Here is a 57671-nt window from a genome sequence, read left to right as displayed (position 1 = left end):
TTACCCACAGCCAGCCTTACCGCCCTTAAATCCACATCATCCACTTCAACCGCAGCCGATAGCCAGGTTAAAAATGCTTTTCTAGCCGTATCTTCCGGGCAGCTTGTATCACACACGGTGCAATGTTTTACAAGTAAGGCCGCTTTTTGCTGCGCTTCAATATCAGGCTTAATGGCGGGAAGGTAACAGGCCAGAGATTCTCTGGCTTTTGACCGAAACTCACTCACCTGATCCAGATTAAATCGACCCGGTGCGGGGTTAAGCGTACTGCCTCTGTCCCAACTCAAACACTGATACAATGCGGTTAATTCTTTTGGCAGCCATTTTTCCGGGACAGGCGCTAATACCGTGGGTTTAAAACCAGCACTGCGAAATTGACGCCCGAGCTTTATCCACTGTTGTAATACCGTTTGAGAACGGTGGTATAACCCCATATCGCTGATAATCAGAATGGGCGCGCCGGGTTCAGGTAAACGCCAGGGTTTGGATATTCTGCTATCGCGCTTTAACGGCGAGCTGGTTTGCTTAACGGATATTTCAACCACTGATCCGCCGGGATAATCCTGAACATACTGTCGTTTAAGCCGTTGCTTTCCCCACTGCTTTTCCATTTTCTCTAACAGTGAGTGAATATCGTGTCTTAAAGGTGATAATTCATCTGGAATATGCACCAGCACGAACAGCGCTGAAGCCAGATGAGGCTTTGTTTTGACCGGGATTTTATCCGGCCATATACCTTTAGAAACCTGACGAACCAGTTTATTGGTATCCGTTTTCTGGTTGTTAATCTGAGTGCTGAGCGCCGCTTGTAATACCGGCCCAAGTCGAGACCAAGGGATTAATGCTTGTTTTTCGGGCCGTTCCTCGTCGGCATAAACCTGATCCTCATTCGATAAGGGATCGCTGCTCAGCAACGCCTTTAAGTCATCAGGAATCTCTTCGCCTTCAAGCGGTGGCGGTGCTTTAGTGGTTTGATCGACTAATGCCCAAAAATATTCTGGTGGCCTATTGGTTGCGTCCGTCTTTTCAGGCTGAGCTGAATCCTCTTTTTTTGATTTATCAGACAGCTGATCAAGGTCTAAAGTGATTGCAGGCTTGGTAAGAGCCAGTTTATCTTCAGGCTCTGGCAGTTTCTCAAACCACACCGAGGTAGCCAGATGCTCTTTTTTTAACCCAGCTTTTTGAAATCGAAGCAAGTCTGCCCGGCTATGATCGGTCATGGTGGGCATCCTGCTCACTGGATAAAGGTAGGTCTGGGTGCTTTCTCAGAGCAAAGTCTTTAATTTCATTCAGCATCTCGACCTGTTCGGATTTATCGAATTGCCGTAACACTCGCAGAATATCCAGATACTCCGCCTGACCTGGTGGTTTATAACCATAGCTGTCTGCCAGTTCACGGTCTTTAATCAATTGATCCGCTGCCAGTGCCATCGCATCTTGTTCAATATCATCCTTGAAATGCGCTTTGCCACGCTCAATTAACAAGGCTTTAAGCTCAGTGTTTTCTGTTGGCAGGTTCATGTTGAGTACTAAGCAGCGACGCAAGAAAGCAGGTGGTAATTGACGCTCTTCATTGGTGGTAATAATCACCAGAGGCTTAAGGGTTTGCTCTGCACCACCCACGGATTCATCAATCCACGGCACTTCAAAGCGCTTGCAGTCCAATGTTTCTAACAGGCTGTTTGGTAAATCAGAATCGGCTTTATCAATCTCATCAATTAGTAACACAATGCCTTTTGGATCTGGGATTAAGGATTCTAAATCCTGATCTGTCATTCTGGACAGATTCTTCTTGCCATGAATAGACTCTGGCACATACTGCCGATGCTCTGAATCTCGGCAATGGCGTAAAGCACTTTGCCAATCATACGACCACCAGAGCACGCCAGGGCTTAAAAACTTATTCGGGGACAGTTCTGCTTTTAAGGTCTCTGCCCGCCCCTCTGCATCAACACTACCATGCATAGCACTCATCAGCTGAGCATGCCCCAGACGATTCACGGTATCAAAGTGATACCAAAGATCCTGAATTTCAGTATGAGCAGTGATAACTGTCGATAGAAGCTGCCAGTTCATGGCTTCAGCCACCGCATGGGCTAACTGGCTTTTACCCGTTCCCGGATCACCACGCACCAGTAAAGGCCGACCGGCATGATAAGCCGCAGTCAGTGCATAAATACTGGCTTTATCAAATAGGTAAATCTGTTCAGAATCCGGGTTATATTTCTGCACCGATACGGATGAGCCTTCTGTTTTGGCTACAGTCAATAAATCAAACTTAGTGTTATCCGTTTGTGTTGGCATCTGTCTTCAACTCCTTTTGATATTTCAGGAAATTAAATCGGTTATAAATGCTTTCAATCTCAACCCAAATATTAATATCATCGGTTAAGAAAATTGATGCTCCCTGATCAGACCTGAAACCAACGGCCATTAAAGCAGGTAGTTTTTTAGATAAGTTATCACACAGCTCTTTTATACGATCACTATCACTAATATCTTCTGCGATAAAGAAGCAACGAGGTGCCGTTTTATGGCCTCGATACAGATCAATCTTTGCATTGAGCTGTCTGATCTCTACTGAACTAAGCTTTTGATCTCGTGTTTTCCGGCTCCGGCTATTTTCTGGGTCTTCGTGATCCAGTACCGCATTCCAGATATCAATCAGTGCAAAATCGGCATTACTTTTCTTACTCCACTTTTTACGCGATGCATCCTGTATTCTGGCCTGCCCATGAAATACTATTGACTCTTCAGCACAAGGACGAAATTCAGGAATTATTTGCTCAGAGCTATCTATACGGCGTAACAATAGCTCTGCACCAAGAGGGGTTGAGATACCCTGAACGATAAAATAATTATCCGAGTTACCGGTTTTTTGTATGAAGTTTTCGTCAAGAAAAACACTCTCATCTAACTCACGTAACGCCAGCAACCCCATAATCTGGCTGATAGCCTGAGTTAATCTTGCACGTTGATCTCGTAGTAATTGATCACCAAGGGCAGAAAGCTGTTTATCTGTACTAAATAAAGATTCGCAAGTTTTATAAATGGCATCCTGCATTACATCATGAAAGCCTTTTTCCAGTAGCTTCGATGCCACTATGCTTGTCAGTTCATCTACATCAACATTCTCTGTGTCTAATGCTAACTGCATTGCTAGTGTCTTTGGCAGCTCTTCAACATCGGCAGATTGAATAGACTTCACCAGACTGTTAATCAACTGATTTTTGAATATATCCCCAGAACAGTATTCAATATCAGGGCGATCAGAAGGAGAAGCTGTGTCATCAGAAACAGACTTCTGTAACTGGCTACCACTCTCTGGTTCATATGGTCGATTTGATAAGTTATTTTCAAGCTTTATAGATGCATCACTTTTTAAGCAACTATCTTGCTTTAAGTGCTCACAACATTCTTTATCCAGCTCAATTGCCAAGTCAGTAAAAGCTTGTTCACTTTCAGCTTTTGTCATTGCTAACAGAGCAACATTTCCATCAGTGTGGCCTTGCATGTTTTTTAGCCAGGGTACTGTTTCCCATGCACAAGGCTTGATGACAATAGGAATAAATCGAGCTTTTTTTCTAAGCTCTGGAAGCTCCTCTTCCAGAATAAAAACAGAATTCAATGAATCGGCACTTACCAAAAAAATCGCAATATCAGCCCAGACCATTTTTTCTCTAATCTCTTGCAGCCAAAGCTCACCAGATTTTATCTGGCTATCCTCCCAAACTTCCAGCTTCTGCTGCCTAACTAATACCCCCAAATGCACTAACAAGCGTTCCTTCCAATGCTTATCATCTTCATGATGACTATAGCTAATAAACACTTTTAATGTTTCATTCATCCTAATTGTCCATATTTGTCCCTGACCTTAGTTAGCATCATACCCACGAACAAAGCGAAATTCAGCACACCCGATTACATTCAGAGCAAAACATAAGCTGTTACATATAAAGCAATCAGGTTATGTTCAGGGTTCGCTAAGAATCAGTCTGAAGCAAAGGAGTAGCAGCAATGAAATGCCCTTCATGTTTGTCAGCCGATCTGATTTCAGCAACTCGCGATCTGCCTTATCGCTATAGAAATGAAGAAACACTGATCACCAATATAACGGGTGATTTTTGCCCAATATGTGGTGAAGTGGTATTAAGTCAGGCGGAGTCGGAACGCATCAGCCATATAATGCTGAAGACCAATCAACGGATCGCTTTATCGAGCAGCGACAAATAAAGACGCCATAAAAACAAAGAAGAAAACAGCAGAATTGGAATCAACAAATACCGGTTGCGGTGAACCGGCATTTGTTTCATGATTCGCTAATCAATCACATAAGAGGAGGTTTGCTTATCGCAAGCATTTTAAATCTTTAACAGGCGCTACCCCTGAGTGCGGGAACACTACAGAGGCAGCTGGCCACAACTGATATTTTCGAAGGGTCTATCAATCATGGTTAGAAGTCATCATACGCCAGAGCTTCGCTCGGCTAAAGAAAAATTTCTCTATTTACATCAACAACTTACGACGCTAAATCGTATGATAAGTGTCGGGTCTTCTCATACCTTTAAATCAGGTTTTTCTTCTTATTTTGTGCCTCAGAATCGTCACAGGCGGAGCCTTGCTCCTTATAGCCCTGGCTATTCTGGTTTGCATTCGTCTGCGCCTTTATTCCGGTTTAAACGCATCTCTCCCCATGCCTCATTGTGGAGAAATGCTGATCGGGTCAGGCAAGGTTCAGTGCGTTATTTGCAGGCCAATACCTGCCTTAGTCGCTGACAGGTTAATGGATATTACGACACAAGGAACGAGAAGAATGGAAAACAAATCTGATACGGTTCAGTCCATCACGGTGATGAATGCATCACAGGCGAACAGTCATTTCGAGAGTTTCAGCCATCGCTGTGCTTTTTTAATGATTGCGCTGGAGAATATCGCCTTTGAGGATGATATGCCTCATAACAAACAGGCCGCCGCTGGTGCGTCTTATTTTATTGAGGATATGCTCGAAGAGATGTCCGATATTCAGACCATGCTGGATGCGATTATCAAAACGCAAAGCATAACCTCTCAGCGTTAACCTCGAATCATTAATAAAGGAGTGAGGCCATGTATTTCCTGAGCGGAGGTACATGGCGTTTGCGTCCGCTAATTTTAGTCATATTAGCCCCACCATATCTTGCTAATAACTCAGCTTTTTCACGATTATCCACCTCCAGACGCCCCGATACGCTGATAAACCCCGAGATTTCTGAATCGAATTGTTTATTCCCTGCGTACCTGTTTGATAGCAGAAAGATTTGCGCTCCGATATTCACTTAAGCATAGCCCCAGGGCTGAATCTGCCTGACAGGCAGTAAGTAAGGTTGAATTATGTCTGACGGAATAATCCAGGAAAATGCTCTGTCCGGTCACGGGTCTGATCAGGATCATGCTGTATCACTCCACCCCGCTTCTTTGATACCTGCCACCCCTTCCCAGCCAGAACCCGAGTTGGAAGCCCGCAGTATTCTGGTGATTGAGGATGATCCGGATATTTCCGGTCTGATCCGAATGCATCTGCAGGAGCAGTATCAGAGGGTTGAGATTGCCAGCGATGGTATCTCGGGTTATCAGCAGGCCACAGAGCATTCGTGGGATCTGATTCTGTTAGATCTGCGCCTGCCAGGTAAAGACGGTTTGCAGTTATGCCGACAGCTCCGGGCGGAGCAGAATTATGTGCCGGTGCTGATGCTGACCAGTAAATCCAGTGAGCTGGATCGGGTGCTGGGACTGGAGTCCGGTGCTGATGATTATGTCACCAAGCCATTCAGCGTCATTGAGCTGATGGCCCGTATCCGCGCTATTTTCCGGCGTATTGATGTCTCCCGCAAAGCCGATACGCCAGCGGATGCTGAGCATGGTCAGAATGAGATTCTTCGCTCACCGGATCATAGTATTGAGCTGGACAGTCGCCGACATAAAGTGACCAAACACGGTCAGGAGCTGGATCTGACCGCTAAAGAGTTTTCCCTGCTCAGTTATTTTCTGCATCACCCCGGCAGTGTGTTTTCCCGTTCAGATCTGTTGCGCCATGTCTGGGGTTACGGTCATGAGGGTTATGAGCATACGGTCAATTCTCATATCAACCGTCTGCGCGCCAAAATTGAAGATAATCCCACTAAGCCTCAGCTGATCACCACGGTCTGGGGTGTGGGTTATAAGCTGGTTTAAAGGCTTACCGGACGTAATGTGCTGAGCCTGATTGTTTCAACCTGATAATGGATTTTGTTATGTCCGCATCCTCTTTTCTGCCGGTAATAAACAGCCTGTACGCCAGAATCACCGTGGTCTTTTTGCTGCTGGTGATTCTGCTGGGGGGCAGTTTGCTGACCATTTCTCAGTTGATGAGCGAAAAATACAGTCAGGAAATTATGCAGCGCATGAACCAGTCTGTCGCCATGTATGTGGCGGGTTATAAGCCGTTGCTGGTAGATCGCATTGTGGATGAAAAGGTGATGGATGAGCTGACCGCCCGCGCGATGATTCTGAACCCCAGCCTGGAGTTATATCTGCTGGATCAGCAGGGGCAGATTCTCAGCCACCGTTTACCGCAAGATAGCGTTCAGCTGCAGCAGGTTGATATGAATCCGGTGCAGGATTATCTGCAGGGCAAGCGGCCTTTTCCTATTCTGGGCACCGATCCCAGACAACCCGGTGAGCCTAAAGCGATTTCGGTCTTTCCGTTAACCGATACTCTGGCCAATGGTCAGCAGCAAACCTCCGGCTATGTTTACGCCATTATCGGCGGGCAGTTGTATCAGCAGCACAGAGATGCGGTGATGGAAAGCTATGTCATTCGGGTCGGGGCGCTGACTATGCTGGGCAGTATTCTGATTGCCGCCATTGCGGGCAGTATTGTTTTTTTCCTGCTGACTCGCCGTCTGACCGGGCTGCAAACCTCGGTGCAGGCGTTTGATCTGACCAATCCAGCAGCCAGTACCGAGCTGGTTCAGGCGATGCCAGAGCAGGCGATTCGCCGCTCTAATGAGGTGGATCAGCTGCAGTATGCCTTTCATAAAATGGCCCGTCAGATCTCGGATCAGTTTGATGCTTTGCGCACACTGGATGAAAACCGTCGTGAGCTGATTGCTAATGTCTCCCATGATCTGCGCACCCCACTGGCGTCGATGCAGGGCTATATCGAAACCCTGATGCTGAAAAACGACAGCCTGGACAGTGAGCAAAGGGCCGAGCATCTGCGAGTGGCTTATAAACACAGCCAGCGGCTGGGGGATCTGATTAAAGAGCTATTTGAGCTTGCCCGGCTGGAATCCGGTGGTATCAAGCCGGAGCTGGAGCCGTTCTCGTTGCTGGAGCTGGCTTACGATTGTGTGCAGGAGTTTGGTTTACTGGCCGAACAGAAACAGATCAGTCTGCGTATTCATTGCCAGCAGGAGGATTGTTATGTGGTGGCGGATATTGCCCTGATTCACCGGGTGCTGCAGAACCTGATCGATAACGCCATACGGCACACACCAGAAGGTGGTCGGGTGGATGTGCAGGTCAGCCAGCAGGAGGGTAATACTCAGGTGACGGTGTCGGATACCGGTAAAGGCATTCAGAGCCACGATATTCCCTATATTTTTGAGCGTTTCTATCAGTCGCAGCAACAGCAACCGGCTGAGAAAATCGGCACCGGGCTGGGGCTGGCGATTGTGAAGCGCATTCTGGAGCTGCATAAAACCGGTATTCAGGTTAGCAGTGAGATTGATCAGGGTACGTCGTTTGCGTTTGTGCTGCAGGGGCATCAGGAAACAGCGGGGTAAAACGAAACGATAGGTTTGTTTTAAAACAGCGCGAATAGCTGAAAGAAGGGATATGTCTGCAAGAAGCGAAGCATCTGAAAGAGAGGGAAAGGCTCCCTCTTTTATGGCAAGGCCTTTATTACAAAGCGTGCTTTTTACCGCAAGGTGCTTCTCAGCTCCACATTCAGCAAGCCTTCAAAGGCACTCAGGGCCGCATCGGTCAGTTCGTTATCGGCGAATTGATCTGGTAGTGCGCCGCCTTCGATCCACAGGCCATCCAGTACCGCGTTGCAGGCAATACTCAGGGTGCGCAGTTCTGCTTCACTGACGTCACGCCCCGCTTCTTCAAACACATCAGCGGCCAGTCGGCTCAGATGATTACGCAACAGGTGATAGGTTTTCTGGTGGCTGGCCCGCATATCCGGGCTATGAAACACCAGCTGAAAAAAACCGGCCCACAGGGCAATACCTTGCGGATCGATAATCGGCAGGCTGACCGAGGCCTGAACAAACATGGCTAACCGGGTGCGGGCGCAATCATAGTCGCCATCAGCCGCATCCACGGCCACTTCGATCAGGTTGGTCATATGGCGTTCATGGGCTGCGATAATCAGCTCATCTTTGCTGCAAAAATAATAGCGAATCAGCCCCTGGGTCACGGCGGCTTCTTCGGCGATGGCCCGCACTGTCGCCCCTTTTACTCCGTCGGTGGCGATAACGCGCAGTGTGGCATCAATCAATTCAGATCGGCGACTGTCTGACATCTCCTGGCGAGAAAGACGACGTTTTTCCTTCATAAAAAGTAGCTTCCGGCGGTTAATCGATGATCTGAAACAGCTGTAATAATAATACCTTAGAGCCTTGCCGACCAGAAACTCCCAGCCGGAAAAGCAGATTCCATTCTGTGCTATTTATAAACGACAGTGGTCCATTTATAAACGACTGTAGCCCATGAACGGGTATTCATACATTACCGTCTGGCCTGGGTACGATTTTCCAGGTAACGGAACCCTAAAGTGATCAGTCCGGCCATGATCAGATACGCCAGTGCCAGCAACAGCAACGGCTCATAAATGATATAGGTTTCCTGGCGAATACGGGCAATCACGGCGTAGATATCAATAAAAGCGATGGTTGCTGCCAGTGGCGTCGCTTTCAGCTGCATAATCAGCTCACCATTCAGTGTTGGCAGTACGCGCTGGATCGCTCTTGGCAGCCAGATACGACGCAGAATAGTGAAAGGATGCATGCCCATCGCCTGGGCCGCTTCCAGCTCTCCGTTAGGAACGCCTTTAAAAGCACCGCGCATTACCTCACCGCCGTAACCGGCAAAACACAGGCTGAGGGATACCATCGCATAGGGCCAGGCTTCACTCAGCAGCGGCCACAGCCAGCTCTGTCGAATACCGGGAATATAAGGCAATACCGAGCCCAGTCCGTAATAGAGTAGCCATAACTGCAAAAGAATCGGTGTACCACGAATCAGTGTGCAGAAACCCCTGGCCAGCCAGGCCAGGGGGGCAGGCCCGGCCGCCTGGGCTAATCCCAGAGGAATACTGAGCAAGAATCCGATTATGGCCGTGCCGGTCAGCAAGGCCAGTGTACGCCAGAGTCCGCCGATAATGTCCTGGCTGTAACGCTCCATCCAGCTCCAGTCCATATTAATGGCCGCAGACAGACAAAGTATCAGTGCCAGCGCCATCAGCACTAAACGATGAGGGGCAAATAAACTGACTTTAGGCATGACGGGCTCCTTTGCTGGTTCGGTTTTCCAGATAACGGAACACCTGATTGGAGATCAGCGTCACCAGCAAATACAGCACACCTGCTGCCAGTAAAAACAGGAAGTAGTGTTTGGTTGACCCGGCAGCCTGGCGTGCGGCTAATGTCAGTTCGGTAAACCCGACCACCGCCAGTAAGGCGGTATCTTTTGTCGCCACCAGCCAGAGGTTTGACAGTCCGGGCAGCGCCGAGGGCAGCATCTCTGGCAGGGTGATGCGGTAGAAGATTTTAAACGGATGCATACCAAAGCTGTGTGCCACTTCAATATGGCCTGGCGGGATGGCATTAATCGCCCCGCGAATCACTTCGGTAGCATAAGCGCCCTGCACAAGAGCGATCACCATAACTCCGGCCGCAAAGCCACCGATCTCAATTTTTGTCAGCCCCAGCGCCTGCAACAGCTGATTGATCGCTTCTGGCAGCGCAAAGTACACCAGCAGTATCAGCACCAGCTCCGGGATCGCTCGAACCGTGGTGGTATAAATACTAACCAGATCCCTAGCCAGCAGGTTATCACCCCGTTTTATAGTTGCGCCAACGGTGCCGATCAGCAACCCCAACAGATAACCAGCCAGAGCCACCTGCAGCGATGTCAGCAGACCTTCCAGCAAATAGCCGCCCCAGCCTGGGGGCTCCAATGCGAGCAATTGTTGCACACTCATAGAGAGAATCCGTGGTTAAAAAGGAAGGGAGTGCCAGAGGGCACTCCTTAACACAGAGGGTTATTCGCCGTAGATATTAAACTGGAAGTAACCCGAACTTATTCTGGCGTACTCGCCACTTGCCCGGATGGAATCAATGGCGTTGTTCAGTTTCTCTTTCAGCTCAGGATTGCCTTTGCGTAAGCCAAAACCGATGCCCTGTCCCAGTACGGCATCATCCTGCGCAACCAGTCCGGCATCGTAACAGCAGACTTCACCCTCACGACTTTTCAGGAAGGCTTCCAGCACCAGAGCATCAGCCAGGGTAGCATCCAGACGCCCGGCAAACAGATCCTGATTGGCTTCATCCTGTGTCTGATATTCGCGAATTTCTGCGCCATTGAAATGCTTCAAAGCATAACTCTGGTGAATAGAGCCGGACTGAACACCGATTTTCTTGCCCTTCAGAGAAGCCGGATCAGGTTTAATATCCAGCCCCTGCCCAACGGCCAGGCTGGCACCGGTCTGGTAATAACGCTCAGAAAAATCAATCACCTTCTGACGTTCTTCAGTAATCGACAGCGAGGCGGCAATCACATCAATTTTTTCTGCCTGCAGTGATGGAATAATGCCATCCCATGCGGTGGCAACAAACTGACAGTCCAGTTTGGCTGCGGTACAGATCGCTTTGGTGATATCGATCTCCCAGCCGCTGTATTCACCACGGGCATCGGGGACCGCAAATGGCGGATAGGGTTCGGTGGCGATGCCTATGCGCACGGTTTCTGCAAGTGCCGGTAAAGCCAGACTGGCCAGAGTTGCAGCGAGAGCAACGGTTATTTTTTTTCTCATCTCGGGTCTCCAGAGTAAGTCAGTTAATCGCACGAATAAACTGTTGCAGGCGTTCGTTTTTGGGTGACTGGAAGATCTGCTGTGCAGTGCCCTGCTCTGCAATAACGCCGTTATCCAGAAAGATCACCCGGTCGGCAACGTCTGCAGCAAACTGCATCTCGTGGGTCACTATGATCATGGTGCGGCCCTCTTCAGCCAGACCTTTCATCACGCTGAGCACTTCACCCACCAGTTCCGGGTCCAGCGCCGACGTGGGTTCATCAAATAGCAGCACTTCCGGCTCTGTGGCCAGCGCCCGGGCGATAGCTCCCCGCTGTTGCTGCCCGCCAGATAACCAGTCCGGGTAAGCTTCCCGCTTATCCAGCAGGCCCACTCGCTCTAACAGTCGATGGGCAGTATCACGGGCCTCGGCACGGGGTTGCCCCAGTACCTGAACCGGCACCTCCATCACATTCTCTTCCAGCGTCATATGGGGCCAGAGGTTAAAGTTCTGAAACACCATCGCCAGCCGACTGCGTAGCCCGCGCAGATGGCGACGATCCGCCACTGACAGCTGACCATGACGGTCAGGGTTTAATGCCACCGGCTCGCCCAGCAATTCCAGCTTTGTTACCTCATGGGGCACTTCCAGCAGATTCAGGCAGCGCAGCGTGGTGGATTTGCCTGAGCCACTACCACCAATCAGAGCAATGACCTCGCCTTTATGGGCCGTCAGATCAATGCCTTTCAATACTTCTATACCGTTGAAAGATTTGCGCAGGCCCCGGACTTCAATCACTGGTGTTTGCGTTGTTGAAGCGGTGACCTCAGTTGCTGGCATAACCTTTTCCTGTTTTTATACGATTGTATAAATTTATGCACTTGTATAAACTCAAAGTCAATTGCTTTTTTAATCACACCCTGCGGTTGGGAGAAAAACAACATGATCGACTATGGTTGCCAGCTAATGGCAGAAAAAATGACGCGCGTTCTGATGCGCCGACCTGCTGATAGTCTGCGTAATGCTGACCCTCAGCAATGGCATTACAATCATCTGTTTGATGCGGAAAAAGCGATATCCCAATATGAGGGACTGGTTGGACTGATTCAGGAAACCGGCGCTGAAATCATCTGGATGGATGACAACAATGACGGTCTGTCTGATGCGATGTTCACCCGTGATGCCTCCCTGATTACCAAAGCCGGTGCAGTGCTGCTGCGTATGGGCAAAGCGCTGCGTTCTGCTGAGCCTGAGCTGCATGGCAGGACTTACGAAGTGAACGGCATTCCGGTATTAGGCGCTCTGACCGGTGATGCTCTGGTTGAAGGCGGTGACACCATCTGGCTGGATGAGAACACCCTGATTGTTGGTTTAGGTTTCCGCTCTAACCGGGAAGGTGTACGTCAGCTGAATGAGATGCTGAACCCTCATGGCATCAAGGTGCTCTCATTCGACCTGCCAGTCTGGTCTGGTGAAGAAGCCTGTCTGCACCTGATGTCGGTGATCAGTCCGCTGACAGAAACCCGTTACCTGGTGCATCCGCCGCTGATTCCGGCTCCGTTATGGACCCTGATGAAAGAACGTGGCATTGAGTTAATTCAGGCTCCGGCCGATGAGTTTGAAGCCTCTTTCGGTCTGAATCTGAATGTGCTGCCACTGTCGCCAGGCAACTGTGTGATGATCGACGGCTTTCCGAAAACCAAAGCCGTGATGGAAGAACATGGTATCAATGTCAGCGTATTTGAAGGCGATGCTCTGTGCATGGCCTGTGAAGGCGGGCCGACCTGCCTGACCAATCCGGTACTACGGGGCTGACAGAGCAACATCCTTTGTAAGCCGGGTATCTCTGCTTACAGTACCTGCCCGGACAGCCAGTCAATCAGTAAACTGGCGGTTTTATCTTCAAAGCATTGTGCTCTTTGCCTCAGGTAATAACGGGCAGGTGAAGGAACTGCTGGAAAAGGGGCCTGTAAACGGCCTTTGTCCAGCAGATCCGTTAATACCGCTTTTCTGGCCATGGCTACTCCAAGACCGGCAGCTGCGGCTTCAACGGCCATATCCACCCGGTTAAAGTAATAGTGCTGCACCTTCTCATCAATAGCCGGAATATGTACCAGCTCTGTAGATTGAGACTGCCTGATATGCTGTAACCAGTAAGCCCACTCTGCATGCCGTCCCGCATCCGGCCAGGCCTGGGTATCATGTAACAGCGCCACTTGCTGCCAGCTATCTGGCAAACTCCAGTCACGACCTGCCAGATAATCAGGAGCGATTACAGGTAAAAGATATTCCTTCATTAATAACCGGGATGACCAGCCCGGAATGTCCGCCTCCGGGCTGTAATCAATCACCAGTACAGAATCTTCACTGGCGGAATCAATCACATCGGGCACCGCTTTCACTTCCACTCTGATGCCCGGATAGCGCCGATGAAAATCCGCCAGCCGGGGAATCAGCCAATGAAATGCCAGCGAAGGAATCACTGTCAGGGTAATAATGCTATCCCCGGCATTCTGCTGTATCTCTGCCACCGCCTGAGACAAAGTTCTCAGCGACTGCCGGGTGATCTGCAGTAAATTGTCACCTTCAGGGGTCAGCTCCAGAGAACGAGCCCGACGAATAAACAGTGGCTTACCCAGCTCCTCTTCCAGTTTACGGACCTGCTGGCTGACCGCTCCGGTAGTAACACAGAGTTCACAGGCTGCGGCAGAAAAGCTCATCCGTCTGCCAACGGCTTCAAAAGTTCTCAAGGCAGTCAGAGTTCTGGCTTTTAACATCATGGTTTGTACTTCACAGTCTCTTCAGGATTCAGAATCGATTCAGGCTTTAGAAAAACTAAAGCCTGTTTTAAAAACTATCGTTTGAGATTCAGGGGTATGCCAGTCAGACTTTTACTCAGATTAGGCTTATCAGGCCAGGATTAAAACGGATAAAGGGCAAATGTTATGAAAATGTTAAATATCTCGCCATCACAGCAACAGCAGATTCGTTCTGCCAAGCCCTTACTCTGGCTAAACCCTGAATATCAGAACCCGGCCGCTGCACCGGATAAACCGGATACAGCTGAAATATATGACGCAGAAGCCCGATTGCTTCGTTTTGCTCCCTTACTGCAACAGCTATTTCCTGAACTGGAAGCCAGTGATGGCATCATCGAATCACCACTGCTTCAGGCCGATCAGCTGCATCAGGCAATTTCACCGTTTGGAGTACGGACTCTGATCAAAGCAGATCATACTTTGCCCGTCGCCGGGTCCATTAAAGCCAGAGGCGGTATTCATGAAGTGCTGTGTTTCGCCGAGCAATTAGCGCTGGAACATGACCTGATAAAAGATACAAATGATGACTATAGGAAACTTTTGTTTCCTGATGCCAAATTCTTATTCAACCAGTATGAAATTGCAGTTGGCAGTACCGGCAACCTGGGATTGAGCATCGGTATTATTGGTGCTGCATTGGGCTTTAAGGCCACAGTGCATATGTCGGTTGATGCCAAAGAGTGGAAAAAAGAACGTCTGCGCAAACGCGGGGTTCAGGTGGTTGAGCATAAAGCAGACTACGGTGCCGCGGTGGCGGCAGGCCGTGCTCAGGCGGATGCAAACCCAAAAAGCTACTTTGTGGATGATGAAAACTCCCCTCGATTGTTTATGGGTTATGCCGTGGCAGCGCTGCGTCTTAAGCGGCAATTGGAAGAGCAGAATATTCCTGTTGATGCAGATCATCCGCTGTTTGTTTACCTGCCTGCCGGTGTGGGCGGAGCGCCAGGGGGCATCACCTTTGGACTGAAAGCCCTGTTCGGCCCCCATGTGCACTGCTTTTTTGCCGAACCGGTTCAGGCTCCCTGCATGCTGCTGGGTATGGCAGGACCAGCCGGTAGTGAGCCGGTAGATGTGTATGATTTTGACCTGACCATTAATACTGAGGCTGATGGCCTGGCCGTTGGTCAGGCCTCGCAATGGGTCTGTGATGCTATCCGGGATGAGCTGTCCGGGGTATATACCTGTGAGGACGATACTCTGTATCAGCATTTACTGCGGCTGAAACAACTGGAAGGGCTGGAAACCGAACCATCTGCCACCATAGGTTGCTCAGGTCCATCTATGCTCACCAGTCACGAAGCGCAAGTCTGGCTGAACCGCCATATGTCAGAAAAGAGCCTGGCCACAAGCACCCATCTGGTCTGGACAACCGGAGGGTCTTTTGTGCCGGAAAGCGAGTATCGGACATTTTTATTGAAAGCAACTGAAAAATTCGGTTCAAAAATATCCTAATAAGGTATATTGTTTATTATAGGAAACCTGTTAACAAATAAGAAAGACAGTTTCCTGTCTCTGCAAGCCACCTCGGAGCTTGCAGTGCTTATACAAAAGCCCCTATAAAAATAAAAAGAGGTATTTTCATGGAATCTATAAGTTCCATTATCGGCACGATCAATGGTATCGTCTGGGGTGCGCCTATGCTCATCCTGATTCTGGGCGTTGGCTTCTTTATGAGCCTGGGCCTGAAATTGATGCCAATCCTTAAACTCGGAACCGGCTTCAGCCTGCTGTTTAAAGGCACTAAGGCTAAAGAAGGTGAAGAGAATGAGGGTGAAATCCCGCCTTATCAGGCCTTGATGACAGCGATGTCTGCAACCGTCGGTACCGGTAATATTGCCGGTGTGGCGACTGCGGTATTCCTGGGTGGTCCTGGTGCTCTGTTCTGGATGTGGCTGACCGCTCTGGTTGGTATGGCAACCAAATTCTCCGAAGCTGTTCTGGCTGTTAAATACCGTGAAGTAGACGAAGAAGGTAACCACGTTGGTGGTCCTATGTACTACATCAAAAACGGCTTAGGCCAGAAGTGGGCATGGCTGGGTACAGCGTTTGCTATCTTCGGTGCTGTCGCTGGTTTCGGTATTGGTAACACAGTTCAGTCTAACTCTATTGCTCAGGTGATTGAGACAAACTTCGGTATTCCGACCATTGCTACTGGTGTTATCTCTATGGTGCTGGTAGGGGCTGTACTGATCGGTGGTATTAAGCGTATTGGCTCTGTAGCCGGTGCTCTGGTACCTCTGATGGCTGTTGCTTATATCCTGGCTGGTCTGGTTGTACTGTCTATCAATGCCGATCAGATTGCTCCGGCCTTTGCTCTGATTTTTGAAAGTGCTTTCACCGGTCATGCGGCTGAAGGTGGTTTTGCAGGTGCAGCGGTATGGGCGGCGATCCGCTTTGGTGTAGCACGGGGTGTATTCTCTAACGAAGCCGGTCTGGGTTCTGCACCTATCGCTCACGCGGCGGCACAGACTAAAGATCCGGTTCGTCAGGGTCTGATAGCCATGCTGGGTACTTTCCTGGATACCATCATCGTTTGTACGATTACTGGTCTGGTCATTGTAACGTCTGGTGCGTGGACATCTGGTGAGTCCGGTGCAGCACTGACATCCGCTGCCTTTGCGGATGCTTTGCCTGGCCTGGGTAACTACCTGGTAGCGATCTCTCTGGCTATCTTTGCCTTTACCACCATCATCGGCTGGTCGTTCTACGGCGAGAAATGTGTCGAGTTCCTGTTTGGCGTAAAAGCAATCAAACCATACCGTCTGCTGTGGATTCTGGCTGTACCTGTCGGTGCAACTCTGAGTCTGGACTTTGTATGGCTTGTCGCTGATACACTGAACGCTATGATGGCACTCCCTAACCTGATTGCCATTGCTATGCTGAGTCCTGTGGTCTTCGGTCTGACTCGCGAATACTTCGCTCGTCAGAAAGCAGAAGGTCAGGCGGCCTCAGAATAGAGAGTAACACTGTTTCGTTACTCCCCTCTGCCCGAATCCCCCGCCTTGCGCGGGGGATTTCGTCTCTGCCTGTCTTAACTCCGTTATAAAAGGGCCTTCCCTTCAATTTTAAGTCGAGGGTAACTGCACCAGGGCTGTTTCCAGATCAGGCAGAAATTCAGTAAAAGGCGTGGCTGACAGCTCGGTATCTTTACCCTCATCATCCCAGCGACGCAGTAATACTGCTGCCTGATAGAAAGGCTGAGCGCGAAAATCGGTCACTTCCTGCTCAGTCATTAATCCGCCCTGATGCTTTAATGAATAAACCGAAGCCTCCGACAGCGTTTCAAAATAACCGCTTTCTACGGTACATAAATAACGCTTAGCCTGAGCATGCAAACGGATTGGCTCTGTTACCGCAGCAGGAAAATAAGGCGATAGAAAGTCAGCACCAGAGTGATCGTGTTTAAAGTTACCATGTTCCGGGCTGATCTCTTCTATCAGATGCCCGATATCATGCAACAATGCTGCTACAACCATTTCACTGCTCTCACCAGAATCTTTCGCCAATCGGGCGCACTGTACGCCATGCTCTGTTTGAGAAATGCCTTCACCGTACTGGTTATGCCCCATATCCGCGTAGATCTGCTCAATTTGCCGGATGATATCCTGCATATTTCCCCCTGAACAAAAACATTTAAATTGGTATATACCAGAAACTTTAATCACAACAGATGAATAAATCATGACATTTCCAAAAGAACCTGAGGGCTGAAGCAGTAAAACCAGACCGCCATAGTCCAGGCATTCAGGGGCGTGAAAAAGCAAAGGCCAGCCTTAATCACAATCGTACAAGACAGCAATCAGCAACAGTCACAGAATAATCTGCTTATGACACTTAACCGTCTGTATAAACGATCAGAATTATGAGTTTTAAAAGCAGATACCATGAAAAATCAGACTGCCGTATCACAACCGATAAATACGCCAATCAGTGAACAGAAAAGCACTGGGCACCAGGATAAAAAATATATAGCGATAGCGTCTCAGCCTGTGCAAAAAACTTTGTTTTGGAAAACACGGTTCTGGAAAACATCCCTTCAGGTACTGCCCACTGCAGGGGCCATTATCCCGGTCAGTCTGTTATTTGGCGTTCTGGCCAGTCAGGCTGACTGGTCTGTTACTGAAGTATTCCTGATCAGCAGCCTGGGGTTTACCGGCAGTGGACAATTCGCTCTGCTGCCTTTAACCGAATCCGGCACCGGCTTACTAACATTGTTGCTGTTGGCGGTTTCCATTAACAGCCGTTACTTAGCCATTGCACTGGTTTCAGCCTCGCGCTTACCCGGAGCACCAGTTAAAAAAGCACTGGCCGCTCATATGCTGGGAGATGAAGCATATGCGCTGGAAACAGAACAGACCTCTGCCACAACCACTCTGCTGATTCGCAGCATCCTTTTCATCTGCTGGATATTATCTGCTGTTATTGGAGTATGGCTGGCACCTTATATACCTTCTGAGTGGCTGGCAGAAGAGATTAATCCGGGTTATCCGGCCAGTGCCGTATTGTTTTTTTTATCTGTCAATCAGCTGAAAGTACGCCTTCAAAGTCAATTCAAAATGTCTGATGCCCATGATGAGCGAACACCCCGGAAGGTTAAACCTTCTGAGCAATCATCGTCATGCAACCTGATACGTTTAATCGCAGGGATACTGATATCCGGAGTCTGTATTCTGGTATTAGGGAGCGAATATTTCTGGCTACCTGCCATCGCTATCGTATCGGTATTCAGGTTAAGGAGAACAGCATGAATGACTCTGCGACACAGGCTATTATAGCGCTGTTTCTGACCAGCCTGATTGTTCGGGTATTACCGGTCTTTCTGGTTCACTTATTCAGAACACCAGCAAAACTCACCAAGCCAGATACTCCGATAACAACCGCTCAGATAGCGGCAAGGCAAAACGTCATTCAGCAGAAATTATCCGGAAGTCTGCCCCTGGCCGGTAACCGGGTCAGAAATTATCTGACGGAGATACTGCCTGTTGCTGTATTTATTAACTTTTCGGTTTATATTGCCTGGAGTGAGATCAGTAAGGCACCCTGGCCTGCCGTTATCTCTCTGACGGCTATAGGGCTAATGGCGCTATCAGAACGGCTCAGCCTGATACCCGCAACTCTGGCAGGTACAGGTATCTATTTTCTGCTCAGAAACAACCCGATGCTGACAGGTTGATCTGGTAGCTGAGACACGGTAGCGACACGAGATATTAAAGGTGGCTTATGACCAGATACGGAAGTTCAGTATGAGCGGGGTTCAGAAAGACTGGATCAGACAAAGCACATCACCCTCCGGTCTGGAGCGTATCGAAGCCTTTTTCAATGGTCAGGGCTACTCCCCCCATCGCCATGATACTTATGCCATCGGTATGACATTAGCGGGTATCCATAACTTTCATTATCGTGGGCAGATGCGTCACAGTCTGCCCGGTAGCAGCATCGTGATTTTTCCCGATGAAGAACATGATGGAGAAGCAGGAACCCCACAGGGCTTTCACTATCGCATCGCTTATATTGATCCGGCCAGAATCCGTAATATTCTGTCAGCCTGTAACAACCAGGCAGGCAACACCGACCTGCCTTTTATGCCCCACGGCATTTCAGATGATCTGGTATTACAAAGGGCCATTTCAGAGCTGCTGGGCAATGTAGAAACACCTCACGACCCACTTCAGGAAGATGATGCCTTATTTGATCTGACCCAGGCGCTGATCCGCGTCTCCGACTCACAACGTCCTGATAACACAAACAAAACCAGAGTGATAAACCTGAAGGCGGCTCGAATAGCCAGAGAATATATCCACAGCTGCGCCAGACAGATGATCACTCTGGATGAATTGGAAGCGATCTGTGATCAGGATCGCTGGAATCTGTCACGGGATTTCAGGATCTTATTCGGCACCAGCCCGTATCGTTATCAGACCATGCGACGACTGGGTAATGCCAGGTCTGAGATACAGGCCGGCGCTTCATTGAGCGACGCAGCATACGCAGCCGGTTTTACCGATCAGAGCCATATGAGCCATCATTTTAAACGGGCCTATGGTCTGACTCCGGCGCGCTGGCGCAGAATACTGGCTGCCTTTTGATTATGACGGTTGCCAGCTGATTCGGTGCTGGCAATGGCCGCAAGAACAACTGACCGTCAGGCTGCCTGCCTGACGATTCTCAGTAACCTTTAATACCGAATGGCATTGCGGGCAGGATACAGAAAGTGCTTTTCCGGATTGATATTGTTCAATGGCCGCACCGATCTGAGCTAATTGAGGATATCGGGCCAGCAAAGCCTTCGGGATCGAGTGAGTATTAATAACCACCTCTCTTTTCTATCAGCCTGATATCGTTCAGCATTTCCTGAACTTCATCTTCAGTAATTCCCCATTTATAGCGATTCTGAATCATCTGCATCCGAACCTCAATTTCAGCATGAGTCACACTTTCATTGTTAACTGCAATACCTGCTTTTTGTTGCTGAGTATGCAGTAATTCTTCACGCAAAATTCTGGGATTATTTTTATGAATAGCACGTACCATAATCAAATCATCGCCCAGGGTCGCAGCATGCATCTGATCAGGTTCAATACCTGACATCCGAGCAGCGTAGTTCAGATACTCCTCTGCCTCTTCATTACTACGGATTTCAACACCAAGGTCATCCGCTTCTTTCAGCACATCAGCCAGAGCCTGTTTTCTTGAAACCTGGATTTCAGCATGAATGTTATCTCCGTTTTTAACAGGCGTGGGTGTGACATTAGCCTGCTCAGCATAACCAAACAGGCTGAACAACGATAAGGCAAAGGTGAGAAAGACAGATGAAGCAAATTGCTTACGCATAATGTAGTTCCTTAAAGTATTAAGACGACAGATTTAATGGGCCTACTCCAGAAACCTGCCATTCCATAAGAAACGCCATTGTCAGAAATTTGGGGGGAATACGGTATTACGTAAAGTTACAAAGAGAACGGACTCAATCTAAGAAGGGCAGCCCTATATCTGGGTTATCGGTGAAAACGGTGAATACTCTCTGGACCTGCCTGTTGGTCAGTACGAAGTATATGCCACAGGCAAGGGCTACTCTGACAGTCAGAAGCAAGCACTGACTGTGAGCGCCAATGGCAGCAGCCAGGTATCGTTTAATGACCTGATGGCCCCAGGCGAAGTCAGTATTCAGGTCACCGACGCTAATAACCAGTAACCACTGGATGCCAAAATTCAGATTGAGAAAGGTAATAAACCTCTGATCGAATTCTTCGGTTCCAAAACTTTCTTCACCGAACTGGATGCCAAAGGTCAGGCTCGTTTTGCTCTGGCACCGGGTGATTATCAGTTTAAAGTCTCGGCCGGAGCCAACTTCCTGTCTGCCCCTGCGCTGGTTGATGCCAGCATCTCTCCAAATAGCACAACAGAGCTGAACAGCCCGGTCAACATCAGAACCTATCCGACAGAAAAAGGCTGGTACGCAGGTGACCTGCACCATCATGCAGATGTACTGGAAGGCTCCACACCACCGGAATACCTGGTGCGCTCGCAACTGGCAGCCGGTCTGAATGTCACCTTTGTCAGTGATCATGATTCCACCAAAAACCATAAAGCCATCAATGAGCTGTCTGAAAAACGAGGTGTGCCTTTTATTCCATCAATGGAAATTTCACCCTCCTGGGGACACTTCAATCCGTTTCCACTGAAACTGGGGGCGCAGCTGTCTGTTGATCCGGGTGTGGATGACATTCATCAGATTCTGGATGATGCCCGCCGTATGGGAGCTGTTGCAGTGGCCAGCAACCACCCCTATATTCCTTATGGCTACCTGAGCAGCCTGGAACAGAACACCGCTCCGGGTGGTTTTAATCCGGGCATTGATCTGATCGAAATTAACTCTGAAGTGGACTATAAAAAAGCGATTGAAAAAGCCCGTGAGTTCTGGAATCCTGGCCTGCCGTACTATTCGAATTGATCGCTTTTTAGCCGTTTGTCTTTTACTTACATGTTACATTCCATAACATTCGCAACCAATACCATAACATCGGCCCTGAAGACCGTTGACGACACAATCAGGACAATATACTGCAGATAAAACATAAGGAGATCGGTAATGAACATCTGGTTACCCACAGCATTATGCGTTAGCACTCTGATTCTGGCAGGGTGTAATGGCAGTAGTGATGATAATAAAACAAACACAGCACCGTCACAGTCGGAAGTAATTCACCAGCAGATTCGTGATCTGATTAACACGACAATGGCCCAGGATCAGATTCCCGGCATGTCGCTGGCTCTGGTATCGGATCAGGATGTACTCTTTGCAGAAGGCTTTGGTGTACGGGAGCAGAACCAGCCAGAAAGTATTACACCCGACACCCCCTTCTGGCTGGGATCGGTCAGTAAAGCAGTGATGGGAACGGCTATTACTCACGCAATGGAAAATCAGCTGCTGGATCTGACTACACCGATCACCAGTACATTGAACGCTGCTGGCTCTTTCACCCTGGCCACTCCGGAAGCGGATAATATGGCACTTATTCATCTGGTAACCCATATCAGCGGCATTGAAGATGATGATAACTATGACTGTGCCTATTTTTATGACAACGGCGCAGGACAAACCCGGTATCTGGCTGAAGACTTTTCTGATCTGAGCTGTAATGCCAGTGTACCGACAGATATGAGCAGCTATCTGCGAAGTTATCTGTCCGCTGATGGCGCTTATTACGATGCAGATAACTTCAATCCTCCGGGAGAAGAACATGAATACAGTAATATTGCCTCTGCGCTGGCCGGTTACACCCTGCAACTGGCAACCGGACAATCCCTGGCAGATTACGCCCAGGCGAACCTGTTCTCACCGATGGGGATGCTGAACACCAGCTGGAAGCTCAGTGATTTTGATATCAGCCGGATTGCAGTGCCCCATATCCGCAATGGCAATGGGGGCTTGATCAGCCTGCCCTTTTATAGTCTGTCCACCTGGCCTGATGGAGGCCTGCGCAGCAGTGCCAATGATCTGGCGATGTTCCTGCAGATGGTTATGAATCAGGGGAACTCAGGAGGTGTGCAGATCCTGCGACCTGACAGTGTTGAGTTGATGCAGTCGAATATCATCGGTGATGATAATGAAGCTTATGGCATCTTCTGGAATACTACGACCATGAATGGCCGGGTATTGAAGGGCCATACAGGATCGGATCCCGGAGCATTCAGTTTTATGTTGTATGACCCGGCCACACAACTGGGTGTGGTACTGATTGCTAACGGTGATGATAACTTTGCAGGAATGGATACAAAGTACTTCGGCATTATTGAGCAACTGCTACAGCAGGCTGAGAAGCTGAAATAAACATCAGAACAAGCCGGACAGAGAATGGCCTGTAGACACTCCGATTGCTCAGAACAGGGCGCATCGGTAGTTGCAGGCTATCCCAGTACAGACAAAAAGCTATCTCAGTCCAGACAAAAATGCGCAGACAGATGCTCCATTCCGTTACAGAGTCGTATCATCAAATGCCACATCTATCAGGATAATCCGAAATGAATAAGATTCAGGAAAAATATCTGCGAGTTTATCTTGAAAGCTTACCTCCTGAGCAGGCAAACAGGCCGCGAAACATGATTGCAGACTATTTTTGTGCCGATGAAGAAAATGCCAGTATTTGTGCGGATCTGATTCTGAAAGGAGAAAAAACAGCAACATGCAGTATGAAATACTGGTATGAATCAGGACTTGAACTCATGCCTGAAGTCGGGACGCTTCAGGTAGTGACAGACTGGTATGGCAACCCGACGTCCATCATTGAAACAACTGATGTTTCTGAGTGTAAGTTTTCAGAAGTCACCGCTGAATTTGCTTCAGCAGAAGGAGAAGGAGATAAATCTCTGGCCTGGTGGCGTAAAACACACTGGGACTTCTTCTCTGCGGAATGCGAAGAGCAAGGATTAGAACCTGATGACAATATGATTTTAGTACTTGAAAGATTCAGGGTCGTTTATTCTTAATAGCTACCCTGTACACTTCTCAGATAACGCTATTGATTTATCGAATTCGGGCTGTTATCGCAAAAATGCTGACAATTTATTTATTAACATGTTGATTTAAAAGTCATTTAAAAATTGCTTTGGTAAAACCAACTCTTTCAGTAGGATAACATGACAAGTGTTTGGTATTTTTCGGAGCCAGAAATGAATGATATTTGGTGGGAAAAAACTCCGGCAGAACAGAATAAAGCACTTTCAGATACAGCGAGATTGCTTTATATCAGAAAACATATCTTCAGGGCTTGTGATCGGGAGACCCAGGCCGATAATCCGGAAGAAAAGGATAAAATCCGTTTATGGATTGATGCCTGGTCCTCTCTGAGGAAATAAACACCCCGTACAAATACTGGACATCTGATAAACGGGGCATATATAAGACAGCCAAGAGAAGAAAGCTTTATTGGCTTTCTTCTCTGCTCTGTTTTATGCCAGTGCTTCAGCAATCGATTGTTTCAGAGAAATTGTCTTGCGGCCCAGCAGCTTTTCCAGTGTCAGACCGTTATCATACAACCAGCCTTTTGAGGCATGGTGTTCTGCATCAGCCAGTGCTCCGGCAAAGCCTTCCGGCAGGCCAACCTGAACCAGCAGGTCTTTAAAGGACTGTTCATCCATTGGCTGATAATTAATAGTTTTACCGCTCTGTTCTGCGATCTCAGCAGCAAACTCCGCCAGAGTGAAGGCACTGCTGCCAGCCAGCTCATACACTTTACCCGTGTGATCTTCTGCAGACGCCAGCACAATCGCTGCGGCTTCAGCATAGTCACGACGAGCAGCTGATGCGATCTGGCCTTCTCCAACGGCTCCGGCAACCACTCCCAGGCCTGTGATGTCGTTAGTCTGAGCGGTGTAGTTCTCGTTATACCAGCCATTACGCAGAATCACAGCCGGTAATCCGGATTCACGAATCATCTCTTCCGTGACCTTATGTTCTGCAGCCAGCATTAACGGGGATTTATCGGCATTCAGAATGCTGGTGTACGCCAGCAGAGAAATACCCGCCTCTTTTGCAGCATCAATCACCGCTTTATGCTGAGGTACTCGCTGGCCTACTTCGCTACCCGAGATCAGCAGTAATTTATCCACACCAGCCAGAGCGGCAGGCAGGGTATCAGGAGCATTGTAATCCGCCTGACGCACATGGATGCCCTGGGCTTTAAAGTCTGCTGCATTATCCGGGTTGCGAACCAGAGCGATAATCTGGTCAGCAGAAACTTTTTCCAGCAGAGCTGCAATAACCAGTCGACCGAGTTGTCCGTTAGCACCTGTAATTGCGATCATAATCTTGCCCTCAAATCATATTAAGTAAAGTGTCTCTGGCACTGTGTGCCTGTGATGATGGTGCCAGTATCTGTCATACTGATTGTTATCAGTAGAGGGTATTTTCAGAATGAGGAGTTCTGATTTTGAGTACAATTAGTGTATCCCAGTTAAAGCATCTGGCGATTTTTGTCATGGTGGTCGAAAGTGGCAGTTTCGCGGCGGCAGCCCGTAAACTGGGAACCAGCCGTTCCCGGATAAGTGAACAGGTAGCGGACCTGGAAAGTGTGTTAGGCGTGCGGCTGATTCAGCGTTCAACACGACAGTTATCCATTACTCCGGAGGGAAAAGAGATCTATGAACTGGCCCGAAGTCTGCCTAAAGTTTTGCAGGATATTGAGGCGATTAATCAGCCAGAAATCCCCCGTGGTCGGGTCTGTCTGACCCTGAATAATGATATTGCCCTGAAACATCTGGCTCCGGTACTGGATGAATTCTGTCGACAATATCCGATGATTCAGCTTGACCTGATGCTTGATGATGAACGACTGGATCTGATTGCAGAGCAGATTGATGTAGCGATTCGGATCGGCTTTCCCCGAGATGATGCGCTGGTCGCACGTGTGATGCATGAAGAACGTTTTACTATTTTTGCCAGTCCGCGCTATCTGGCAGAACAGGGGACTCCCTCCACTATTGAACAGCTGGAACAACACCGCTGGCTGACACTGTATCAGGCCAGTACTGACGGTATTCAGGATCTGGTATCAGAAGATAAAAGCTGTCGGATCAAACCCGTGAACTATTTTCGTTGTAACTCCCCTTTGATGGTACAGCAAATGGTGATTGACGGTCTGGGACTCGGCTGTCTGCTGCCTGTGACAGTAAAGCAGGAGATTGAAGCAGGAGATTTAATTCCTGTGATGCCAGAGCTGACCAGCGCCCCATTGATTTTTACTCTGGTGTATCCATCCAGACGCCAGGTGCCCTTACGGGTAAGGTGCCTGATTGATTATCTGCTGGAAGCCAGAATTTTCAGTTAATGCTGAAGAACGTTGCTATCTGAAATATCTATTCGGTTTGTGGTGTTTATATCACCTGATCAGAGACCTGAAGCAACAAGCGGGTAAACCACCGATACTCTGCTTCACCGGCATTCAGGCGATGACAATAAAACTGCAGCTGATAGTGCGGAACGTCAAAAGGTAAAGGTAACATCTGTAATGGCAATTGCTGGCAGATGTGTTCCGCCAGGGGACGAGGATAAGTTGCAACCAACTCAGTACTGGCAATGATATGGGGAACAACCAGCAGGTTTGGCGTCGCCATAGCCCGTTGGCGCTGTTTGCCCAGCTTCTTCAGACACAGATCCACAATACCTTCTTTCTCATTCATGGGGGCCACCAGAATGTGCTGTAGCGCCAGGTAAGTATCCAGATCCGGGGCCTGTGATAGCAGCGGATGATTTGTTGCCGCCAGCAAGCAATATTCATCGGTGACCCAGCGATATGCCAGGATATCCTGACCCGGTTCACCACTGTGAGTAAAACCCAGCAGATAATCCACTTTCTGCTGCGCCAGCTGTTCAAAGGCATCATCTCCCGGATGAATAATCTGCAGACGTATCCCCGGTGCATCTATGACCAGGCGTTTCATCAAAGCGGGCAACAAAGATATCTGGCAGTAATCTGTCGCTGCGAGAGTGAAGGTCCGACGACTTTCAGAGGGGTTGAAAGGTTCATCCGGTATCAGGCTCTGCTGTAAAACAGATAATGCCTGGCTGATATAAGGTGCCAGCCGCTCTGCTTTCCGGGTTGGACACATACGGCCATTTACCCGCACAAAGAGGTCATCATCCAGGGAGCGCCTTAAGCGATTCAGGGCATGACTGAAAGCAGACTGACTCAGGTTCAGTTCCAGGGCAGACTGTTTGACCGAGCCGGTACGATACAGGCAATCAAAAGGCAGCAGCAGGTTCAGATCAATATTTCGCAGATCAGGATGCATAATGTACATTTCAGTATGATAATAATGCACTGTCATCATATTGAAAGCTGCCATAAATTACTACGCTGAGCTTTTTAGCTTTTATTGTTTATTTGAGAACACCGCCTGGCAAAATAAAAGTATTTCAATATTCTTAGCCTATCGGCTGGAGAGTATTGCAACGTTTAACAGAGATACTCTTTTCAGGCGGCGGTTGCTCATTCTGATTCTGACCGGAGTAACTGAATGTCTGTCACTATTCGTCCTGCCACCGCTGAAGATGCTGCACTGATTCTGCAATTTATTACTGATCTGGCGATTTATGAAAAAGCAGAACATGAGGTCAAAGCCTCTGTTACTGATATTGAGCAATCCTTGTTCAGTGATACTGCTACAGCACATAGCCTGATTTGCGAGCAGGATGGTCAGGCCGTTGGCTTTGCGGTGTATTTTTATAACTACTCCACCTGGCTGGGGTGTAATGGGCTTTACCTTGAAGATCTGTACATTACCCCGGACAAACGGGGTGGGGGTGCAGGTAAAGCACTATTGAAGCATCTGGCTGCTATCGCCGTTGAACAGGGGTGTGGCCGGTTTGAATGGTGCGTACTGGACTGGAATCAGCCTGCGATTGATTTTTATAAATCCCTGGGCGCTGAGCCTCAGGAGGAGTGGATTAAATACCGGCTGGAAGGAGAAGCCCTGAAAAAACTGGCATTGCAAAACTAAGGTGAATAAGAAAAAAATACGCAGATAAAATAAGAGTATACAGAGACCGGGCAGATCAGCGCTGCCCGTTATCTCAACAACTATTTCGCTCAGGCCAGCGCAGAAGAGGGGTAGGCCATTTTCAGAATACTGATACGGGAAAAGATACGCAGACCAGAGGTATTATCATCAGCACTGACAGCTTCTGCTTCCTGAGTACCGTTTTTGTATTCCAGTACAATGCTGGCCGAATCTTCTACTTTCAGATAAGTATCAATCAGGCTGGGAGTCATATCTGCTGCCACCAGATTACCCACACAGATTGGCTCTTTACCCTGTTCTCCGGCCGCATAGCTGAGCTGGCAGTGCGCCTCACTGTTGTCTTTGACAAAGGGTGTGGCATTAACCTGCTCGAAGCAGGATGTTGCGCTGGCAGTGATATGGTAAAGGCCTTTTTTCAGGTTGATAACGCCCGTGTCCTGAGACAGTTTGATGCTGTCTCCCTGTTCATTATCAATATGATTAAAAACCCGAACATTTGCACCAGGGCTAATATTAGTCGTGTGACTGGAGTATTCGGAATAAACAGCAAATTCATTAACCATTGAGATATCCTTGTATCTTTTTTTGTGTGGGATCCATACCCATATTTCTGGCTGTATGACTAATGAATAATATTTCGGCTACTTCATTTATTGGCCTGTGTCTATTAATCATACGGCATGTATGGTTCATTTTTGCCACACTTCTGACGCCGGGTAAATGCCGTTTTGCGTCATGACTCAGGTCGATACTAATACAGAAGTATTATCCCTTTGTTACATATGGATTTTTTACTCATGAAAAATTTTGTAAAAAAACAATAAAATGACCAACCAGTCGCTGCCACCCTATGTGACAACATCAATGTCTCCTGTGGCGAATCCTCTGATAGCGAGCAGTATTTTGTTTGCTGAATCACCACTGTGAATCAGCCTGTCGAAAGCAGTTTAACAGACCGTCGGGCCCTGGCCGGGGGTTCACCATACCAGCGTTTAAATGCCCTGGTAAAATTAGCGCCATTCGAGAACCCCAGACGATACCCCACTTCACTGATACTCAGATAGTCCAGTCGTAACCAGTGCAGAGCCTGTTGCTGGCGGACTTCATCGACCACTTGTTTATAGCAGAGTTGTTTTTCCTGTAAACGCCGCTGCAGAGTACGCTGACTCAGATTCAGATGACCGGCTACATCCCGAATATTCATGTGGCCAATGGGTTCATGCTGCACCAGCAATGATTGCAGGCGAGTCACCAGATCGCTCCGGTCCAGTCGAGCGAGGTAGTCAGCAACCAGAGCATCATTCTGTGCTGCCAGCTCAGGACTGGCAGTTAACAGCGGCTGAGACATGGCACGGGTGCTGAACAGGATTCTATCCCGGCGGGCATTAAAATAGACGGGACATTTAAACAAACGCTGCCAGGGCGTCGGGTCTTCTGGCTGGGGACGGCTTAACCAGACTTCTTCCGGAGAAAAATCCGGGCTATATATGTGACGTGCGGTTAACACGCAGGTACCGATAAAAGCATCCACCTGCTCGGGGGCCAGAGTAATATCTGCCAGATCCTGACGAATGCCATGATCAATCTCGACCTCGCCTCCTCGCACTGTCAGTATCATTTCACCGTGATCAGCAAACATTCTCAGATTATCCGCCAGGCGCTGAAAGCAATCCATCAGAGTATCGCTGGCCCAGATAGCAAACCCCAGAGCATGCCAGGATGTAGGGCGCATATAACGAGCTACCGTCAGTCCTATAGCTTCATCTCCGGTCAGATTTCTGGCCAATCGCCACAAACGATCAATCCGGCTCAGCCGGTATCGGGTATCCAGCTGATTAGCAATAGCAGGATCTATATCAACCCGTGACAAAAGCTCAGGTCCGTCAATCTGATAGTAATTTAATGCCCGGCTAATAACGACGGCCCAACTGCCCATTACACAGGGTTGAAATGTCAGTGGCATCTTTTTCCTCTGAGCAGTCTGAAGCATTGCTGAAAGCTATTCATACCTGCTGTCATGATCTGTTTCTGATATATAAATAACCATTATGATCGGATAAATTTCTCGTTGCACGCCTTTCAATTGTCTTTACGTGCCATGCTCTTGCTGAATATCCTCATACAGGACAACAATCGGTGCAGTCAGATTGTCTGATGCCCTTGCCGGGGTTGTTTTTTTGCTCTGAGAGACTGTACGCCAGATGACCTTTGCGTAACAGGCGGCACACGATGCCGCTCCATCAGAGCAGTGATGCACGATTAAGATGCACCGTTACAATAACAACAATGGAGATGCACAATGCCTGTCAAATTGATGCCTGCGGCCGAGTCCGCACAATCCTACCCTCTGTTAATTAAACAAATTTTCTCTTCTGCTGGTCGTTTTGAACCGGACAATAAAATCGTCTATCGAGGCGATAAAAGCTTCAGCTATCAGGAATTTCGTGAGCGGGTTCAACAGCTGGCTAATGCACTGAAAGCGGCTGGTGTTGAAGCCGGTGATACCGTTGCTGTTATGGACTGGGACAGTCACCGTTATCTGGAGTGTTACTTTGCGGTGCCTATGCTGGGTGCGGTATTACACCATGTGAATATCCGTCTGTCGCCGGAACAGATCGTTTACACCATGAATCACGCCGAAGATAAGCTGGTGCTGGTTCATGATGACTTTGTTCCTCTGGTTGAGCAGGTTAAGGGACATCTGACCACTGTAGACGGCTATATTCGCCTGAGTGATACCGGTGCAGAGTCTACCTCAGACGTCGATTTTATCGGTGAATACGAAAAGCTGCTGGCCGTACAGGACAAAGTTTGCAATTTCCCGGATTTCGATGAGAACAGTATCGCGACCACCTTCTATACCACAGGTACAACCGGTAATCCGAAAGGGGTGTTTTTCAGCCATCGTCAGCTGACATTACATACCCTGAATATGGTTGGGCAGCTGGGCAGTTATGACGGCCTGCCATTACTGCGTTCTGATTCAGTGTATATGCCAATCACTCCGATGTTCCACGTACATGCCTGGGGTGTACCTTATGCGGCAGTAATGTTGAACTGTACTCAAATCTATCCGGGACGTTATGAGCCGGACAAACTGGTTGAGCTGATTAACGATTATCAGGTCACCATATCTCATTGTGTACCAACTATTCTGCAAATGCTGCTGGCCTGCGAATCAGGACAGAAGACTCAGTTCAACGACTGGAAAGTACTGATTGGAGGGAGTGCTCTGCCGATGGGACTGGCCCAGACAGCTACAGAGAAGGGCATTGATATCTATACGGCCTACGGCATGTCGGAAACCTGCCCTCTGCTGACTATTGCTCATCTGAATAAGGAAATTCGTTCTCTGCCGGTTGAGCAACAGCTGAAGTATCGTATTCTGACCGGTGTTCCGGCCAACCTGGTGGATCTGACCATTACTGAACCGGATGGTGCACTGGCACCTCATGATGGCAGTGCAGTGGGTGAAATTACCGTACAGGCACCGTGGCTGACTATGGGTTACGCTAAAGAGCCCGAGAAACAGGAAGAGCTGTGGGAAGGTGGTCGTCTACACACAGGTGATGTCGCCTCTGTTCATGAAAACGGTTTTGTTGAGATTAAAGACCGTATCAAAGACGTGATCAAAACCGGCGGTGAGTGGATCTCATCGATTGAACTGGAAAATCTGATCAGTCAGCATCCGGCAGTGGCTGCGGTAGCGGTTGTCGGTATACCGGACGACAAATGGGGCGAACGTCCGTTTGCGATGGTGGTACCTAAAACAGCAGAGCTGGAAGCGGCTGAGCTGCAACAACATCTGCAGCAGTATGTGGATAATGGCCATATATCCAAGTGGGCTATTCCGGAACAGATGCAGATGGTGGACGATATTCCGAAAACATCTGTTGGTAAGATCAATAAAAAAGAGATCAGAGCCGCTCTGTCAGCCTGATCTGCAGAGAGACAGGTGCTGGCCGGTCATGGCTGGTACCTGACACGTACCGGTCAATTACCAGAGACACAATAAAGCTGAATATCCACAGGCGCATATTGATTCTGTCAGCCAGTGAAAGCAGCTGGTATAGCTGAGTCAGGGTATCGGCCGTTTTATATCCGGCAACCGGTCAGGCACAGACTGGTAAGCCATTATTTCAGCGGGGACCGGGCACAGGTTCCGCTTTAAATTCTGCAGGTTCACCCCTGCTATCGTGGAGAGCAATGATGACACATGAAGTCGTTTTTCTGAGTGGAGTACGCACGGCCATCGGTGATTTTGGTGGCAGCCTGAAAGATGTTCCTGCAACGACTCTGGCGGCATCAGTAACCGCAGAAGCGGTGAAACGTGCGAACATTCAGCCTGAACAGGTAGGGCATGTCGTCTTTGGTAACGTACTGCACACTGATCGTCGGGATATGTATATCAGTCGCGTTGCGACCCTTGAAGCAGGTCTGCCGGTAGATACCCCGGCGCTGACAGTCAACCGTCTGTGCGGCAGTGGCCTGCAGGCGATTGTAACGGCTGCACAGCAGATCCAGCTGGGTGTCTGTAAGTCAGCGGTAGCTGGTGGCGCAGAATCGATGAGCCGTGCACAGTACTGGCTGCCAACGGCTCGTTTTGGTCAGCGTATGGGTGATGGCCAGATGATCGATTCCATGACAGGTGCACTGACCTGCCCGATGGAAAACTACCATATGGGTGTTACCGCTGAGAATGTGGCTCAGGAATGGGGGATCAGCCGTGAAGAGCAGGATCGTCTGGCGGCTCTGAGCCATCAGCGAGCAGAACAGGCGACCAGTGAAGGCCGTTTTGCCAGTCAGATCATGCCGGTCGAACTGAAAAGCCGTAAAGGGACAACAGAGTTCACCACAGATGAGCATGTGCGTCAGGGGTGCCAGCCAGAAGACATGGCCAGATTGCGTCCGGTATTTAAGAAAGACGGTTCAGTGACTGCCGGTAATGCATCCGGTCTGAATGATGCAGCTGCCGCGGTGACTATGATGTCTGCGGATGAAGCTCAGCGTCTGGGACTGACGCCTATGGCTAAACTGGTGGGTTATAGCTTTGCAGCTGTTGAACCTAAGTTTATGGGCATCGGTCCGGTACCGGCTATCCGTGAACTGCTGGAAACCCATCAGCTATCCGTTGCAGATATTGACGTATGGGAAGTGAATGAAGCCTTTGCAGCCCAGGCACTGGCTGTGGCTAAAGATCTGGGTTTACCGGAAGAGAAGCTGAACGTGAATGGCAGCGGTATTTCTCTGGGACACCCGGTTGGTGCAACCGGCGCGATTATCACGGTTAAAGCACTGTATGAACTGGAGCGTGTTCAGGGCCGCTATGCGGTGATCAGCCTGTGTATCGGCGGCGGTCAGGGTATCGCAATGCTGATTGAGCGTTAAGGATCACTCATTTGAATAGTGGTTCTATTGTTTAATGAAAGACAAAGGCCTGCCGGTGTGCAGGCCTTTCTTTATTCAGTGGTTGTGAAGTGCAACAACAATCATCCGTTTCAGGCGTTAACGCTCACTGAGAATCTCCTGGTAGATCTTCAGATAAGACTGAGCCATCACTTCCGGTGTGTAGTTCACCAGATGTTTATGGGCTCCGGCAACCAGTTGCTGACGCAGCTCTTCCGATTCATACAGACGTACAATACCATCGTATAAAGCCTCTGCATTTTCTGCCGGCACCAGCAGACCGGTTTTTTCATGATGAATAATATCCGGAATCCCTCCAGCTCTGGCCGCCACGATAGGCACACCGGCGTTCATAACATCGAACAGGGTTGAACCCAGACCTTCATTTCGGGATGGAAAAGCAAACAGATCCAGACCAGGAATATAATCACCAATATTACTTTTAAATCCCATCCAGCTGATATTATCCAGCTCGGCAGATTCTGCTTTTAATGCTGCTTCATCCTCACCTTTACCAAAAAACAGGATCTGAATCTGAGGATGTGACTGCTTCAGCCTTCCTGCCGCCTCGATCAGGATACGCTGGCCTTTGTGCTTGTCTACCAAAGCACCGATATGACCCAGGATAAACTTATCTGCAAATTCAGCTCTGAAAGCCTCAGTTACACTGGCATCAGCGCTCATACGAGCCATAACACTGGGCACCAGCTCCACTCTGGACCAGTTTCTCTGTTTCAGATGATCGGCAATCAGATTGGAGATAGCCACATTGCGTGCAGCAGCAGAATAGGATTTGCGGTTAAACCATTTGGTTTTAACCGGAGTATCGACCCGACGGGTCAGAATATAAGGCGTTTTATTCAGCTGATGTTCCAGCCAGGCCCAGTGGACGCCTTTGGCTTCGTGAGCATGGACGATGTCCGCCTGAGCTTTCAGGCTGTGCCCTGACAACTGCCCGGCAGCATCACAGAAGCTCAGCCCTGATGTATCCTGCAGGCGATCACGCAAAGGGGAATCCGGGCGACAAGCCAGTACCTGCTGAATATCCAGATCCGATAATGCCCTGATCAACAACTCTGTCTGGCGCTCACCGCCGCGGAAACCTCGGGCCAGATTGACGTGTAAGACTTTCAATGGGAACTCCTGACAGTGATTGCAGTTTTAAACTTGACGTGCTGGTGATAACCCAACAAAATTCGACACCGGATGGCTTTCATCGCTAGCAAATCAGTATCTGATCATCCACGATCTGATTAAGAATATGGCTTCATTATCAGCGGGTTAACGTGGCAAATTATGATAAAAGATATCTCAGCTGTAATCATTACTAAAAATGCGTTACCCACCCTGAAAGATACTCTGGCCTCTCTGAAAGATTTTGAGGAAGTGCTGGTTTATGACAATGGTTCTGATGATGGCACTCTGGAGTTGTTGCGGGAAACGCCCAATGTCCGCCTGGAGCAGGGTGAATTTATGGGCTTTGGTCCCACCAAACAGCATGCGGTTAATCTGGCCAGCAACGACTGGGTATTATCGCTGGACGCTGATGAAACCCTGACTCCGGAGTTGCAGGATGAGCTGAAGCACTGGACAACTCAACATTCTGCCGACACCCTTGCTTATGTCCTGAGAAATAATTTTTTTCTGGGACAAAAAGTACGCTATTCCGGCTGGGGCAATGACTGGCTGATCCGATTATTTAACCGTCAACACTGCAATTTTAATGATGCTATGGTACATGAAAACATCACTGTACCTGCAGACAGTAAGAAGGTTCGTCTGAAAGCGCCAATCAATCATGCTGCAGTGACAGAGCTTAATCAGTTTCTGACCAAAGTGAATCGTTACTCCGATATTCGCGCGGCAACGATGAAGAAAAAGCATCACCCTGCAGTGACCTTACTGAAAGCCATGTTTGCTTTTTTCCGCACCTATATACTGAAACTGGGCATTCTGGATGGCTGGCCCGGACTGGTAATTTCGGTTTCCAACGCCAATGGTGTGTTCTGGAAAAATATCAAACGCTATTACCGGGACAAAAACTGAAGCAGGTAAAAGGGCCTTTACCTGCTGATTATCACTGACTTTTGTCCATCATCTGACTTACCCCATAGGGCATTGTTTTGCTGAACCGATTAGGCTGTCATATCTCCTCTGTATCTGTGTTTGTTTTCCTGTCACTGGCTCTGGTGACAAAAAGCGGTTATTCCTACGGTGCTGCAGTACTCTTTCTGAGCGGGCTGACACTCTTGCCCCGAATCCATCGTTTACGACTGGATGCCAGAGATCTGAGCCTGATCGCATTACTGGGCTTTTACTTCCTGATTCTGCTGGCGGATGTCGTACTGCATGATATGCCTGTCAGGGAGCTGGACCGGCCTTCACGCTTCCTGCTGGTCATTCCGGCGTTGCTCTTCCTGCTGCGCTACCCGCCAATTGCTGGCTTTTTCTGGGGGGGACTGGCCTTTGGAGCCATTATGGCAGGTATCTGGGCATTCGATCAGAAAATCAACCAGGGCGTTCTCAGAGCCAGCGGCTTCACCCATACCATTCAGTTCGGCAATATTGGGATGCTGATGGGGGTGCTCTGTGCTGCCGGTATCTCCTGGGCCTGGCAACAAAAGCTACGGGGCATCTGGACACTGCTATTAATTGCCGGTGTGATTATGGGCGCTATGACCTCCCTGTTCTCCGGTAGCCGGGGTGGCTGGATTGGTATCCCCTTTATTCTGCTGGTGCTGTACCAGGCTTACGCAGGGCAGTTTGGTAAGAAACTCATGTATGGAGCAATCGTATCTGTCATAGCCTTGTTTATTCTGGCCTGGATGATTCCATCCACTGGAGTTAAGCAACGTGTAAATCATGTGTCTCAGGATCTTCAGCTCTACTTTGAGGATAATAATCCCAACTCTTCCGTAGGGTTAAGACTGGAAATGTGGAAAGGGGCCTGGCAGATTGTTCCGGAAAGACCTCTGTTTGGCTGGGGCGAAAATGGCTACCATGAGCGCAAACAGCAATTGATCGAGGATCAGCAAATCAATCCGGCCATTGAGCCTTATGATCATCTGCATAATGAATTTATTAATGCCCTGGTGATGCGCGGTGTGATTGGGCTGGCTGGCTTACTGCTGCTTTATCTGGGCATTGCCCGCCTGTTTTCATCCGGTAAAAATGGCCCACCCGAGTCTCGCGCCTATGCCACTGCAGGGGTCTTACTGGTGTTGTGTTACATCGACTTTGGCCTGACTCAGGTATTTTTCAATCATAATAGTGGCGCTATTTTCTTCCCTTTTGTTGCGGCAATGCTGTGGGCTTTGTACCGGCAAAGTGAAAAGAGAAACTCTGGTGTTATTGGCTCTGCTCTGTATCGATAAACAATACGGGCGTAACAGGCTATCAGGTAACTGATACCCACTTTCTGAATAAAAGACTGAGTGGATTAATGGCTAAGTTCACAGATCGTTTTGACCGACAAAAAAATAAAATCAGTTTTTATCTGACAGGATTATTGCAGGACGCCTGCCCGGATCAGCTGTTTGCCAGACAACTGCCGGATATTCTGAATGACCTTAAGCCAGAGGAAAGCGATTATATTCTGGATCGGGTGAACTATTACAACAGACTCAGTCAGCCTTTTTCCCTGCCGGATGATGCTGTACGTAAAAGCGACTTTTCCAGCGCAAAAAGTAAAGCTTACTACTACGATATGCGCAGGGTGGTACGTTATTTCCCGGATGATATTCGTTTCAGCCCTATGTTTGGCGATATCGTAGAAGTACCGGAACAACCTCACTTCCTGAAAAGCCGGCCGATAGCACGTAATAATGTGCCGGATAATGCTAACTCAGTGCTACTGAAGCTGAATAGTGTGCGTCATTATTACCATCTAAAGGATGAGCTGGCATTTGAACAGAAAGCTGACAGAGCGGTCTGGCGAGGCAAGATCTATAAGCAATGGCGTCAGACATTTGTCACGCGTTTTCACGATCACCCGCTGTGTGATGTCGGTCATGTGGACACTAAAAAACCGGATATCCCAGGCCTTAAAGCCTTTATGGGAATCAGAGATCAGCTGAAATATAAATATATCATCAGTATTGAAGGCAACGATGTGGCTACGAATCTGAAATGGATTATGGCCTCGGGTTCAGTGGCGATGATGAGCCAGCCCAAATACGAAACCTGGTTTATGGAAGGCAGGCTTGAACCGGGTGTTCACTATATTGGCTTAGCCGATGAGCTGGCAGACCTGGAAGAACAGCTGGAATACTACAATCAGCACCCTGACGAAGTCAGACAGATAATTCATAACGCCAATCAGCATTTTCAGCAGTTTATGAACCATGACAGAGAGCGTCTGATCTCTTTACTGGTTATGAAAAAGTACCTGGAGCTATCAGGGCAGATTTGATCTGCCCGGATGATATTGTGAGAACTCTGCTCTGTTCTCTGAATTAATGAGCTTCAACGCCCTGTAGTACAGAATCAACCGACAGCTTATTCAGACAATCCGTGTGTTTCAGCGGGCAATGGCGTTTAAAGCAGGGGCTGCACTCCAGGTTCAGGCTGTGAATCTGTTTTTTCTCTGTCAGCGGCGGAGTAAATTCAGCAGAGGATGAACCATAAATGCCATGTACAAACGTACCGGCAGCCGCGGCGACATGCATCAGGCCGGAGTCATTACTGACGGCCTGTTCAGCCAGAGCAAGCAGATCAACGGCATCACTCAGGCTGGTTTTGCCGCACAGGTTGTGGATATCCTGATGCCCGGATGCGGCAATGGTATCACCAGCCACAGCTTCTTTCGGACTGCCCAGAATCCAGACCTGATAGCCTTTTTCTGCCAGTTGTTCCGCCAGAGAACGGAATGATTCCAGGGGCCACTGTTTTGCAGGCCCATATTCAGCGCCTGGCATCAGGGCTATACCTGGTTTTTCACGGTCAAAGCCAAACTTCTCGATCAGGATCTGTTGATTATCCTGATTCACATCCAGTGCCGGGTCCGGCAGGTTATCCAGATGATTGCCCTGGCCGTTCAGAGCGGTATCGTAAGCAACCTTTTCCAGACCCAGAGCAAAAAAGCGTTTGACCGTTTGATTCAGAATTTTTTTATCCAGTTTGCGCCGGTCATTTAATAAGACAAAACGCTGTTCACCATGAAAGCCAGTACGTTGTGGAATATTGGCAGCATAAGGCACCAGTGCCGATTTCCAGGAACGGGGCAGTACCAGTGTCCGGGTGTACTGAGTCTGACGCAGGGATTTACCCAGTTGCCAGCGGTCCTTAAAGCGGAATTCACCATGCCCTGTCGGGAGTATGATAGAATCGTTCACCTCAGGCATACGGTCCAGAATCGGTTTGGACCAGGCGGGCGCCAGAACATCAATCCGGGCATCCGGGAAGCGCTGTTTGAGCATGATAAAAAGGCTTTGTGCCATAACCATGTCTCCAACCCATGAGGGACCCGCAATAAGAATTTTTTCCATGCCTGATGTGTACCTTAAATGGTGAATTAACGCTTAAGCACCTGAACAAAAGTATCTCTGCAAAAGGTGACTGCATTCTCCGGCCCACGACTGGAGAGCAGCAAAATACTTTTGTTCAGGTATGAAATACTCTGATGTGCAGAGCGATTCTGCAGATCTGATGATGTTATCAGATTGCCTGCAGAGCGGATTTTACATGGATCAGAGAAGTCAAAACAGACTGCATTCTGCTTCGGATAATCGACAGGTAAATTTTTTCATGCATTTGTTCAAACCCACAGACCGCCAGGTGCTGGTAATCGGCGATGTTATGCTGGATAAGTACTGGCACGGTTCCACTAATCGAATCTCTCCTGAAGCCCCGGTGCCTGTTGTAAAAGTTAATGATGTGGACAGTCGTGCCGGTGGTGCCGCCAACGTTGCACTCAATATCGCCGCACTGCATTCTGAAGCTCGTGTTGCCGGTCTGGTCGGACAGGATAATGAAGCTCAGGAACTGCAACAGCTACTGGAAGAGCAGAAAGTCAGCACCCACTTTCTGGCGGCCGATGAGCAACCAACAATCAGTAAGCTGCGTATTATGAGTCGTCATCAGCAGCTGCTGCGTCTTGATCAGGAAGAATTCTTTCCAGCAGAAATCGCACAACAGATGACCGACGCTCTGCATACTGATATTGCCCATTGTGAAGTCGTGATTCTGTCGGATTATGCCAAGGGAGCCATTCAGCAACCACAACAGCTGATTGCACTGGCACGTCAGGCAGGAAAGAAAATTCTGGTTGATCCTAAAGGGACCGATTTTGAGAAATACCGGGGCGCGACTCTGCTGACACCGAATATGTCTGAGTTTGAGGCGGTTGTCGGAGAATGCCACAGTGAAGAAGTGGTGGTCGAGCGTGGTTTCCGTTTACTGGATCACCTGGAACTGGATGCGCTTCTGGTCACGCGCAGTGAAAAGGGCATGACACTGTTCCAGCAGGGACAGGACCCGGTCTACTTTGCGGCAAATGCCCAGTCTGTGTTTGATGTCACCGGTGCTGGCGATACGGTGATTGCTACTCTGGCCACGGGACTGGCAGGCGGCCTGTCACTGGAAAGCTCAGTAGAGATTGCCAATATCGCAGCCGGTATTGCGGTTTCAAAACTGGGGACAGAAACGGTCTCTCTGGCAGAACTGAATCAGGCCATTGAAACCTACTATGGCCTGGAGCAGAACAGCGTTCTGAATGAAGCGGAGCTGATTCAGCGATTAAATATTGCCCGTGAACGTGGTGAGCGTATCGTGTTTACCAATGGCTGTTTCGATATCCTGCATCCGGGACACGTCAGCTATCTGGAACATGCCCGCAAGCTGGGAGATAAGCTGATTGTGGCGGTAAACTCCGATGCATCTGTTTCCCGTCTGAAAGGCCCGACCCGACCGATTAATAACCTGACTCATCGTATGCATGTACTTGCCGGACTGGCATCCGTAGACTGGGTGGTGCCATTTGAAGAAGATACACCGGCTCGCCTGATTGCCGCCCTGAACCCTCACATTCTGGTCAAAGGCGGAGATTATAAGCCTGAAGAGATTGCCGGAGCCGATACTGTGATTGCCAATGGTGGCGAGGTGCGCGTGCTTAATTTTGAAGAAGGTTATTCAACCACAGGGATTATTCATGCAGCTCATCAGGCCAGCATGAGTCATCTGGAATAACAGGTTGTAGAATGTCACAACACGTTTTCCAATATGTGCAGGTATTCTGTCATCCGCAGCCTCACAGTGAATAATACGGCGTAATAATCAAAGGGCTCTGCTTATTGAAAGCGAGCCCTTTTTATTGCTTTACAGGTTCTGATTTCTCTTAGTTTAAAGAGAGACGGATAAACTCAATCAACATCAGCGCCAGCTAAGTTTTCTGCCAGACTTTTAGGTTCAACTTCCAGACCTTCCAGTTCACTGTTCCAGTTGGTGCCAACCAGTACACCATCTTCATCCAGTTCTGGCAGCCACTCCTGAACAAACTCTTCAATCTCAATTTTTGACACCTGATAGTCAGACCACTCGCCAACACAATGGGCTTCAGCATCATCTTTATCAGACCAGAATGGCATCACATCAGTATCTTCAAACTCTTCTGAGTCAACAACAACCCAGCCATCATCAGACTCAAGGCTCCACAGTTCGCCGTTAAAGCGAATCTCTTCAACAAACAGAGCGTGGTTGTCATCCAGGTTATCGGTCAGGCGCGTCATAGTTCATCCACCAGAAAAAAATCAGTCCAGAGCCAACAAGGCTAAAGCCTTGTATATGGCTGCCAGATTAGCACGCTTTTGCAGAAATACTACAGATATCGGCGATATTCTTGACGTTAAAGACAGAAAAGCCTAGATTCCACCGCGTCTTACCGCTCTGCATAACCGATAACAGGAAAAAAGCCTCATGGCCCGCCAGATTCCCGCTCAGAACCTTATTTGCCCACTGGACCAGAAACCACTGCAGCAGGAAGGCAATAGCCTGCGTTGCGAATCAGGCCATAGTTTTGATATTGCCCGTCAGGGATATGTCAATTTACTCCCCGTGCAGAAAAAGCGCTCTAAAGATCCGGGGGACAGTAAAGAGATGATCATCGCGCGGCAGAACTTTCTTAGTGCGGGTCTGTATCAGCCAGTGTCTGAACACCTGAACCAGCTGGTGAAGCATCTGCAGCCCACTCAGCGAAGCTGTATTATTGATGCGGGTTGCGGGGAAGGTTATTACCTGGATCGGCTGGAACAAATGCTTAATGAGCAGACACCAGAAGCAGAACATAACCTGATCGGTCTGGATATTTCTAAATGGGCAGTACAGGCGGCTGCAAAACGCAATAAAAATATCAGCTGGATGGTAGGTACTAATGCCCAGATTCCGGTGCAGTCGGAATCAACGGATATAATTATCTGCATGTTTGGTTTCTATGACCTGGAACGTATGGCTGAAAAGCTGAAGCCGGGCGGGCTGGTGATTCTGGCAGAGGCCGGAAGTGAACACCTGATCGAGTTACGGGAACTGATCTATTCAGAAGTGCGCAGAACCCCTTTGCCGGATCTGAGCGATGCGTTAGCAGAGCAATTTCACCTGGTTAAAGAAGAGCGTTTGACCTTCAATCCGGATACGCTTGATGCTCAGCAGATTCAGGATCTTATGGTGATGACGCCCCATTTGTACCGGGCCAGCTATGAAGGCAAACAACAGGCACAATCATTAACCGAATTAAAGATTACCGCCGATGTGGTATTCCGCGTATTGCAAAAAAACGGCTGATACCTTTATTTACTCTTCACACCTTTATGCAGCACATGATCTAAAGGGAGCATCAACGCGGTTTAAAGCTATCCTGTAGCCACTGTTTAAGCTGTTGTGCTGAACAGTCTGACAACTGCTGATAGCTGGTTTCCATTACCCGGATATCATTTTCCAGCAAGGCCTTCAGCTGAACCGCAGCGTCGGTATTATCTCCTGCCAGCACAGCATCCAGAATATCCAGTCGTCGCTGGCAGGCTTTTACTACCGATGATTTCAGATACATTGAAATCAGATCCGTTGCCTTACGCAGTCTGTTCTGTTGTTGCATCATCCCAAGCAGGAAACGATTGCCTGAGCAGCCCATCAACCCTTCATGAAAATCTGCACTCAGCTGGAATAGCTCCCAGGCAGAAACACGATTAGGTTGTCGGATAGCCGCAAGATGCCTGTGCCGGATCGCTTCCACTCGCTCCTGATCCAGTTGCCATCGGGGTTCAAGCAGGGCTGCTGGCTCAATAATCAAACGACAACGATAGCTTTCATAATGATGCTGCAGATTGTTTAACCCCGGATTAACCTGCCACTTGTAGCCAGGCTCTTTACTGATCAGGTGATCCCGCTCCAGCTGGCGTAACAGTGCCTGGCTGACCGGACGGCTGATCTGATAACTCTGAATCAGATCCTGTTCAGAAAAACGGCTATCGGGCTGTTTAAAAAACAGATCCAGCAGTATTTCCATATAAACCTGTTCTTGTGCTGCAGTAGGTACAGCAGACTGATCGGGGACACGGATACCGATGGCATCTTGCTGTAATTCAAATCCCTTGTAAGGCAGAGATAAAACAATACCCTGTTCCTGCAGATAGTTCAGGGCAGCGCGAACAGGTGTACGGGAAACACCGAAACGTTCGGCCAGTTCTGCCTCCTTCAGACGAAAACCCGCTGCAATCTGTTCCGACTTCAGCCAGCTCACAATCTGACTGGCCAGTTTTTTCTGTAATGGTGTGGTGTGTGATTTTTTTTCCGACATATCCGGGTCCGGGAAGCACTTATAGAGATACCGTCTCTGGTCACTCTGAGTGTTATCAGATGCTCTGGCGGTGCTAATTGTATATCACTCATAACAGTGATCAACATTACAGCGCTTATCTTATCTGGTAAGCATATGATTATCTTATTTTTATCGGTGATTTATGTATACCGGGGAGTTTTCAAATAAAAAAACGATTGATAATGATTCTCTATAAATATAGTATTTTCGCACCAAAAATACTATTTAAAAACAGGAGTTTCTCCGTGCCCTCACTCTCTTCTGCTTCTATCCCTGTATTCCCACGTTCTTTACTGGCTATCTCGGTTGTCATGGGGATATCTGCCTCAGCTATTGCCGCTGATACCAATATAGCCAGTGATATGGATAATCTGGTGGTCACTGCCAATCGCACCTCTACTCAGATCTCAGATATTCCAGCCACGGTTCAGGTGATTGAAGCAGAACAGATTGAACAGCAAATCAATGCTGGAATGGACTTTAAGGATGCCCTGGCTCAGTTGATTCCGAGTCTGGATGGAGGCAGTCAGGGACGGACTAATTATGGCCAGCTGATGCGGGGCCGCTCTGTCCTGGTAATGATTGATGGGGTTTCGCTGAACTCCAGTCGAAGTGTCAGCCGACAGTTTGAGTCCATAGACCCATTTAATATTGCCCGTATAGAAGTGATTGCCGGGGCCAGCGCTATTTATGGTGGTGGTGCCAGTGGTGGCATCATCAATATCATTACCAAAAAAGGGCAACAGGCTGAGACTCAGTTCAGCCTGCAAACCGGCCTGAAAAGTGGTTTTGACAGTAATGATCTGGATAGCCAGCTGGCAGCCTCTGTTCAGGGTCAAAAAGAACAACTGGATTACCGGGTATCGGCATCTTTGCGTCAGACCGAAGGCTTCTACAATCCAGATGGTGATCAGGTTCTGCCTGATATTACCCAGACCTCATCTCAGCATATTAAACAGATGGACCTGATGGCCAATGCCGGAATTCAGCTGGCGGGTCAACAGCGCCTGGAGCTGGTGGCTCAGTACTTTATTAATGAGCAAGATGCTGATAGATCAGCTTATTTTGGTCCGGGTTATGCTGGTTTCAGTGATCCCTCACAGATTAGCGTAGAAAATGGCCTGGTGTTATCAGATCAGCCATCCACAGAACGCCAGTTACTAAACGTGCAGTATTCAAATATGGATCTGGCTGGACAAGCGCTGTATTTACAGGGTTATTACCGCAATGAAGAGATGCAGTTCTTCCCTTTCCCACGTATTGCCGGATCAGATAGCACCCTGAGCGCATCTAATCAGCAAACGGATGTCTATGGCGCAAAAGCGGTGATGGTCAGTCAGCTGAACGATAATAAAACTGAACTGGTATACGGACTGGATCTGAGTCGGGAGAACTTTGACAGCAGCCAGCAGTATTATGATTTTGCTGCCGCTGCTAACAGTGGTGGTCTGGTTTATCACCCAACAATCCGTACGGGGCGATATCCGGGCATTGAGATTGATACCGCTGCTCTGTTTTTACAGAGTAATTCAGAGCTGACCAACCAGCTGACACTGAATGCCGGTGTGCGTTATGAATACGCCAATGCCAAAGTAGATGATTTCGTTGCCACTACTCAACAGTATATGGTGGCAACAGGCCTTCTTCCTTACGCTGATGCCGTACCTGGCGGAGAAGCAGATTACAACGCCACCCTGTTTAACTTAGGAGCCGTGTATGATCTGAATGCAGCGCATCAGTTCTATGCAAATTTCTCCCAGGGCTATGATATTCCTGATCCGGCAAAATATTATGGCTACGGCAGCTACGAAGGTTCTGAGCTGATTTCCGGTATTGATGTTGCGAGTAATAAAGCGGACGCTATAAAAACGGATTCATTTGAACTGGGCTGGCGTTTTGCTCAGGACAAACTGAACACCCGCGTAGCGGCTTATTATTCTCTGTCTGATAAACGCATTACCAACAGCAGTCGTAATCTGTCTGTTCAGGTAGTGGATGATGAGAAACGAGTATACGGTCTGGAATCTGCAATGGAATATCAGATTAATACTCAATGGTCTGCTGGTGCCAATCTGCATTTGGTGAAATCAGAAAAAGAAACGGATGACGGCTGGCAGGATATTGAAGCCTACTACGCCAGTACAAATAAGCTGGGAGCCAATATCAACTGGCAGCAGGATAAGCTGGCTCTGCGGCTACAAGGTACCCAGATTGCAGACTATACCGATGATGCTGATCGTAAGCTGAATGGTTACGCTGTATTTGATCTGCTGGGCAGCTATAAACTACCAGCAGGCACTCTGAATTTTGGTATCAGCAACCTGCTTAATGAAGAGTACCAGACTCTGTGGAGTCAGAAAGCACAGATGCTATACGCGCGCCTGACCGATCCGGCCGTTGTCACGTTTGAAGGTCGTGGGCGTACCTACTCCGTGAGCTATACCCTGGATTTCTGATTATCTGCTTTAATACAGATCGGACTTTTAGCGTCTCCTGCCAGAGTAAAATCTGGCAGGCGATTATTTCTTATCAAATCTATTTACCTTCAGCGCACATTAACCTGAGAACAATAAGCCCCGCTGGCGTAATGCAGCTCATAGCTGTGACTGTAAATTTCCAGAATATTGCCAAATGGATCTTCCATATAAATCATGCGATATGGCTTCTCTCCGGGGTAATAATAGCGTGGTGCAGGCATACGCTTTTTACCACCAGCAGCAACAATCTTATCTGCCAGCTCTTCAACATTCGGGTCCTGAACGCAAAAATGGAAAACACCGGTTTTCCAGTACTCAAAATTATTTTCCGGGTTTTCCTGATTTTTAAATTCAAACAGTTCAACGCCAACCCTGTCCCCTGTCGACAAGTGCGCGATACGAAAGCGCTCCCAGCCTGCACCAAAGACATCCGTACACATTTCACCTATGGCTGAATCATCTTCTGTAATCCCGGTTGGTGGCATGATCAGATACCAGCCCAGTACTTCGGTATAAAACTTAACAGCAGCTTCCAGATCCGGTACTGAAATACCGATATGAGAAAAGGTTCTTGGATAAGGATTAGACATCACGATCTCCGCGGTTCTGCACTATGGAATAACCGCAAGCTTAGATCTGATTTAAAAAGGTTAAAAATTATGATTTTTTCTTATTTTAATAATTTTTTATTATCAATATAAAATGGCTCTTGAATGACAGACTATAAACCCGGAGAAACAGACAAAACAGAAGGCTGATTATCAAACAGCTCAGAAAATAGCAGGTCAGAAGAAAGCCCCGGTCGCTAAGTAGTTTTCAGTGGCAGATCTGCACCAATCAATACACTGAGAACCTGAACTTAACCCGAGGCCTTCTTCTGAACACAGGATACACGGTTTACTGAATTCGGGTGATCGTCATACGGGTAATTGGATTATCCCAGCGATGCATTTCATGCAGAGCTGAGTCAACCAGACCACCATCAGCAGTCACCACGCCAGAGTGCATCAGTACCATATCTCTGATGTCATCCCGGTCAGCATTAAAGCCTTCACCACCAGCGGCAGGTCCAGGGATCGAAGCCGCTGTTTCACTATTAGCCTCTGTTCCGGTGTCATAGCCGATGGTGTTCATACTCAGGCTTTCACCATTAGCCAGAGAAGATAAATCAATGCCATTCAGCCCGGTGATCGCATCGTTAGTATTAACCAGCATCGTGACGGCCGTCAGTTTCAGGTCTTCACTGTTTGCTGCTGTCACCGACAGGGTCAGCGTCTCCGTGCCACCCGGCGCCAATGGAGCGGATGCTGTCGCAGTACCATAAACACCGGCATGAGAACCTGCTTCACTGATCAGGGCACTGTTATCACCACCTTCTGCCAGTTGCTCCAGAGCAACCGATGAAGCTTGCCCAACAGTAAAGGCATGATAATCACTGTTATGGCCTACAAGCGCTACCGGAGACAGTGGTTGTCCTGCTGTCAGATTAGTAATAGCAACCTGATACATACGATCAGTTGTGTCTGCAGAACTATCAGAATGACTGCTACCGTTACAGGCTGCCAGTAGCCCGGCGGCAGATATCAGGGCCAGGCTGCGGGTCAGAGTATTTAATCGGAATGATTTAGTCATGATGCTGGCCTCAGTTTACAGTGATCACTACACGGGCCACAGGGTTTAACCAGCGATGTACGACAGAATCGATATCGCTGACGCCACCAGATGCATCGGTATCACCCAGTACATTACGGTGAATATGCACATAACCTTCAGCATTGCTGGCTACACCTGTACCATTATTGCCAGCAGAGGTGTCAATAGGGCCCGGAGCCGGAAAACCCGGTGTACCCGGTGCGCCACCGCCACGGATTTCATCATTGGCTTCTGTGCCCGCATCGTATGCATTCAGGTCGTAGGTGTATGTGCCTGGCGTAGCTGGAATTGCCATATTATTCAGGGCAACAAAACCATCATTCGTCGGCAGCATCATAGCGACCAGAGACAGATGAGTATTAGCCGCATTGGCATCGGTGTTCAGAGAAAATGATGTACTCATACCAGGCTGAAGCATACCACCAGCCGGATTTTCAACGACGACCGCACCAGCAGCAGACAGATCCGCACTCAGACCAGCAATATCACCGCCTTCAGCCATCGCCTGCAGATTCGCGCTGGCTGCTTCTCCGGCGCTGAACAATGCATTGGCCGGATTATGGGCACCTGCCAGTACCGGAGTAAAATAAACACCGCGGGTCAGGTTTGTGATACTGACTGTCAGATCGGCTGCACCAGCCTGCAGACTGGCACCCAGGATGGCAGTTCCCAGCAGGGTTGAGCGAAGTAGCGTAGCCGGACGGAAAAAGTGATTCATGGGAGCATTCCTTCGGGACAGAGTAAAAATTCAGATCAGCACCAGGCCGTGCCCCGTGCTCTCTTTGTTGATGTGTTAACTGTCGCCCGGTACCGGAATTAAATCCTCACAAAAGAATCACAAGTGTTTAAAATCTCACTCACAAACAATTCCTGCCATATTGATGTCTTTTTTAACAATCCGTTATAACAAGTACTTCTCTGAAAAAGTCATCATTCGTAAAGATATAAAGCGGTAGAGAATTGGCAATGACTCAGGATATATGCTTTTCTTGCTGCTGTTTTTTTTACCAGTATTTGCATATCGATCAGGAGCTTTCATGAGCCAGCACTATTCTGTTCAGGATCTTACATACCTGATGGCCCGTTTACGTGACCCGGAGACCGGATGTCCGTGGGACAAGGAACAGACCTTTGCCACTATCGTACCCTATACCCTGGAAGAAGCTTATGAAGTGGCAGATACCATTGAGCGTGAAGACTGGTCTCACTTGAAGGATGAACTGGGTGATCTGCTGTTTCAGGTAATCTATTACGCTCAGATGGCAGATGAAAAAGGCTGGTTTAAGCTGGAAGATGTGGTTCATGGTCTGACAGAAAAAATGGTACGTCGCCATCCTCATGTATTTGAAAATGGCCACCTGTATGAAACGGCCCCTGAGAATAATACAGTGCCCTCTGAGACAGAGACAAACACTGACTTAACCATTTCTGAACCTGGGCAAAGCGGTGCTGCTCTGAACACGGTTGCGGAGACGGATATTGCACGGGCAAAAACGGATCAGCAGAGCGTTAAGCAAAACTGGGAAGCCATTAAAGCTCAGGAAAAAGCAGAGAAAGGTATTACCGATGAGAATCCTTCGATTCTGGCGGATGTGCCGGTTACCTTACCTGCACTCAGTCGGGCAGCCAAGCTACAAAAAAGAGCGTCCCGCGTCGGGTTTGACTGGCCGGATATTCAGGGCGTACTGGATAAAATCCGGGAAGAACTGGATGAAGTACAAGAAGCAGTAAATGAGCAGGATATGGTGGCTGCTCGCAAAGAATATGGCGATTTGCTGTTTGCCAGCACCAATCTGACACGTTTTCTGAAACAGGATCCGGAAACAGCTCTGAGAGGCACAAACCGTAAGTTTGAACAGCGCTTTCGTTATATCGAACAAAAACTGTCAGAAAGAGCACTGACATTTGACGATGTCGATCTGGCACAAATGGATGCCTGGTGGGATGAAGCCAAATCACTGGAATAATAAACCTCGACAGCCAGATTGAGATCGCGATGGCCGACTTAATGGTAGCAGGTAGCCCCGGTTAATCTGGATAAGAAAGTTGAGGATTCTGCTGCTTTTTCAGAGCAGTTTTATGATGAATAAAGACCGTCTGAAGAAATATCTGGAGCAGGCTCAGTAAGCAGGTCAATCTTAACAGTATGATCTTGCCTTGAACCTGTTCCGAAAGGAATATATTCCGAGCAACATCACGTCCAGTCTCTTATCAGACCGGGCGTGCTGCTTCAGAAATGAAACTAAGGACAGTATCCGGGGTATCAGCTGCATTAGTACATATCAGCTCCGCTCAGGTGCAAACAACTACTTGCTTTTAGCCTGTTCAATGATACGTTTCGCCTTTTTCAGCTGCTCTTTATACTGGTCAACGCGCTCTTCAACAGCCCCGGCTTCTTTGCGGCTGTGGTTAATGTATTCTTCCAGATGATGCAGTGTACTCTTCTGCTGGGCCAGTACATCAGGTGAATCCGGTTGCAGCTCCAGCGCCTCCGTCAGCTTACGCATATTGGCTGTCAGCAATAATTTTTCATCCAGCATCTTGCGCAACTCACCGATTTCACCAGTAATACGACTGGTATCCAGGCTGGAAACATCGGCAGTATTCGGCATAGAGCCTGAACCGGATTTTTTGCCTGCGGTTGGATCAATACCCTGTTTCAGCTGCGTAATCTGCTTTTTCAGATAACGGGTATACAGCAAGAGAAAAAACACAGCACCAGCCAGAACAACAATTACCTGGATGATGGCCAGTTGTGCCATTGAAAGTGAATCCATGTCACAATTCCTTATATCAGAATCAGTTAGCTTAATTCTACCCTGTCTGTTAGTTATCGACTATTCAGGGCTTGTCTGGAGATTGTAATGAAAACAGAAGATTTGTTACTGCAGAGAAATTCTCATCCCAAACTGGGCGGAGAAGTGCCTGATCCGGAAATCATGGAGTTTCTGTATCAGGCGGCGCTACGTGCCCCTGATCATGGAAACCTGCGTCCCTGGCAGTTTGTTGAGTTTACCGGAGAAGGCCGTGACAAACTCGGACAATTATTCTGTGATTCGCTTCTGTCAGAGCAACCGGATGCCGATGAAGCGGCACAGCGCAAGCGCCGCAATATGCCATTAAGAGCACCTGTGGTGATTGCTGTAATTGCAAAAGTGGTCTCTGATCATCCCAAAGTACCGGTGATTGAACAGGTAATTTCAGCAGGTACTGCAGCTCAGAATATTCTGCTGGCAGCTCATGCTAAAGGTCTGGGAGCCATGTGGCGCACAGGTGATGTCGCATTTGAATCCACTGTAGCAGAAGGACTGGGACTGAGTGGCGACGATGTGATCACAGGTTTTATTTATCTGGGAGAGATTGAAGGACGAACCAAACCCGTACCAGAACATAATAGCGATGATTTTGTTCAGCGCTGGAGCTGATTACCTGCAACATCGTTAATAATAGCTGCTGCAACATAAGACTTATTCTGTTTTACCAGGATTGAAAACAGTGTGCCTGTGACAGGCAGATATCTATCAACGCAGCAATAACGGACTGTAGCTCTGGATTTCAGCAGCTGCAGTCTGGTTTATCTCTGTGTCAGCTTGCGGATCATTGACATTACAGAGTCGATTTTTTCTTGAAGGAGATCTTTTTCCGTGGATCAGCAAAGAACCGATCAGTTTTTACAGCATATTAAAGGCCATATCCCTCTGGTGAATCATATGGGACTGAACCGGATCTGTTTTGAACAGAATGTGGTGGAGTTTCATATTGATCTTGCTCCTAATCTGAATGATAAGGGCACAGGCTTTGGCGGTTCTATCAGTGCTTTCTGCACTCTGGCGGGTTGGGCGCTGACAACTCTGATACTGATCGATCATGATCTGGAGCGCAGTGCTGTTGTTAAAAGCGGCACTATCGATTTTTTTGCTCCTGTAACAACAGACTTTATTGTCCGCTGCTATAGCCCGGAATCTTCCGGACCGGAACTACTGGTAAACCGGGTACGTGAAAAAGGACGGGGTAAACTGCCTATTATTGCCGAAATATGGCAGGGAGAGACGCTGGCAGTACGATATAGCGGAGATTATGTGGCCTTCGAAGGCTAGAGAGCGCATTCTTTCAGTAAATAACGGCTAACCCTTTGTCGGAGTTAAAAAAAATCAAATAAAGTTTAAAAAAGGGGTTGCACGTAGCAAAAAGTATATATAGAATACGCGCCATCTTGTTGAGGCACAGCCAGCTAAGACAAGCATATTGTGGAGAGGTGGCCGAGTGGTCGAAGGCGCACGCCTGGAAAGTGTGTATACCGAAAGGTATCGAGGGTTCGAATCCCTCCTTCTCCGCCAGAATTTAAAAAGCCTGCTAATACGTTAGCAGGCTTTTTTTGTGCCTGAATATAGCCATTCTTCTGCATTGACTGCCCCGCTTCCTGCCCCCCCTCACACTGACTCCGTTCTTTTTAGCTTCTGTCGACAGCAAAAAACAATTACCAGATCTGTGCTGGTGGCACTGGAAGGTTCTGCTACGGAACAGCTTTCTGCCCGATGGCAGGGTTCTATGCTCTGGCAATGTAACAGCCCGGTTCGCCCCCGCCATAAACGTAAAAACTGTTTTTTCAGTGAGCAGGCTTTTACAGTCCCCGACTCCGGTGTAGCCGGTGATGAGCACAGAGAGATTCAGTTCCGCAGTTGTCCGGCGTCAGGAGCAGGCCCAGCATGTGAATACAACCGGTTCAGCGATTCAGAAACGGCCAGTATCAGAGAGAATCAGTGCATCTGTTTCGCTTTTTTTATCGTAAATTAAAAAATAATGATACAGATATCAGACACTCTATGCTGTAGACATATTGCTTACTGAGCATAGATGCTCAGTGAGAATATCTGAACCTGAAGATACCAGGATGACTGGAGGGATAGATGAAAACAGAACGTCTGGAATTTACTGGCCACGATGGCGCAACGTTAGCCGCAAGACTGGATTTACCGACTGGAAAACCGGCGGCTTATGCTCTGTTTGCCCACTGCTTTACCTGCTCAAAAGATATTCCGGCAGCACGCCGGATTGCTCAGCGGCTGGCGTCACTGGGCATCGCGGTACTCCGGTTTGATTTTACCGGTCTTGGGCACTCCGGAGGTGAGTTTGCCAATACCGGTTTCAGCTCCAATGTGCAGGACCTGCTACAGGCGGTGGATTATCTGAGGCAGTATCATGAAGCTCCTCAGTTACTGATTGGTCATTCTCTTGGCGGAGCCGCTATGCTTGCCGCCGCCGGGCAGGTCGAAGAAGCCAAAGCAGTAGTAACGATCGGCTCTCCGGCAGATCCCGAGCATGTGCTGCATAACTTTTCTCATAAGGTAACGGAGATCTGTCAACAGGGAGAAGCGGAAGTTCAGCTGGCCGGACGCCGCTTCACCATTAAACGTCAGTTTATTGATGATATTTCAGCTTCATCGCTGAAAGATAAAGTGGCTAATCTGAAAAAAGCCCTGCTGGTGCTGCATGCTCCACTGGATGAAACAGTCGCTCTGGACAATGCTGCCAGTTTGTTCCAAATGGCGAAACATCCCAAGAGCTTTATTACTCTGGATTCAGCGGATCATCTGCTGACCCGCGCGGAAGATGCTGAATATGCCGCAGAGATGATTTCTGCCTGGGTGCAGCGCTATATTGATGTCAGTTTACTGCCTAAGCTGATGAATGCGCCAGAAGGCATGGTTCGGGTCAGTGAAGCAGACCCGGACAGCTTTACTCAGGATATCAGTGCGGATGGCCACCATCTGGTAGCAGATGAACCTGCCGGTTATGGCGGTCATTATCTGGGTGCTACGCCATATCAGCTGGTATCTGCCGGGCTGGGTGCCTGTACCTCTATGACAATTCGTATGTACGCCCGACGTAAAAAGCTGAAGCTGGAGCATGTACAGGTGGATGTAATCCATAACAAAGTGCATGCCGAAGATTGTGAAAGCTGCACTCCGGATGCTAAAGCAGCTGGCAGGATTGATCGTTTTGAACGCCAGATTACCCTGATCGGAGACTTGTCCGACGAAGAGCGTCGTCGTCTGCTAGAAATTGCAGACCGTTGCCCTGTTCATCGCACACTGGAAGGTGAAATAGAAATTAAAACCATCTTGCAAGAGCGTTAAAGCTCCAAATTAAGGCCTTAATCAGAGTGGCTATGATCAGGGACAAGTAACACCTCATGCTGCTGATAAATATCCCGATACCGTCCGCTCTGTTTTAACTGTTTACCCTGATTAAAATCCCCCTGCTACGCATCACTATGAAAAGCCGCTATCTAAAATCTCCAGGTAAGCGAAGTGTGGGCCCGAACTGGCACCCTATCGAAACTCTGTTCTTCGAGAATATTTATTGATCCCAGATAACATCTGGATAAGTTACGATACATCCAGGCCGGATTTATACCTTCATTAGTCCGAGCATTATCAAAAGGGTTCAATCAGCCGATTTTTTACCGATGAATCAATCCTGAGAACCTGAGCAGAATACAGAGCAGATGTATCCGAATAATTTAATTACCTGGGACATATCTGTGTCAATTACGGTTGAATCCATTGAGTGAATTATGTCCTTAACCTCTTATCCTGACGTCCGTTCATCAGACTCTTCTGCTCATAAGAAAACAGCGACAATTGCTCCAAGAATACTGGCTATTGTAATTTATCTGATATTGTCACTAGTGATTACCTGGCAGACCATTACCTTTGCCCGGACCTGGACTTTGCAGAATCTCCATCAACAAGGTTCAGATGAGCTCCTGCAGGTGATTACTCAGATACGTGAAGCGATGAGTGAATACCGTTATCTGCCTTTTCTTATTTCGCAGAATAAGGATGCCAGAGACCTGCTGGCCATGCCATTTTTTGATATCCGGGATGAGGTCAGTCTGTATCTGGAGCAAATCAACTTAGTAGCAGGCTCATCAGCAGCTTTTGTACTGAATGCGGATGGCCAGCCACTGGCATACAGCCACTGGCGTGAAGAGCAGGATTTCTTCCTTCGAAGTCACAATAATCAGGCTTATTACCAACAGGCCAGAGACGGACACCGGGGACGACAGTTCAGTCTGAATTCCGGCCATCAGAATCCGGCTTACTTCCTGTCATCCCCCATTTACGATGGTAAGCGCTTTATCGGTGCAGCAGTGGTGCGTATTGAGACCGACCAGATGATGCGTCAGATACGATCACCAGATACCCTGGTACTCAGCGATGAAGCAGGAAATGTTTTTTTCAGCACAGGGCCCTTTAAGCGTTTTCAGCCTCTGCAACAGCAGATGCAACAGAGTAGTATTTCTCTGTCTGATGGTATTTTTGCTCAACTCTGGAAACAGGGAAAGGAACAATGGCTGGAGCGATCTGTAGTACTGGATGATATTACCTGGCGAGTTACGGTATTACAGAGTACTCAGGTGGTAAAACGTAACGTACGTAATGCCTTTCTGTTCTCTGTCGGAGGCTTTCTGGCCTTAGGACTAGCGGCATTGTTACTGCGTGAACGGCGGTTAAAGCTACGCTCCCAACATGAAACCCGTCTGGCACTGGCACGTAGTGAATCTCAGAAAAAAGCGATTATTAATAATGCTCAGGTAGGATTGTTACTGGTTAACCCTCAGGCAAGGGTCACTTTTGCTAATGAAATGGCATTGCAGCAATTTGGTATTTCTGTGCCTTTGATTATGGATAAAGAGGTGACAGGTTTACTGGCTGCAAACGAAATCACTCCGGTTCACCGGGTGCTCAGCCGCCTGGAGCATAAAGGGTTTTCACCTTTAATTGGTTATGAGTCATCCGGATTGCGTGCTGATGGCTCAGAATTTCCAATTATGATTTCAATTCGCCGGATGCAATACAGCCAGGAACGCTTGTATCTGGTGACCGTGATCGATATTTCCCGACGGAAGAAGCTGGAACTGGAGCTGTATCAGGCGAACCTCTCTCTGGCGGAAGCGAATAGCTCTCTAGAAAAAGCCAATGAATTCCTTGAATATAAAGTACAGGAACGAACCAGAGCCCTGGAAACGGCACAGGAAGAGCTGGTGCAGGCTGAAAAGCTGGTAGCATTGGGCAGAATGTCATCTGCCGTCGTGCATGAGCTGAATCAGCCCCTGACCGCTATTCGCAACTATGTCGCTATATGCCGACAGATTTTACGGCAGCCAGATATGCTGGCTGATAGCCTGGATGTAATCGATGACCTGACTCAGCGCATGGCACAGATAACAACCCAGCTGAAAACCTTTGCTTATAAGAAGCCACAACAAAGTCAGCCAGTGCCACTACCGATGGCGATTGACCAGGCTCTGCTGCTATTCAGACAAAGACTGATTGATGACAACATTCACATGCAGGTTAGTCAGCCGGAGGAAACCCTGTACATTCAGGGAGACAGCGCAAGACTTGAACAGGTGCTGGTGAACCTGATCAGAAATGCTCTGGATGCGCTATCAACCGTATCCAGTCACTCAGATGAGGCTACTCAGGAACCTGAAGTATCGCTAACAGTAACCGCCAGCTCTGACAAGGTTCAGCTAATAGTACTGGATAATGGCCCTGGCATCGCGCCTGAATTATTACCTCAGCTGTTTGATCCATTTGTAACCTCAAAGACCATCGGTCATGGACTGGGCTTAGGTCTGGCCATTGTGCGTTCTATTCTGCAAGACCTGGGGGGCAGTATTCAGGCTGAAAACAGGGCAACATTGGAAGGAGAGAAGACAGGAGCAAGCTTTACGGTCACTCTGCCCCGGACCTGCCCTCACTGATCCTTTATACTGCGTATACTTTTCAAGAACTCAGGAGCTTTTACCTGTATGACTCAGTCACAGCCTCGTTCCACATCTCAGCAAAACACCCATCATAGCAGGGGAACTGTGTTGTTGGTGGATGATGAAGCCCTGGTACGCCAATCTACTGAGAAATGGCTACAAATGTCTGGTTTTGATGTAATTGTCTGCGACAGTGCCCGAAATGCCCTACAACATATCTGCCCTGAGTTCACAGGCATTGTAGTCACAGATGTACGCATGCCAGATATGGATGGCCTGACACTGATGGATCAGTTATTACAGCAGATTCCGGAGCTGCCTGTGGTACTGGTTACCGGGCATGGTGATGTGGATATGGCGCTGAATGCGATGCGCAAAGGGGCCTATGATTTTATTGAAAAACCGTTTAACCCTGAACGTCTGGTAGAAACTCTGCAACGGGCATGCGACAAACGCCGCCTGATGTTGGAGAACCTGCGTTTACAGCAACACCTGTCGGATTCTACCGGAATCGACAAGCGCCTTTTGGGGATTTCCGCTCCGGCTCAGCACCTGAAACAGGAGCTACTGACACTGGCAAACCTGAATACCAATGTCATTATTTATGGTGAAACCGGCGTCGGAAAAGAAGTGGCTGCACAGTGCCTGCATGAATACAGCAGCCGGAGCAAAGAAAAGTTTGTGCCGATTAATTGCGGAGCTATTCCGGAATCTCTGATTGAGAGTGAACTGTTTGGTCATGAAGCAGGTGCTTTTACCGGAGCCAGTAAACGCCGGGTGGGTAAATTTGAATACGCCAGTGGCGGCACTCTGTTTCTGGATGAAATTGAAAGTATGCCGCTTAATCTGCAGATACGTCTGCTGCGTGCTCTGCAGGAAGGATTAATTGAGCGCCTGGGAGGGAATAAGCCGATCCCGGTCGACCTCAGGATAATTGCTGCGTCTAAAAGTAACCTGAAAAATGATGATAACTTTCGTCAGGACCTCTTCTATCGCCTGAATGTAACCCAGCTGCATATTCCCCCGTTAAGAGATCGACAGGAAGATATTCCTCTGCTGTTTGAGCACTATATTCACCAGACCGCTGCAGATCATGGCAGGGAAGCTCGTCCTTTACCAGAACAAGAGGTTCGCAATCTGCAGCGCTATCCCTGGCCAGGCAATATACGTGAGCTGAAAAATGTGGCCATGCGTTATGCGCTGGATCTGAGGTTATCCGTGGCCAGTATTTTGTTTCCGGATGAACAACCGATGCAGGCATCAGAGCTGAAAACAGATCCTTCACAACCATTAGCGGTACAGGTAGCAGCATTCGAAGCTGAAGTAATTCGCCGTAGCCTGGCGCGGCATAATGGCAATATCAAAGCCGTACTGGAAATACTGGATTTACCCAGACGTACACTGAATCAAAAAATGGCTCGCTACGGTATTCGACGGGAAGAATTTACTGGTGAAGACTGAGCTCGCCTGTCTGATACCTGCACTATTGAAGTGGCCCCTATAGATTAGAAATAGCGGGCCCAGAGATATTCATAACACTACAGCTTCGTTGGCTCAGCTTTTCCGGCCCCATTTTCTTTCCCCAACGAAAAAACCCCGGTCATAGAGACCGGGGTTCTTAATTTAAAGCTTGATGATGTCCTACTCTCACATGGGGAGGCCCCACACTACCAT

The 57671-nt window shown here is 48.5% G+C and carries 55 protein-coding genes and 1 tRNA gene (1 of these 56 running past the window's edge); 32 read left to right on the top strand and 24 right to left on the bottom strand.

Translation table 11 applies throughout. From position 1 onward, the window contains the following. The 3 genes in view from H4O21_RS11070 to H4O21_RS11060 are tightly spaced (each overlapping or abutting the next) and all read right to left on the bottom strand, a layout consistent with a single transcriptional unit that may run on beyond the window. Positions 1–1220, bottom strand: partial view of a formylglycine-generating enzyme family protein gene (locus H4O21_RS11070; RefSeq protein WP_220495620.1) — the start only. The gene continues 2020 nt to the left of window position 1, outside the view; only the first 1220 of its 3240 coding nucleotides appear in the window; its start codon is at positions 1218–1220; its stop codon lies off the left edge, out of view. Beyond that, positions 1207–2304, bottom strand: coding sequence for an AAA family ATPase (locus H4O21_RS11065; protein ID WP_182808935.1), 1098 nt, complete (start codon positions 2302–2304; stop codon positions 1207–1209). The genes H4O21_RS11070 and H4O21_RS11065 overlap by 14 nt, the downstream gene beginning before the upstream one ends. Next, positions 2285–3847, bottom strand: coding sequence for a toll/interleukin-1 receptor domain-containing protein (locus H4O21_RS11060; RefSeq protein ID WP_182808934.1), 1563 nt, complete (start codon positions 3845–3847; stop codon positions 2285–2287). Before H4O21_RS11060 ends, H4O21_RS11065 begins: the two co-directional genes overlap by 20 nt. A gap of 170 nt (positions 3848–4017) precedes the next feature. Between H4O21_RS11060 and H4O21_RS11055 the strand changes: the two genes are divergently transcribed. The 4 genes from H4O21_RS11055 to H4O21_RS11040 all read left to right on the top strand — a co-directional run bounded on the left by H4O21_RS11055 (position 4018) and on the right by H4O21_RS11040 (position 7805). Beyond that, entirely contained in the window at positions 4018–4233 is a 216-nt protein-coding gene (locus H4O21_RS11055; RefSeq protein WP_182808933.1) for a type II toxin-antitoxin system MqsA family antitoxin, read from the top strand. Between the two features lie 580 nt (positions 4234–4813). Further along, the gene (locus tag H4O21_RS11050) at positions 4814–5077 is read left to right on the top strand and encodes a hypothetical protein (protein WP_182808932.1); all 264 of its coding nucleotides are present in this window, start codon (positions 4814–4816) and stop codon (positions 5075–5077) included. Positions 5078–5370: 293 nt separating this feature from the next. Beyond that, complete coding sequence (locus H4O21_RS11045; RefSeq protein WP_182808931.1) at positions 5371–6210, top strand: response regulator transcription factor; 840 nt, start codon at positions 5371–5373, stop codon at positions 6208–6210. Positions 6211–6269: 59 nt separating this feature from the next. After that, positions 6270–7805: a sensor histidine kinase gene (locus H4O21_RS11040; RefSeq protein WP_182808930.1), complete on the top strand. Its 1536-nt coding sequence runs from the start codon at positions 6270–6272 to the stop codon at positions 7803–7805. A gap of 134 nt (positions 7806–7939) precedes the next feature. Here H4O21_RS11040 and H4O21_RS11035 read toward each other — a convergent pair whose 3' ends face one another. The 5 genes from H4O21_RS11035 to H4O21_RS11015 form a co-directional block, all read right to left on the bottom strand. Beyond that, positions 7940–8581: a TetR/AcrR family transcriptional regulator gene (locus tag H4O21_RS11035; protein ID WP_182808929.1), complete on the bottom strand. Its 642-nt coding sequence runs from the start codon at positions 8579–8581 to the stop codon at positions 7940–7942. A gap of 173 nt (positions 8582–8754) precedes the next feature. Beyond that, positions 8755–9528 carry an ABC transporter permease gene (locus H4O21_RS11030; protein WP_182808928.1) on the bottom strand — a complete coding sequence of 258 codons (774 nt, stop codon included), beginning with the start codon at positions 9526–9528 and terminating at the stop codon, positions 8755–8757. Next, positions 9521–10228, bottom strand: coding sequence for an ABC transporter permease (locus tag H4O21_RS11025; protein WP_182808927.1), 708 nt, complete (start codon positions 10226–10228; stop codon positions 9521–9523). The genes H4O21_RS11030 and H4O21_RS11025 overlap by 8 nt, the downstream gene beginning before the upstream one ends. A gap of 60 nt (positions 10229–10288) precedes the next feature. Continuing rightward, a complete protein-coding gene (locus H4O21_RS11020) occupies positions 10289–11059 on the bottom strand; it encodes a transporter substrate-binding domain-containing protein (RefSeq protein WP_182808926.1) in 771 nt (256 codons plus the stop codon). A 19-nt stretch (positions 11060–11078) separates the two neighbouring features. Further along, positions 11079–11879, bottom strand: coding sequence for an ABC transporter ATP-binding protein (locus tag H4O21_RS11015; RefSeq protein WP_220495619.1), 801 nt, complete (start codon positions 11877–11879; stop codon positions 11079–11081). Between the two features lie 102 nt (positions 11880–11981). Here H4O21_RS11015 and H4O21_RS11010 point away from each other — a divergent pair, with 102 nt between their 5' ends. Further along, complete coding sequence (locus tag H4O21_RS11010; RefSeq protein ID WP_182808925.1) at positions 11982–12854, top strand: dimethylarginine dimethylaminohydrolase family protein; 873 nt, start codon at positions 11982–11984, stop codon at positions 12852–12854. A gap of 35 nt (positions 12855–12889) precedes the next feature. Here the strand turns inward: H4O21_RS11010 and H4O21_RS11005 are convergent, their stop codons facing one another. Next, the gene (locus tag H4O21_RS11005) at positions 12890–13819 is read right to left on the bottom strand and encodes a LysR substrate-binding domain-containing protein (protein ID WP_182808924.1); all 930 of its coding nucleotides are present in this window, start codon (positions 13817–13819) and stop codon (positions 12890–12892) included. A 165-nt stretch (positions 13820–13984) separates the two neighbouring features. On the opposite strand from H4O21_RS11005, the gene dsdA reads away from it, so the two are divergent. Then, entirely contained in the window at positions 13985–15310 is a 1326-nt protein-coding gene (gene dsdA, locus H4O21_RS11000; protein ID WP_182808923.1) for a D-serine ammonia-lyase, read from the top strand. Positions 15311–15438: 128 nt separating this feature from the next. Next, positions 15439–16815, top strand: coding sequence for an alanine/glycine:cation symporter family protein (locus tag H4O21_RS10995; RefSeq protein WP_182808922.1), 1377 nt, complete (start codon positions 15439–15441; stop codon positions 16813–16815). A 108-nt stretch (positions 16816–16923) separates the two neighbouring features. Here the strand turns inward: H4O21_RS10995 and H4O21_RS10990 are convergent, their stop codons facing one another. Next, positions 16924–17469 carry an HD domain-containing protein gene (locus H4O21_RS10990; RefSeq protein ID WP_182808921.1) on the bottom strand — a complete coding sequence of 182 codons (546 nt, stop codon included), beginning with the start codon at positions 17467–17469 and terminating at the stop codon, positions 16924–16926. A gap of 273 nt (positions 17470–17742) precedes the next feature. Here H4O21_RS10990 and H4O21_RS10985 point away from each other — a divergent pair, with 273 nt between their 5' ends. From H4O21_RS10985 to H4O21_RS10975, 3 genes are all read left to right on the top strand, one after another. After that, positions 17743–18606: an AzlC family ABC transporter permease gene (locus H4O21_RS10985; RefSeq protein ID WP_182808920.1), complete on the top strand. Its 864-nt coding sequence runs from the start codon at positions 17743–17745 to the stop codon at positions 18604–18606. Next, positions 18603–19031, top strand: a complete 429-nt coding sequence (locus H4O21_RS10980) for a hypothetical protein (protein ID WP_182808919.1) — start codon at positions 18603–18605, stop codon at positions 19029–19031. Before H4O21_RS10985 ends, H4O21_RS10980 begins: the two co-directional genes overlap by 4 nt. Before the next feature lie 70 nt (positions 19032–19101). Then, positions 19102–19944, top strand: a complete 843-nt coding sequence (locus H4O21_RS10975) for an AraC family transcriptional regulator (RefSeq protein ID WP_182808918.1) — start codon at positions 19102–19104, stop codon at positions 19942–19944. Here H4O21_RS10975 and H4O21_RS10970 read toward each other — a convergent pair whose 3' ends face one another. Then, positions 19945–20172, bottom strand: a complete 228-nt coding sequence (locus H4O21_RS10970; RefSeq protein ID WP_182808917.1) for a hypothetical protein — start codon at positions 20170–20172, stop codon at positions 19945–19947. Beyond that, positions 20162–20689, bottom strand: coding sequence for a hypothetical protein (locus H4O21_RS10965; protein WP_182808916.1), 528 nt, complete (start codon positions 20687–20689; stop codon positions 20162–20164). The genes H4O21_RS10970 and H4O21_RS10965 overlap by 11 nt, the downstream gene beginning before the upstream one ends. 364 nt (positions 20690–21053) lie before the next feature. Between H4O21_RS10965 and H4O21_RS10960 the strand changes: the two genes are divergently transcribed. From H4O21_RS10960 to H4O21_RS10945, 4 genes are all read left to right on the top strand, one after another. After that, positions 21054–21809: a CehA/McbA family metallohydrolase gene (locus tag H4O21_RS10960; protein WP_220495627.1), complete on the top strand. Its 756-nt coding sequence runs from the start codon at positions 21054–21056 to the stop codon at positions 21807–21809. A 138-nt stretch (positions 21810–21947) separates the two neighbouring features. Further along, positions 21948–23189, top strand: a complete 1242-nt coding sequence (locus tag H4O21_RS10955) for a serine hydrolase domain-containing protein (protein WP_182808915.1) — start codon at positions 21948–21950, stop codon at positions 23187–23189. 191 nt (positions 23190–23380) lie between these two features. After that, positions 23381–23845, top strand: coding sequence for an ASCH domain-containing protein (locus H4O21_RS10950; RefSeq protein WP_182808914.1), 465 nt, complete (start codon positions 23381–23383; stop codon positions 23843–23845). 183 nt (positions 23846–24028) lie between these two features. Beyond that, positions 24029–24214: a hypothetical protein gene (locus H4O21_RS10945; RefSeq protein WP_182808913.1), complete on the top strand. Its 186-nt coding sequence runs from the start codon at positions 24029–24031 to the stop codon at positions 24212–24214. A 93-nt stretch (positions 24215–24307) separates the two neighbouring features. On the opposite strand, the gene H4O21_RS10940 is transcribed toward H4O21_RS10945, so the two are convergent. Beyond that, positions 24308–25162, bottom strand: a complete 855-nt coding sequence (locus tag H4O21_RS10940) for an SDR family oxidoreductase (RefSeq protein ID WP_182808912.1) — start codon at positions 25160–25162, stop codon at positions 24308–24310. Positions 25163–25287: 125 nt separating this feature from the next. Between H4O21_RS10940 and H4O21_RS10935 the strand changes: the two genes are divergently transcribed. Next, positions 25288–26184, top strand: coding sequence for a LysR family transcriptional regulator (locus H4O21_RS10935; RefSeq protein ID WP_182808911.1), 897 nt, complete (start codon positions 25288–25290; stop codon positions 26182–26184). 46 nt (positions 26185–26230) lie between these two features. Here H4O21_RS10935 and H4O21_RS10930 read toward each other — a convergent pair whose 3' ends face one another. Beyond that, the gene (locus H4O21_RS10930; protein ID WP_182808910.1) at positions 26231–27148 is read right to left on the bottom strand and encodes a LysR family transcriptional regulator; all 918 of its coding nucleotides are present in this window, start codon (positions 27146–27148) and stop codon (positions 26231–26233) included. A gap of 225 nt (positions 27149–27373) precedes the next feature. On the opposite strand from H4O21_RS10930, the gene H4O21_RS10925 reads away from it, so the two are divergent. After that, positions 27374–27856: a GNAT family N-acetyltransferase gene (locus H4O21_RS10925; protein WP_182808909.1), complete on the top strand. Its 483-nt coding sequence runs from the start codon at positions 27374–27376 to the stop codon at positions 27854–27856. An 89-nt stretch (positions 27857–27945) separates the two neighbouring features. Here H4O21_RS10925 and H4O21_RS10920 read toward each other — a convergent pair whose 3' ends face one another. Together H4O21_RS10920 and H4O21_RS10915 are read right to left on the bottom strand one after the other, a co-directional pair. Next, positions 27946–28440 (bottom strand): hypothetical protein, encoded by a 495-nt coding sequence (locus H4O21_RS10920; protein WP_182808908.1) that lies wholly within the window; start codon positions 28438–28440, stop codon positions 27946–27948. 365 nt (positions 28441–28805) lie between these two features. Beyond that, complete coding sequence (locus H4O21_RS10915) at positions 28806–29840, bottom strand: AraC family transcriptional regulator (RefSeq protein ID WP_182808907.1); 1035 nt, start codon at positions 29838–29840, stop codon at positions 28806–28808. 336 nt (positions 29841–30176) lie between these two features. On the opposite strand from H4O21_RS10915, the gene H4O21_RS10910 reads away from it, so the two are divergent. After that, positions 30177–31817, top strand: a complete 1641-nt coding sequence (locus tag H4O21_RS10910) for a fatty acid--CoA ligase (RefSeq protein ID WP_220495618.1) — start codon at positions 30177–30179, stop codon at positions 31815–31817. A gap of 266 nt (positions 31818–32083) precedes the next feature. Further along, positions 32084–33265 (top strand): beta-ketothiolase BktB, encoded by a 1182-nt coding sequence (gene bktB / locus H4O21_RS10905; protein ID WP_182808906.1) that lies wholly within the window; start codon positions 32084–32086, stop codon positions 33263–33265. Between the two features lie 117 nt (positions 33266–33382). Here the strand turns inward: bktB and H4O21_RS10900 are convergent, their stop codons facing one another. After that, positions 33383–34417, bottom strand: a complete 1035-nt coding sequence (locus H4O21_RS10900) for a glycosyltransferase family 4 protein (protein ID WP_182808905.1) — start codon at positions 34415–34417, stop codon at positions 33383–33385. 162 nt (positions 34418–34579) lie between these two features. Between H4O21_RS10900 and H4O21_RS10895 the strand changes: the two genes are divergently transcribed. From H4O21_RS10895 to H4O21_RS10885, 3 genes are all read left to right on the top strand, one after another. Then, a complete protein-coding gene (locus H4O21_RS10895; RefSeq protein ID WP_182808904.1) occupies positions 34580–35329 on the top strand; it encodes a glycosyltransferase family 2 protein in 750 nt (249 codons plus the stop codon). A 77-nt stretch (positions 35330–35406) separates the two neighbouring features. Further along, positions 35407–36657 (top strand): O-antigen ligase family protein, encoded by a 1251-nt coding sequence (locus H4O21_RS10890; RefSeq protein ID WP_182808903.1) that lies wholly within the window; start codon positions 35407–35409, stop codon positions 36655–36657. Between the two features lie 68 nt (positions 36658–36725). After that, positions 36726–37694 (top strand): glycosyl transferase family 90, encoded by a 969-nt coding sequence (locus tag H4O21_RS10885; protein WP_182808902.1) that lies wholly within the window; start codon positions 36726–36728, stop codon positions 37692–37694. Between the two features lie 43 nt (positions 37695–37737). Here H4O21_RS10885 and waaF read toward each other — a convergent pair whose 3' ends face one another. After that, positions 37738–38769 (bottom strand): lipopolysaccharide heptosyltransferase II, encoded by a 1032-nt coding sequence (waaF, locus tag H4O21_RS10880; RefSeq protein ID WP_182808901.1) that lies wholly within the window; start codon positions 38767–38769, stop codon positions 37738–37740. A 259-nt stretch (positions 38770–39028) separates the two neighbouring features. On the opposite strand from waaF, the gene hldE reads away from it, so the two are divergent. Then, entirely contained in the window at positions 39029–40468 is a 1440-nt protein-coding gene (gene hldE / locus H4O21_RS10875; protein WP_182808900.1) for a bifunctional D-glycero-beta-D-manno-heptose-7-phosphate kinase/D-glycero-beta-D-manno-heptose 1-phosphate adenylyltransferase HldE, read from the top strand. 173 nt (positions 40469–40641) lie between these two features. Here hldE and H4O21_RS10870 read toward each other — a convergent pair whose 3' ends face one another. Then, positions 40642–41007: a DUF2750 domain-containing protein gene (locus H4O21_RS10870; protein WP_182808899.1), complete on the bottom strand. Its 366-nt coding sequence runs from the start codon at positions 41005–41007 to the stop codon at positions 40642–40644. 187 nt (positions 41008–41194) lie between these two features. On the opposite strand from H4O21_RS10870, the gene H4O21_RS10865 reads away from it, so the two are divergent. Next, entirely contained in the window at positions 41195–42055 is an 861-nt protein-coding gene (locus tag H4O21_RS10865; protein ID WP_182808898.1) for a putative RNA methyltransferase, read from the top strand. 52 nt (positions 42056–42107) lie between these two features. On the opposite strand, the gene H4O21_RS10860 is transcribed toward H4O21_RS10865, so the two are convergent. Further along, positions 42108–43067, bottom strand: a complete 960-nt coding sequence (locus H4O21_RS10860) for a GntR family transcriptional regulator (RefSeq protein WP_182808897.1) — start codon at positions 43065–43067, stop codon at positions 42108–42110. A 266-nt stretch (positions 43068–43333) separates the two neighbouring features. On the opposite strand from H4O21_RS10860, the gene H4O21_RS10855 reads away from it, so the two are divergent. Beyond that, positions 43334–45544, top strand: coding sequence for a TonB-dependent receptor (locus H4O21_RS10855; RefSeq protein ID WP_182808896.1), 2211 nt, complete (start codon positions 43334–43336; stop codon positions 45542–45544). An 89-nt stretch (positions 45545–45633) separates the two neighbouring features. Here the strand turns inward: H4O21_RS10855 and H4O21_RS10850 are convergent, their stop codons facing one another. The 3 genes from H4O21_RS10850 to H4O21_RS10840 form a co-directional block, all read right to left on the bottom strand. After that, positions 45634–46155, bottom strand: coding sequence for a lactoylglutathione lyase family protein (locus H4O21_RS10850; RefSeq protein WP_182808895.1), 522 nt, complete (start codon positions 46153–46155; stop codon positions 45634–45636). 307 nt (positions 46156–46462) lie between these two features. After that, a complete protein-coding gene (locus tag H4O21_RS10845; protein WP_182808894.1) occupies positions 46463–47197 on the bottom strand; it encodes a spondin domain-containing protein in 735 nt (244 codons plus the stop codon). Between the two features lie 10 nt (positions 47198–47207). Continuing rightward, the gene (locus H4O21_RS10840; protein WP_182808893.1) at positions 47208–47936 is read right to left on the bottom strand and encodes a spondin domain-containing protein; all 729 of its coding nucleotides are present in this window, start codon (positions 47934–47936) and stop codon (positions 47208–47210) included. Positions 47937–48255: 319 nt separating this feature from the next. On the opposite strand from H4O21_RS10840, the gene mazG reads away from it, so the two are divergent. After that, positions 48256–49185 carry a nucleoside triphosphate pyrophosphohydrolase gene (gene mazG, locus H4O21_RS10835; RefSeq protein ID WP_182808892.1) on the top strand — a complete coding sequence of 310 codons (930 nt, stop codon included), beginning with the start codon at positions 48256–48258 and terminating at the stop codon, positions 49183–49185. A 339-nt stretch (positions 49186–49524) separates the two neighbouring features. On the opposite strand, the gene H4O21_RS10830 is transcribed toward mazG, so the two are convergent. Next, entirely contained in the window at positions 49525–49995 is a 471-nt protein-coding gene (locus H4O21_RS10830; RefSeq protein ID WP_182808891.1) for a hypothetical protein, read from the bottom strand. Between the two features lie 87 nt (positions 49996–50082). Between H4O21_RS10830 and H4O21_RS10825 the strand changes: the two genes are divergently transcribed. From H4O21_RS10825 to H4O21_RS10795, 7 genes are all read left to right on the top strand, one after another. After that, positions 50083–50643 carry a nitroreductase family protein gene (locus H4O21_RS10825; protein WP_182808890.1) on the top strand — a complete coding sequence of 187 codons (561 nt, stop codon included), beginning with the start codon at positions 50083–50085 and terminating at the stop codon, positions 50641–50643. A gap of 219 nt (positions 50644–50862) precedes the next feature. Beyond that, on the top strand, positions 50863–51315 hold the full coding sequence (locus tag H4O21_RS10820; RefSeq protein WP_182808889.1) for a YiiD C-terminal domain-containing protein: 453 nt from the start codon (positions 50863–50865) through the stop codon (positions 51313–51315). Between the two features lie 152 nt (positions 51316–51467). Further along, positions 51468–51555 (top strand) — tRNA-Ser (locus H4O21_RS10815). A 40-nt stretch (positions 51556–51595) separates the two neighbouring features. After that, positions 51596–52012: a hypothetical protein gene (locus tag H4O21_RS10810; RefSeq protein ID WP_182808888.1), complete on the top strand. Its 417-nt coding sequence runs from the start codon at positions 51596–51598 to the stop codon at positions 52010–52012. A gap of 113 nt (positions 52013–52125) precedes the next feature. Then, on the top strand, positions 52126–53355 hold the full coding sequence (locus H4O21_RS10805; protein WP_182808887.1) for a bifunctional alpha/beta hydrolase/OsmC family protein: 1230 nt from the start codon (positions 52126–52128) through the stop codon (positions 53353–53355). Positions 53356–53795: 440 nt separating this feature from the next. Further along, positions 53796–55994, top strand: coding sequence for a sensor histidine kinase (locus H4O21_RS10800; protein ID WP_182808886.1), 2199 nt, complete (start codon positions 53796–53798; stop codon positions 55992–55994). A 48-nt stretch (positions 55995–56042) separates the two neighbouring features. After that, positions 56043–57458, top strand: coding sequence for a sigma-54-dependent transcriptional regulator (locus H4O21_RS10795; protein ID WP_182808885.1), 1416 nt, complete (start codon positions 56043–56045; stop codon positions 57456–57458). Positions 57459–57671 lie beyond the last annotated feature (213 nt).

Source organism: Oceanospirillum sediminis, assembly GCF_014164585.1.
Classification (GTDB): domain Bacteria; phylum Pseudomonadota; class Gammaproteobacteria; order Pseudomonadales; family Halomonadaceae; genus Oceanospirillum; species Oceanospirillum sediminis.
Note: the sequence above shows the minus strand (reverse complement) of the source record. Positions and strands in the feature narration are given on the sequence as shown.

Excerpts from the sequence above, each read along its gene's own strand:
- H4O21_RS10980 (WP_182808919.1), top strand. The coding sequence starts at position 18,603 with ATGAATGACTCTGCGACACAGGCTATTATAGCGCTGTTTCTGACCAGC.
- H4O21_RS11015 (WP_220495619.1), bottom strand. The coding sequence starts at position 11,879 with ATGCCAGCAACTGAGGTCACCGCTTCAACAACGCAAACACCAGTGATT.
- H4O21_RS11040 (WP_182808930.1), top strand. The coding sequence starts at position 6,270 with ATGTCCGCATCCTCTTTTCTGCCGGTAATAAACAGCCTGTACGCCAGA.
- bktB (WP_182808906.1), top strand. The coding sequence starts at position 32,084 with ATGATGACACATGAAGTCGTTTTTCTGAGTGGAGTACGCACGGCCATC.
- H4O21_RS11030 (WP_182808928.1), bottom strand. The coding sequence starts at position 9,528 with ATGCCTAAAGTCAGTTTATTTGCCCCTCATCGTTTAGTGCTGATGGCG.
- waaF (WP_182808901.1), bottom strand. The coding sequence starts at position 38,769 with ATGGAAAAAATTCTTATTGCGGGTCCCTCATGGGTTGGAGACATGGTT.
- H4O21_RS11050 (WP_182808932.1), top strand. The coding sequence starts at position 4,814 with ATGGAAAACAAATCTGATACGGTTCAGTCCATCACGGTGATGAATGCA.
- H4O21_RS11055 (WP_182808933.1), top strand. The coding sequence starts at position 4,018 with ATGAAATGCCCTTCATGTTTGTCAGCCGATCTGATTTCAGCAACTCGC.
- H4O21_RS10860 (WP_182808897.1), bottom strand. The coding sequence starts at position 43,067 with ATGTCGGAAAAAAAATCACACACCACACCATTACAGAAAAAACTGGCC.
- H4O21_RS10995 (WP_182808922.1), top strand. The coding sequence starts at position 15,439 with ATGGAATCTATAAGTTCCATTATCGGCACGATCAATGGTATCGTCTGG.
- H4O21_RS10910 (WP_220495618.1), top strand. The coding sequence starts at position 30,177 with ATGCCTGTCAAATTGATGCCTGCGGCCGAGTCCGCACAATCCTACCCT.
- H4O21_RS10895 (WP_182808904.1), top strand. The coding sequence starts at position 34,580 with ATGATAAAAGATATCTCAGCTGTAATCATTACTAAAAATGCGTTACCC.
- H4O21_RS10800 (WP_182808886.1), top strand. The coding sequence starts at position 53,796 with ATGTCCTTAACCTCTTATCCTGACGTCCGTTCATCAGACTCTTCTGCT.
- H4O21_RS11035 (WP_182808929.1), bottom strand. The coding sequence starts at position 8,581 with ATGAAGGAAAAACGTCGTCTTTCTCGCCAGGAGATGTCAGACAGTCGC.
- H4O21_RS10915 (WP_182808907.1), bottom strand. The coding sequence starts at position 29,840 with ATGCCACTGACATTTCAACCCTGTGTAATGGGCAGTTGGGCCGTCGTT.
- H4O21_RS10865 (WP_182808898.1), top strand. The coding sequence starts at position 41,195 with ATGGCCCGCCAGATTCCCGCTCAGAACCTTATTTGCCCACTGGACCAG.
- H4O21_RS10850 (WP_182808895.1), bottom strand. The coding sequence starts at position 46,155 with ATGTCTAATCCTTATCCAAGAACCTTTTCTCATATCGGTATTTCAGTA.
- H4O21_RS10930 (WP_182808910.1), bottom strand. The coding sequence starts at position 27,148 with ATGCATCCTGATCTGCGAAATATTGATCTGAACCTGCTGCTGCCTTTT.
- H4O21_RS10990 (WP_182808921.1), bottom strand. The coding sequence starts at position 17,469 with ATGCAGGATATCATCCGGCAAATTGAGCAGATCTACGCGGATATGGGG.
- H4O21_RS10795 (WP_182808885.1), top strand. The coding sequence starts at position 56,043 with ATGACTCAGTCACAGCCTCGTTCCACATCTCAGCAAAACACCCATCAT.
- H4O21_RS11065 (WP_182808935.1), bottom strand. The coding sequence starts at position 2,304 with ATGCCAACACAAACGGATAACACTAAGTTTGATTTATTGACTGTAGCC.
- H4O21_RS10965 (WP_182808916.1), bottom strand. The coding sequence starts at position 20,689 with ATGCGTAAGCAATTTGCTTCATCTGTCTTTCTCACCTTTGCCTTATCG.
- H4O21_RS10840 (WP_182808893.1), bottom strand. The coding sequence starts at position 47,936 with ATGAATCACTTTTTCCGTCCGGCTACGCTACTTCGCTCAACCCTGCTG.
- H4O21_RS10870 (WP_182808899.1), bottom strand. The coding sequence starts at position 41,007 with ATGACGCGCCTGACCGATAACCTGGATGACAACCACGCTCTGTTTGTT.
- H4O21_RS10945 (WP_182808913.1), top strand. The coding sequence starts at position 24,029 with ATGAATGATATTTGGTGGGAAAAAACTCCGGCAGAACAGAATAAAGCA.
- H4O21_RS10885 (WP_182808902.1), top strand. The coding sequence starts at position 36,726 with ATGGCTAAGTTCACAGATCGTTTTGACCGACAAAAAAATAAAATCAGT.
- H4O21_RS10920 (WP_182808908.1), bottom strand. The coding sequence starts at position 28,440 with ATGGTTAATGAATTTGCTGTTTATTCCGAATACTCCAGTCACACGACT.
- H4O21_RS11045 (WP_182808931.1), top strand. The coding sequence starts at position 5,371 with ATGTCTGACGGAATAATCCAGGAAAATGCTCTGTCCGGTCACGGGTCT.
- H4O21_RS11005 (WP_182808924.1), bottom strand. The coding sequence starts at position 13,819 with ATGATGTTAAAAGCCAGAACTCTGACTGCCTTGAGAACTTTTGAAGCC.
- H4O21_RS10985 (WP_182808920.1), top strand. The coding sequence starts at position 17,743 with ATGAAAAATCAGACTGCCGTATCACAACCGATAAATACGCCAATCAGT.
- H4O21_RS10940 (WP_182808912.1), bottom strand. The coding sequence starts at position 25,162 with ATGATCGCAATTACAGGTGCTAACGGACAACTCGGTCGACTGGTTATT.
- H4O21_RS10845 (WP_182808894.1), bottom strand. The coding sequence starts at position 47,197 with ATGACTAAATCATTCCGATTAAATACTCTGACCCGCAGCCTGGCCCTG.
- dsdA (WP_182808923.1), top strand. The coding sequence starts at position 13,985 with ATGAAAATGTTAAATATCTCGCCATCACAGCAACAGCAGATTCGTTCT.
- H4O21_RS10830 (WP_182808891.1), bottom strand. The coding sequence starts at position 49,995 with ATGGATTCACTTTCAATGGCACAACTGGCCATCATCCAGGTAATTGTT.
- H4O21_RS11010 (WP_182808925.1), top strand. The coding sequence starts at position 11,982 with ATGATCGACTATGGTTGCCAGCTAATGGCAGAAAAAATGACGCGCGTT.
- H4O21_RS10805 (WP_182808887.1), top strand. The coding sequence starts at position 52,126 with ATGAAAACAGAACGTCTGGAATTTACTGGCCACGATGGCGCAACGTTA.
- H4O21_RS10975 (WP_182808918.1), top strand. The coding sequence starts at position 19,102 with ATGAGCGGGGTTCAGAAAGACTGGATCAGACAAAGCACATCACCCTCC.
- H4O21_RS10950 (WP_182808914.1), top strand. The coding sequence starts at position 23,381 with ATGAATAAGATTCAGGAAAAATATCTGCGAGTTTATCTTGAAAGCTTA.
- H4O21_RS11020 (WP_182808926.1), bottom strand. The coding sequence starts at position 11,059 with ATGAGAAAAAAAATAACCGTTGCTCTCGCTGCAACTCTGGCCAGTCTG.
- H4O21_RS11060 (WP_182808934.1), bottom strand. The coding sequence starts at position 3,847 with ATGAATGAAACATTAAAAGTGTTTATTAGCTATAGTCATCATGAAGAT.
- mazG (WP_182808892.1), top strand. The coding sequence starts at position 48,256 with ATGAGCCAGCACTATTCTGTTCAGGATCTTACATACCTGATGGCCCGT.
- H4O21_RS10825 (WP_182808890.1), top strand. The coding sequence starts at position 50,083 with ATGAAAACAGAAGATTTGTTACTGCAGAGAAATTCTCATCCCAAACTG.
- H4O21_RS10955 (WP_182808915.1), top strand. The coding sequence starts at position 21,948 with ATGAACATCTGGTTACCCACAGCATTATGCGTTAGCACTCTGATTCTG.
- hldE (WP_182808900.1), top strand. The coding sequence starts at position 39,029 with ATGCATTTGTTCAAACCCACAGACCGCCAGGTGCTGGTAATCGGCGAT.
- H4O21_RS11025 (WP_182808927.1), bottom strand. The coding sequence starts at position 10,228 with ATGAGTGTGCAACAATTGCTCGCATTGGAGCCCCCAGGCTGGGGCGGC.
- H4O21_RS10925 (WP_182808909.1), top strand. The coding sequence starts at position 27,374 with ATGTCTGTCACTATTCGTCCTGCCACCGCTGAAGATGCTGCACTGATT.